Origin of the sequence: Oceanobacillus sp. CFH 90083 (assembly GCF_009389585.1) — a bacterium.
Lineage (GTDB): Bacteria > Bacillota > Bacilli > Bacillales > Amphibacillaceae > Oceanobacillus.
This window is the reverse complement of the sequence record NZ_VIYG01000002.1, coordinates 57,672-115,342: the sequence shown is the minus strand read 5'-3', so window position 1 is coordinate 115,342 and position 57,671 is coordinate 57,672. Positions and strand designations below refer to the sequence as shown.

The 57,671-nt window shown below is 38.5% G+C and carries 54 protein-coding genes and 1 pseudogene (2 of these 55 cut by a window edge); 44 read left to right on the top strand and 11 right to left on the bottom strand.

Annotated elements, in window-relative coordinates:
• The 9 genes from FLK20_RS03085 to FLK20_RS03045 all read left to right on the top strand — a co-directional run.
• Window positions 1-707, top strand: the 3' portion of a protein-coding gene (locus tag FLK20_RS03085; RefSeq protein WP_152655426.1) for a sulfate permease. 370 nt of this gene lie to the left of the window's left edge; 707 of the gene's 1,077 nt are visible here — the last part of the coding sequence; its start codon lies off the left edge, out of view; its stop codon occupies window positions 705-707.
• Window positions 708-787: 80 nt separating this feature from the next.
• On the top strand, window positions 788-1,408 hold the full coding sequence (gene cysC, locus FLK20_RS03080) for an adenylyl-sulfate kinase (protein WP_152655099.1): 621 nt from the start codon (window positions 788-790) through the stop codon (window positions 1,406-1,408).
• A 75-nt stretch (window positions 1,409-1,483) separates the two neighbouring features.
• Complete coding sequence (locus tag FLK20_RS03075; RefSeq protein WP_152655098.1) at window positions 1,484-3,316, top strand: assimilatory sulfite reductase (NADPH) flavoprotein subunit; 1,833 nt, start codon at window positions 1,484-1,486, stop codon at window positions 3,314-3,316.
• A gap of 86 nt (window positions 3,317-3,402) precedes the next feature.
• Window positions 3,403-5,124, top strand: coding sequence for an assimilatory sulfite reductase (NADPH) hemoprotein subunit (gene cysI / locus FLK20_RS03070; RefSeq protein WP_152655097.1), 1,722 nt, complete (start codon window positions 3,403-3,405; stop codon window positions 5,122-5,124).
• A 112-nt stretch (window positions 5,125-5,236) separates the two neighbouring features.
• A complete protein-coding gene (cobA, locus tag FLK20_RS03065; RefSeq protein WP_152655096.1) occupies window positions 5,237-6,754 on the top strand; it encodes a uroporphyrinogen-III C-methyltransferase in 1,518 nt (505 codons plus the stop codon).
• 42 nt (window positions 6,755-6,796) lie between these two features.
• Complete coding sequence (locus FLK20_RS03060; protein ID WP_227994840.1) at window positions 6,797-7,594, top strand: sirohydrochlorin chelatase; 798 nt, start codon at window positions 6,797-6,799, stop codon at window positions 7,592-7,594.
• Window positions 7,594-8,205: a precorrin-2 dehydrogenase/sirohydrochlorin ferrochelatase family protein gene (locus tag FLK20_RS03055; protein WP_152655094.1), complete on the top strand. Its 612-nt coding sequence runs from the start codon at window positions 7,594-7,596 to the stop codon at window positions 8,203-8,205. The genes FLK20_RS03060 and FLK20_RS03055 overlap by 1 nt, the downstream gene beginning before the upstream one ends.
• A 482-nt stretch (window positions 8,206-8,687) precedes the next feature.
• Entirely contained in the window at window positions 8,688-11,324 is a 2,637-nt protein-coding gene (locus FLK20_RS03050) for a cation-translocating P-type ATPase (protein WP_152655093.1), read from the top strand.
• A 174-nt stretch (window positions 11,325-11,498) separates the two neighbouring features.
• The gene (locus tag FLK20_RS03045; RefSeq protein WP_227994839.1) at window positions 11,499-13,811 is read left to right on the top strand and encodes a polyprenyl synthetase family protein; all 2,313 of its coding nucleotides are present in this window, start codon (window positions 11,499-11,501) and stop codon (window positions 13,809-13,811) included.
• Between the two features lie 127 nt (window positions 13,812-13,938).
• Here FLK20_RS03045 and FLK20_RS03040 read toward each other — a convergent pair whose 3' ends face one another.
• The 6 genes from FLK20_RS03040 to FLK20_RS03030 all read right to left on the bottom strand — a co-directional run bounded on the left by FLK20_RS03040 (window position 13,939) and on the right by FLK20_RS03030 (window position 16,802).
• Window positions 13,939-14,274 carry a hypothetical protein gene (locus FLK20_RS03040; protein ID WP_152655092.1) on the bottom strand — a complete coding sequence of 112 codons (336 nt, stop codon included), beginning with the start codon at window positions 14,272-14,274 and terminating at the stop codon, window positions 13,939-13,941.
• 1 nt (window position 14,275) lies between these two features.
• On the bottom strand, window positions 14,276-14,650 hold the full coding sequence (locus FLK20_RS21815; protein ID WP_227994838.1) for a hypothetical protein: 375 nt from the start codon (window positions 14,648-14,650) through the stop codon (window positions 14,276-14,278).
• Window positions 14,651-14,691: 41 nt separating this feature from the next.
• Window positions 14,692-15,141: a hypothetical protein gene (locus tag FLK20_RS21810; RefSeq protein ID WP_227994837.1), complete on the bottom strand. Its 450-nt coding sequence runs from the start codon at window positions 15,139-15,141 to the stop codon at window positions 14,692-14,694.
• On the bottom strand, window positions 15,134-15,406 hold the full coding sequence (locus tag FLK20_RS21805; protein ID WP_227994836.1) for a hypothetical protein: 273 nt from the start codon (window positions 15,404-15,406) through the stop codon (window positions 15,134-15,136). The genes FLK20_RS21810 and FLK20_RS21805 overlap by 8 nt, the downstream gene beginning before the upstream one ends.
• Before the next feature lie 8 nt (window positions 15,407-15,414).
• Window positions 15,415-15,987: a DUF6792 domain-containing protein gene (locus tag FLK20_RS21800; RefSeq protein ID WP_370453161.1), complete on the bottom strand. Its 573-nt coding sequence runs from the start codon at window positions 15,985-15,987 to the stop codon at window positions 15,415-15,417.
• Window positions 15,988-16,130: 143 nt separating this feature from the next.
• The gene (locus FLK20_RS03030; RefSeq protein WP_152655091.1) at window positions 16,131-16,802 is read right to left on the bottom strand and encodes a hypothetical protein; all 672 of its coding nucleotides are present in this window, start codon (window positions 16,800-16,802) and stop codon (window positions 16,131-16,133) included.
• A gap of 823 nt (window positions 16,803-17,625) precedes the next feature.
• Here FLK20_RS03030 and FLK20_RS03025 point away from each other — a divergent pair.
• From FLK20_RS03025 to FLK20_RS02955, 16 genes and pseudogenes are all read left to right on the top strand, one after another.
• A complete protein-coding gene (locus FLK20_RS03025) occupies window positions 17,626-17,919 on the top strand; it encodes a WXG100 family type VII secretion target (protein ID WP_152655090.1) in 294 nt (97 codons plus the stop codon).
• 138 nt (window positions 17,920-18,057) lie between these two features.
• On the top strand, window positions 18,058-21,633 hold the full coding sequence (esaA, locus tag FLK20_RS03020; protein ID WP_152655089.1) for a type VII secretion protein EsaA: 3,576 nt from the start codon (window positions 18,058-18,060) through the stop codon (window positions 21,631-21,633).
• Entirely contained in the window at window positions 21,608-22,114 is a 507-nt protein-coding gene (gene essA / locus FLK20_RS03015) for a type VII secretion protein EssA (protein WP_194165506.1), read from the top strand. The genes esaA and essA overlap by 26 nt, the downstream gene beginning before the upstream one ends.
• A gap of 12 nt (window positions 22,115-22,126) precedes the next feature.
• Window positions 22,127-22,381: an EsaB/YukD family protein gene (locus FLK20_RS03010; protein ID WP_152655087.1), complete on the top strand. Its 255-nt coding sequence runs from the start codon at window positions 22,127-22,129 to the stop codon at window positions 22,379-22,381.
• Window positions 22,382-22,651: 270 nt separating this feature from the next.
• Window positions 22,652-23,890 carry a type VII secretion protein EssB gene (essB, locus tag FLK20_RS03005; protein WP_152655086.1) on the top strand — a complete coding sequence of 413 codons (1,239 nt, stop codon included), beginning with the start codon at window positions 22,652-22,654 and terminating at the stop codon, window positions 23,888-23,890.
• Window positions 23,891-23,932: 42 nt separating this feature from the next.
• Window positions 23,933-28,378: a type VII secretion protein EssC gene (gene essC / locus FLK20_RS03000; protein WP_152655085.1), complete on the top strand. Its 4,446-nt coding sequence runs from the start codon at window positions 23,933-23,935 to the stop codon at window positions 28,376-28,378.
• Window positions 28,379-28,697: 319 nt separating this feature from the next.
• Entirely contained in the window at window positions 28,698-29,201 is a 504-nt protein-coding gene (locus FLK20_RS02995; RefSeq protein WP_152655084.1) for a YwqH-like family protein, read from the top strand.
• Window positions 29,194-29,514: a YwqI/YxiC family protein gene (locus FLK20_RS02990; RefSeq protein ID WP_152655083.1), complete on the top strand. Its 321-nt coding sequence runs from the start codon at window positions 29,194-29,196 to the stop codon at window positions 29,512-29,514. Before FLK20_RS02995 ends, FLK20_RS02990 begins: the two co-directional genes overlap by 8 nt.
• Before the next feature lie 13 nt (window positions 29,515-29,527).
• Window positions 29,528-31,318, top strand: a complete 1,791-nt coding sequence (locus tag FLK20_RS02985; RefSeq protein ID WP_152655082.1) for an LXG domain-containing protein — start codon at window positions 29,528-29,530, stop codon at window positions 31,316-31,318.
• A gap of 35 nt (window positions 31,319-31,353) precedes the next feature.
• Window positions 31,354-31,731, top strand: a complete 378-nt coding sequence (locus FLK20_RS02980; RefSeq protein ID WP_152655081.1) for a hypothetical protein — start codon at window positions 31,354-31,356, stop codon at window positions 31,729-31,731.
• A gap of 50 nt (window positions 31,732-31,781) precedes the next feature.
• The gene (locus tag FLK20_RS02975; protein WP_152655080.1) at window positions 31,782-32,162 is read left to right on the top strand and encodes a hypothetical protein; all 381 of its coding nucleotides are present in this window, start codon (window positions 31,782-31,784) and stop codon (window positions 32,160-32,162) included.
• Window positions 32,163-32,191: 29 nt separating this feature from the next.
• On the top strand, window positions 32,192-32,581 hold the full coding sequence (locus tag FLK20_RS02970) for a hypothetical protein (protein WP_152655079.1): 390 nt from the start codon (window positions 32,192-32,194) through the stop codon (window positions 32,579-32,581).
• 525 nt (window positions 32,582-33,106) lie between these two features.
• Window positions 33,107-33,217 (top strand): annotated as a pseudogene (locus FLK20_RS21795) (DNA/RNA non-specific endonuclease); the annotation flags it as partial.
• Window positions 33,218-33,587: 370 nt separating this feature from the next.
• Complete coding sequence (locus FLK20_RS02965; protein ID WP_152655078.1) at window positions 33,588-33,869, top strand: YwqI/YxiC family protein; 282 nt, start codon at window positions 33,588-33,590, stop codon at window positions 33,867-33,869.
• A gap of 37 nt (window positions 33,870-33,906) precedes the next feature.
• Window positions 33,907-35,913 (top strand): ribonuclease YeeF family protein, encoded by a 2,007-nt coding sequence (locus tag FLK20_RS02960; protein ID WP_152655077.1) that lies wholly within the window; start codon window positions 33,907-33,909, stop codon window positions 35,911-35,913.
• A gap of 11 nt (window positions 35,914-35,924) precedes the next feature.
• Complete coding sequence (locus tag FLK20_RS02955) at window positions 35,925-36,278, top strand: hypothetical protein (RefSeq protein WP_036074807.1); 354 nt, start codon at window positions 35,925-35,927, stop codon at window positions 36,276-36,278.
• A 321-nt stretch (window positions 36,279-36,599) separates the two neighbouring features.
• On the opposite strand, the gene FLK20_RS02950 is transcribed toward FLK20_RS02955, so the two are convergent.
• A complete protein-coding gene (locus FLK20_RS02950; protein WP_026089141.1) occupies window positions 36,600-36,800 on the bottom strand; it encodes a helix-turn-helix domain-containing protein in 201 nt (66 codons plus the stop codon).
• A gap of 164 nt (window positions 36,801-36,964) precedes the next feature.
• On the opposite strand from FLK20_RS02950, the gene FLK20_RS02945 reads away from it, so the two are divergent.
• The 3 genes from FLK20_RS02945 to FLK20_RS02935 all read left to right on the top strand — a co-directional run bounded on the left by FLK20_RS02945 (window position 36,965) and on the right by FLK20_RS02935 (window position 38,027).
• Window positions 36,965-37,234, top strand: a complete 270-nt coding sequence (locus FLK20_RS02945) for a recombinase family protein (protein WP_227994833.1) — start codon at window positions 36,965-36,967, stop codon at window positions 37,232-37,234.
• A gap of 71 nt (window positions 37,235-37,305) precedes the next feature.
• Window positions 37,306-37,551, top strand: coding sequence for a hypothetical protein (locus tag FLK20_RS02940; protein ID WP_227994832.1), 246 nt, complete (start codon window positions 37,306-37,308; stop codon window positions 37,549-37,551).
• Window positions 37,552-37,565: 14 nt separating this feature from the next.
• A complete protein-coding gene (locus FLK20_RS02935) occupies window positions 37,566-38,027 on the top strand; it encodes an Imm30 family immunity protein (RefSeq protein WP_152655075.1) in 462 nt (153 codons plus the stop codon).
• Between the two features lie 294 nt (window positions 38,028-38,321).
• On the opposite strand, the gene FLK20_RS02925 is transcribed toward FLK20_RS02935, so the two are convergent.
• Window positions 38,322-39,662: a DUF5068 domain-containing protein gene (locus tag FLK20_RS02925; RefSeq protein WP_152655074.1), complete on the bottom strand. Its 1,341-nt coding sequence runs from the start codon at window positions 39,660-39,662 to the stop codon at window positions 38,322-38,324.
• Between the two features lie 242 nt (window positions 39,663-39,904).
• On the opposite strand from FLK20_RS02925, the gene FLK20_RS02920 reads away from it, so the two are divergent.
• Window positions 39,905-40,552, top strand: a complete 648-nt coding sequence (locus FLK20_RS02920) for a DUF443 family protein (RefSeq protein WP_152655073.1) — start codon at window positions 39,905-39,907, stop codon at window positions 40,550-40,552.
• Between the two features lie 93 nt (window positions 40,553-40,645).
• Here the strand turns inward: FLK20_RS02920 and FLK20_RS02915 are convergent, their stop codons facing one another.
• Complete coding sequence (locus tag FLK20_RS02915) at window positions 40,646-41,053, bottom strand: hypothetical protein (protein ID WP_152655072.1); 408 nt, start codon at window positions 41,051-41,053, stop codon at window positions 40,646-40,648.
• Between the two features lie 486 nt (window positions 41,054-41,539).
• Between FLK20_RS02915 and FLK20_RS02910 the strand changes: the two genes are divergently transcribed.
• From FLK20_RS02910 to FLK20_RS02855, 11 genes are all read left to right on the top strand, one after another.
• Window positions 41,540-42,190 carry a DUF443 family protein gene (locus tag FLK20_RS02910; RefSeq protein ID WP_152655071.1) on the top strand — a complete coding sequence of 217 codons (651 nt, stop codon included), beginning with the start codon at window positions 41,540-41,542 and terminating at the stop codon, window positions 42,188-42,190.
• Between the two features lie 208 nt (window positions 42,191-42,398).
• Window positions 42,399-43,040, top strand: coding sequence for a DUF443 family protein (locus tag FLK20_RS02905; RefSeq protein WP_152655070.1), 642 nt, complete (start codon window positions 42,399-42,401; stop codon window positions 43,038-43,040).
• A 197-nt stretch (window positions 43,041-43,237) separates the two neighbouring features.
• A complete protein-coding gene (locus tag FLK20_RS02900) occupies window positions 43,238-43,891 on the top strand; it encodes a DUF443 family protein (protein ID WP_152655069.1) in 654 nt (217 codons plus the stop codon).
• 50 nt (window positions 43,892-43,941) lie between these two features.
• Window positions 43,942-44,658 (top strand): hypothetical protein, encoded by a 717-nt coding sequence (locus tag FLK20_RS02895; protein ID WP_152655068.1) that lies wholly within the window; start codon window positions 43,942-43,944, stop codon window positions 44,656-44,658.
• Window positions 44,659-44,889: 231 nt separating this feature from the next.
• Window positions 44,890-46,473 carry an ATP-binding protein gene (locus tag FLK20_RS02890; protein WP_152655067.1) on the top strand — a complete coding sequence of 528 codons (1,584 nt, stop codon included), beginning with the start codon at window positions 44,890-44,892 and terminating at the stop codon, window positions 46,471-46,473.
• A 26-nt stretch (window positions 46,474-46,499) separates the two neighbouring features.
• On the top strand, window positions 46,500-47,198 hold the full coding sequence (locus FLK20_RS02885) for a response regulator (RefSeq protein WP_152655066.1): 699 nt from the start codon (window positions 46,500-46,502) through the stop codon (window positions 47,196-47,198).
• Window positions 47,199-47,297: 99 nt separating this feature from the next.
• Window positions 47,298-48,974 (top strand): SLC13 family permease, encoded by a 1,677-nt coding sequence (locus FLK20_RS02880; protein WP_152655065.1) that lies wholly within the window; start codon window positions 47,298-47,300, stop codon window positions 48,972-48,974.
• 630 nt (window positions 48,975-49,604) lie between these two features.
• Window positions 49,605-50,003 (top strand): polyprenyl diphosphate synthase, encoded by a 399-nt coding sequence (gene uppS / locus FLK20_RS02870; RefSeq protein ID WP_152655064.1) that lies wholly within the window; start codon window positions 49,605-49,607, stop codon window positions 50,001-50,003.
• Between the two features lie 34 nt (window positions 50,004-50,037).
• Window positions 50,038-50,871, top strand: coding sequence for an ABC transporter ATP-binding protein (locus tag FLK20_RS02865; protein ID WP_194165505.1), 834 nt, complete (start codon window positions 50,038-50,040; stop codon window positions 50,869-50,871).
• Window positions 50,872-50,882: 11 nt separating this feature from the next.
• A complete protein-coding gene (locus tag FLK20_RS02860) occupies window positions 50,883-51,587 on the top strand; it encodes an ABC transporter permease (protein ID WP_152655062.1) in 705 nt (234 codons plus the stop codon).
• 322 nt (window positions 51,588-51,909) lie between these two features.
• Window positions 51,910-52,170 (top strand): cyclic nucleotide-binding domain-containing protein, encoded by a 261-nt coding sequence (locus FLK20_RS02855; RefSeq protein WP_152655061.1) that lies wholly within the window; start codon window positions 51,910-51,912, stop codon window positions 52,168-52,170.
• A gap of 82 nt (window positions 52,171-52,252) precedes the next feature.
• Here the strand turns inward: FLK20_RS02855 and FLK20_RS02850 are convergent, their stop codons facing one another.
• Together FLK20_RS02850 and FLK20_RS02845 are read right to left on the bottom strand one after the other, a co-directional pair.
• Window positions 52,253-52,801: a GNAT family N-acetyltransferase gene (locus FLK20_RS02850; protein WP_152655060.1), complete on the bottom strand. Its 549-nt coding sequence runs from the start codon at window positions 52,799-52,801 to the stop codon at window positions 52,253-52,255.
• A 218-nt stretch (window positions 52,802-53,019) separates the two neighbouring features.
• A complete protein-coding gene (locus FLK20_RS02845) occupies window positions 53,020-53,964 on the bottom strand; it encodes a C40 family peptidase (RefSeq protein WP_152655059.1) in 945 nt (314 codons plus the stop codon).
• A 573-nt stretch (window positions 53,965-54,537) separates the two neighbouring features.
• Between FLK20_RS02845 and FLK20_RS02840 the strand changes: the two genes are divergently transcribed.
• The 4 genes in view from FLK20_RS02840 to FLK20_RS02825 are tightly spaced (at most 41 nt apart) and all read left to right on the top strand, a layout consistent with a single transcriptional unit that may run on beyond the window.
• A complete protein-coding gene (locus FLK20_RS02840; RefSeq protein ID WP_152655058.1) occupies window positions 54,538-55,047 on the top strand; it encodes a hypothetical protein in 510 nt (169 codons plus the stop codon).
• Between the two features lie 11 nt (window positions 55,048-55,058).
• Entirely contained in the window at window positions 55,059-56,087 is a 1,029-nt protein-coding gene (locus FLK20_RS02835) for a TFIIB-type zinc ribbon-containing protein (protein WP_152655057.1), read from the top strand.
• Entirely contained in the window at window positions 56,084-56,860 is a 777-nt protein-coding gene (locus tag FLK20_RS02830) for a TPM domain-containing protein (protein ID WP_152655056.1), read from the top strand. Before FLK20_RS02835 ends, FLK20_RS02830 begins: the two co-directional genes overlap by 4 nt.
• 41 nt (window positions 56,861-56,901) lie before the next feature.
• A protein-coding gene (locus FLK20_RS02825; protein WP_152655055.1) for an SPFH domain-containing protein crosses the window boundary here: on the top strand, window positions 56,902-57,671 show its 5' portion. It continues 280 nt past the right edge of the window; only the first 770 of its 1,050 coding nucleotides appear in the window; the start codon lies at window positions 56,902-56,904; the stop codon falls past the right edge of the window.

The following is a 57,671-nucleotide window of genomic DNA, read 5'->3' as shown; positions in this document are numbered from 1 at the left end:
TGCTGATCATCGTTGCATTTTGGATGATAACTCCTTTTACCGCCTTTTTGATCGGACTGGTTTTAGGGAAGTGGATACGCTATGCAGAAAATCGCTGGACAGAGCTGACGGCACCCGGAAAGTGGAGAAGACCGCTGGCATTCCTGCTTGTCGCTGCCGGATGTATGGAAGCTTATGCCGCTGGCATGAATAATGTCGCCAATGCGGTTGGTCCTTTAGTTGGGGTAGGGCTGCTTGATGTGACGACAGCGGTATTGCTTGGCGGTATTTTCGTATCACTTGGAGCAGTGCTGCTTGGCGGCAGGGTGCTGGAAACGAACGGGAAAAAAATTACGCAGCTTTCTCTCCTACAGGGAAGTGCCGTCTCTTTAACTGGAGGAAGTCTGGTGATTACAGCATCTATTTTCGGCTTGCCAGTGCCGCTGACACAAATAACAACCTCTGCCATCGTTGGTATTGGTACAGCAGATAAAGGATTTCAAATGTGGCAGCAGCGTATTGTGAAACAGATTATTAAAGTCTGGATTGTTTCACCGGTAACATCATTAATACTGTCGTATGGACTTATTCTTTTATTTAAAACAACAGATTATTATACGCTTTTCGTCATTATCGCTGTGTTTATAGCGACAGCAGGTGTTTATAGCCTTTATCTGTCTACGCGTGCAGAACGGGGATCGACGTATGATGAGGGTGGAGGAATTTAAGGTACTAAAGTCTAGTAAATGCATAAGAATAATTATTAAAAGGGGATATTCGAAAATTCATATTAAAAGGGGAATGAGACTTGAAACAAAATATAAAGCATATCGTTTGGCATGAGACTGCTGTTCAGAAACAGGAACGGCAGCAGAGAAATAGACATGGGAGCTGTATTTTATGGTTTACAGGACTTTCCGGAGCCGGGAAGTCAACATTGGCCAATGCGCTGGAGCATCGTTTGTTTAAGCAGGGGTTAAATAGCTATGTACTGGATGGAGATAATGTCCGGCACGGCTTAAATAAAGGGCTTGGCTTTGATGAGGACGACCGCAAAGAAAATATTCGCCGGATTGGAGAGGTCGCAAAGCTGTTTGTAGATGCAGGAGTAATTGTTTGCACAGCCTTTATTTCTCCGTTTGCAGAAGATCGTCATCGTGTAAGAGATTTGGTTCAGGATAATGAGTTTGTAGAGATTTATGTACGATGCTCTCTGGAGGCCTGTGAAGATCGTGATCCGAAAGGGCTGTATAAAAAAGCACGAACGGGTGAAATCAGTAATTTTACGGGAATTAGCTCTCCTTACGAGGAGCCATTAGATCCTGAATTGATAATTGATTCAGATCAGCTTTCTATTGATGAGTCTGTAGATAAAATCATTGCATTTTTACAGGAAAGAAACTATATACCCGAAAAAATAGAGTCTTAGATTATAAATATAAAAGAGAGAAAATAGAGTAAGCAAAGATAGGAATATAAAATTAATTTTGTGAGGTAGATAGCGTTGCAATTTCAAGTGAACAATAGTCCATTTAGCCCTGAGCAGGTTGATTTGCTCAACCATCTTTTTCCAACATTAACAGAAACACAGCAAATATGGCTGAGCGGCTATCTTGCTGCTTTAAAAAGTGCTACTCTGACTGCTCCTGCTGTAGATGCAGCTCCAGCACCGGCAGACTTAGCAGTTGCTGTTGCAACAGAAGCAGCTCCAGTAGAGGTGACCGTTCTGTTTGGCTCGCAAACAGGCAACTGTCAGAGCTTAGCTACAGATATGGCAGGAAAGCTGGAGCAAAAGGGAATACAGGTTACCCTGACCTCCATGACAGATTTTAAGCCCAATACGCTTAAAAATCTGGAAAATTTATTAGTTGTTGTAAGTACACAAGGAGAGGGAGACCCGCCTGATACTGCTGTACAATTCCAAGAATTTCTTTATGGACGCCGGGCACCGAAGCTGGAAAAACTGAACTATTCCGTACTGGCGCTCGGAGACAGCTCTTATGAACTTTTCTGTGAAACAGGCAGGCAGTTTGATGAGAGATTAGCAGAATTGGGGGGAAATCGCATTATAGATCGTGTCGATTGTGATCTGGATTATGATGAGGATGCAGAAGAATGGCTGGAAAGTGTATTAGATAAACTTTCGGAATCACAAAGCTCCGTTCCAGCTTCGGCGGAGGCTGCTGTTGCAGTAGAAGCAGTCTCATCCACATTTTCAAGAACCAATCCGTTCGAAGCAGAAATCTATGAAAATCTGAATATGAACGGCCGCGGCTCGAATAAGGAAACCTATCATATGGAGCTGTCACTCGAAGGGTCGAATCTGGAGTATGAGCCGGGAGACAGTATCGGCATTTATCCGGAAAATGATCCCCGTATCGTCGGCGAGCTTCTGCAAGAAACAGGCTGGGATGCGGAGGAACGTGTTCCTGTTAATAAGAAGGGGGAAGAAGTCTCTGTCCGGGAAGCCTTACAGAAGCACTTTGAAATTACCGTGCTGACGAAGCCATTACTGAAAAAGATAGCAGACTTTACCCAAAATGTGGAGCTTCTTCATTTATTGGAGCCGGGAAATGAAGAGGTAGTAACAGCCTATATATATGGACGTGATTTATTAGATGTTATTCGAGATTATAAATTGATAGATATCCCGGCAAAAGAATTTATAGCGTTATTACGCAAGCTGCCACCGCGGCTTTACTCGGTAGCAAGCAGTTTAAAAGCCAACCCGGAAGAGGTTCACTTAACCGTTGGAGCAGTACGTTATGAGTCGCATGGCAGAGAGCGGAATGGTGTTTGCTCTGTACAGTGTGCCGCTCAGAAGGAACCGGGAGAAACATTATCAGTCTATGTGCATAAAAATCCAAACTTCAAGCTTCCGGATGATCCTGACAAACCAATTATCATGATCGGACCAGGAACCGGAATTGCACCATTTCGCTCCTTTGTTGAGGAGCGTGAAGTAATCGAAGCGAAAGGAAAGTCATGGCTCTTCTTTGGCGATCAGCACTTTGTCACTGATTTTCTGTACCAGACAGACTGGCAGCGCTGGTTAAAAAGCGGCGTTTTAACAAAAATGGATGTCGCCTTTTCAAGGGATAGAGCAGAGAAGGTTTACGTGCAGCATCGTATGCTTGAGCAAAGCAAGGAGTTCTATGCGTGGCTGAAAGAAGGAGCTGTTGTCTACGTTTGCGGTGACGAGAAAAGCATGGCAAGTGATGTGCATGATACGTTGGTAACTATTCTGGAACGGGAAGGCAATTTCAGTACGGAGCAGGCACATAATTATTTAGCCAGTATGCAGCAGGAGAGGCGTTATCAGCGGGATGTTTATTGAGCATCTAATCAGTACGTGTTCAACAAGGTACCGCTTGCCATTTGAGGATTTTTTGAACTTCCTCTACCAGAAAGGAGAAATAAGAAATGACTAAAAATAAATCAATCCATATCCAGGATGGTCCGCCAAGTGATGTGGAAAGAATAAAAAGCGAAAGCAATTATTTACGCGGAACGTTAGCTGAAACCTTAAGTGAGCCGTTAAGTGCCGGTATCCCGGACGATGATAACCGGTTAATGAAATTTCATGGCAGCTATTTGCAGGATGACCGGGATCTGCGTACAGAAAGGCAGCGGCAGAAGCTGGAGCCGGCCTATCAATTTATGGTGCGGGTCCGTGTGCCGGGAGGAGTTGCAACGCCGGAGCAGTGGCTGATAATCGATGAATTAGCGAACACCTACGGGAATCAGACCATTAAACTGACAACGAGACAGGCATTTCAAATGCATGGCATTCTAAAGTGGAATATGAAAGCAAGCATCAAGCAGATCAATGATGCTTTAATGGATACCCTTGCTGCCTGCGGGGATGTGAACAGAAATGTTATGTGTAATCCGAACCCGGATCAATCGGAGGTACATGCAGAAGTACATGAATGGTCAAAGGTATTGAGCGATTATTTGTCTCCACGCACGAATGCTTACCATGAAATTTGGCTTGATGGTGAGAAAGTGGCTGATTCCAAGGAAACAGAAGAAGTGGAGCCAATGTATGGAAAAGTATATTTACCACGGAAGTTTAAGATTGGTGTCGCTGTTCCTCCATCGAATGATGTGGATATCTTTTCACAGGATTTAGGATTTATTGCTGTGTTAGAGGATGGTCAGCTACAAGGCTTTAATGTAACAGCAGGCGGCGGCATGGGGATGACACACGGAGATACCAATACGTATCCACAGCTTGGCAGAGTTATCGGCTTCTGTAAGCCGGAACAAATAACAGACGTTGCCGAAAAAATTATTACGATTCAGCGGGACTACGGAAATCGCTCAGAACGGAAATATGCCCGCTTCAAATATACCATTGATGCCCGCGGGATTGACTGGCTGAAGAAGGAGCTGACAGAGCGTTTGGGCTGGCAGCTGGACGAAGCCCGTGACTTTCATTTTGATCATAATGGCGACCGCTATGGCTGGGTCAAGGGTACAAAGAATCGCTGGCATTTCACGCTGTTTATCCAGAACGGAAGAATTCAGGATAAGGATGGCTATCAGCTGATGACAGGCTTGCGGGAAATTGCCAAAATTCATACGGGAGATTTCCGTTTAACAGCTAATCAAAATCTGATTATTGGAAATGTCACCAGCCAGAAGAAAAAGCAAATAACAGAGCTGATTGAGCAGTATGGACTATCTGATGGAAAAGAGCAATCCGCATTACGGCGAAATTCCATGGCTTGCGTGGCTTTTCCAACCTGTGGATTGGCGATGGCTGAATCAGAGCGCTATTTACCTTCTTTAATAGATAAATTGGAAGGATTACTGGATCAGGAAGGACTTCGTGATGAGGAAATTGTCATTCGGATGTCCGGCTGTCCAAATGGCTGCTCCCGCGCAGCATTGGGGGAGATCGGCTTTATTGGAAAAGCCCCGGGAAAATACAATATGTACTTAGGAGCAGGATTTGCCGGGCAACGCTTAAGCAAGCTGTATCGTGAAAGCATCGGCGAAAAAGAAATTTTAGAAATCCTGCAGCCCATTATTCAGCATTACGCAAAAGAACGTCTGGATGGGGAGCACTTCGGCGATTTCGTTGTCCGGACAGAGTATGTAAAAGCTGTTACTTCAGGAGTGAACTTTCATGATTAATGAAGGGCGATAGGAAGGTATAGATGAAGAAGGCAGGATGGCGATAATCTCCCTGCTCTTCTTTTCCTTTTTAAATATCCTCGTAAATGAGAAAAAGAAGGTGAAGCAAACGATGGCAAAACAAGGATGTGTTTATCTGATTGGAGCCGGTCCCGGAGATATCGGGCTGGTTACATTAAAAGGGTATACGTATTTGCAGCGTGCAGAGGTTGTTTTATATGACAGGCTGGTTAATCCGCTTTTATTGGAATATGCTTCTCCGCAAGCGGAATTTATCTATTGTGGTAAGATGCCGAAAAAACATATCCTGCGTCAGGAAGCGATTAATGATTTATTAGTGAAGCACGGCTTGGCGGGCAAGCAGGTAGTGCGTTTAAAAGGGGGCGACCCAAGCGTATTTGGCCGTGTCGGTGAGGAAGCGGAAGCACTGGAAAATGCAGGTGTGCCCTATGAAATTGTCCCGGGAATAACAGCAGGAATCGGGGCAGCTGCTTATGCAGGTGTGCCTGTGACGCATCGGGAGCATAGTCTTTCCTTTGCTGTAATTACCGGCCATGATAAGTCTCCTTCCGGGGAGCCATTAATTGATTGGCATGCACTGGCGAATGGGATTGATACGATTGCGTTTTATATGGGGCTGGGAAATTTACCTCATATTGCAGAAAAGCTTATTACACATGGCAAAGCTCCGGAAACACCAGTCTTATTAATTCAATGGGGAACGACAGGTAAACAGAGAACACTGCAAGGAACTCTTGCAAATATAGAATATCAGGCAAAAGAAGCACGGTTTACCAATCCTGCTATTATTTTAGTAGGGGAAGTAAGCAGCATAAAAAAGGGAGAAAGCTGGTTTGAAAGCAAGCCATTGTTCAGTCAGCATCTGCTGATTGGCCGGACAGCAGAGGAACCGGGTAAAATAGGGCAGCATTTAAGAGATAAAGGAGCAGAAGTCTTTGAATTTCCACGCATGCAGATGAAGAAGCTGCCGCTGCCGGCAGACGCTATCCCGAAGGAACGCGATCTGCTCTTTTTATCCCCGGCAAGTGTCAACGTGTTCTTTGCATTTTTACAGGCAAATAAAATAGATATTCGGAGTATACGGGGAGAGTTTTATGGAATATCTAAAAAAACCGTTGAGACGCTGAAGGCCTATCATTGTTTTGCAAAAGAAATTACAGAGCGAAATCCGGATGCACCGCTGTCCATGCTGGGAGACTCGGAATGGCTAAATCGGGAAGAACAGCGGCAGCGGTTAGCGCGTGACCATGATTTCATCACGACGCATACCTATACCCGTGTGCCGCAAACCGAGCAAACCTTCCGCCGTCTTCAGGAGGAAGAACGAATAGATACCATCATTTTCCCTAATGCACGCTCTGTGGCAACGGTGACTGCCGGACTGAAGGCCTGTGGGGAAGCTCCGGAAACAATCAGCAGCTCTGCACAGGTTATTTGTTTTGGGGAAACATCAAAGCAAGCCGCTGTAAAGGCAGGATACACTGTTAGTCAGGTGCTGGCTAAGCCGACAGAAGCAGCACTGCTTGACGTGCTTTTGCAAAAAGAGAATACGGCAGTAGCAGCTCCTTTTTTTCCTGAACATGCAGAAGCTGCGTTAAAGCCGGTATAGATATATCCATTAAGATGAGGAGTAACTCCCTAAGGGAAATACATGAAGGAAGGTGAGCATAATATGCAGGCTATTTTATATATCGGGCATGGCAGCCGAGTCCAGCGAGGAAATGAGGAGCTGCTGGCTTTTGTAGGCAAGGCAAAGAAAAAGAATCCGCAAATCCGTATTCAGGAAACCTGTTTTATCGAGCTTGCCTCTCCAGCAATTCAAACAGGTATTGACAGCTGTGTCCGGCAGGGGGCAGCAAAAATTGCTGTGGTGCCGGTCCTGCTGCTTTCGGCAGGGCATGCCAAGCTGGATATTCCCAAAGAAATTGAACAGGCAGAAAAACGCTATCCAGATGTTACTTTTTCTTATGGAAAGGTGATGGGGGTCGATCCGGCAATGGTTGATTTACTGACTGCCCGTCTGGAAATGGGAGGGTTAAAACAGACAAAGAGACCACCTGTTTATGAAGCACGTGAATCTGCTTCTGTGCTGCTGGTTGGCCGGGGCAGCAGTGATCCAGATGCGAATAGTGATCTTACCAAAATTGCGCGTCTGCTCTGGGAAGCGGCTCCCGTAAGTGAGGTAAATACTTGTTATCTGGCTGCAACGCACCCGACACTGGATGAAGGACTGGATCAATTGCTGAAAAGTCCGCATGCACGAGTATTTATTGTCCCGTATTTGTTATTCTCCGGCGTATTAATGAAAGAACTGCGTCAGAAGTTAGGTGAATTATCAGAGCGAACCGATAAACAATTTATCCTCTGTCCGTATTTAGGATTTGATGACCAGCTTGTTGAGGTTTTGGTTGATCGGGTAAATACATTGCTTCAGGAAGAAGTCAGCTGATGCAAATTCCATTGTTTTTAGAGATAACAAATCAAACAGTAATTGCAGTTGGCGGAGGAGCTGTTGCGGTAAAAAAGGTAAGTCATTTTTTAGAGGCGGGAGCGGATATAACCATTATTGCACCGTCCCTCCATCCCTTTTTACAGCAATTATATCAAAAGGGGGAGATTCAATGGCAGGAAAGAGAGGCTCACAAGGGAGAGCAGTTTGATTGCTTGCTGCTTTTATTAATGACAGATAAGGAGGAGCTGAACCGGTCTCTTTATGAAAGTAAACAGCCGCATCAGCTTGTTTATGTAGCGAATGATGCACAAAACAGTGACTTATCCTTCCCTTCTGTCCTTAAACAGGGGCGGTTAACTATTGCATTGTCTACGGGCGGTGCCAGTCCAATTTATGCAAGACAGCTAAAAAATAAGCTGGCAGAGCAGCTCCCTGAGGAGATAGAAGCAGATCTTGCTTTTCTCGATCAGGCTAGAAAAAGTATTCTTTCACTTTCATTAATTCCAGCACAAAAAAAGCAGCTGCTGCAGCATATCACAACGGAGGAATTCCTGAGGCTGGATAATCGGCAGGAGCTTTTGAAAGAGCTGATTACAGCGGCTGAATGATGACTGGAAACAAGATGGTTAGTGCATTATTTTGAAATGCTAGTGGAAGAAATGAAGTGAATAGTTTCCAGATTAAATACGGGAGTGAGCAAAGGCTTAATCCCGTTTTTTTATGGGAGAAGGAATGAATGACAGGTTTGCAGCACAGGAAAGCTTGCTTTTATCAGAAGCGGGGAATATAGGTATTGCTCCACAGATCCACTTTTCTTCTACAAAATTCTCTTTGAACGAATACCCTGTTAAATGAAAAAGTTCAAATATATGAAACAAAATCATCGTATGTTCCGTATAGTTATTTCAAAGTATGGTATGATGTTGTATGTTTAACATAAAATAAGGTTTCATTTAACATAAATGAGGCAATACCTTAAGATAAACTAATTTTGTTTATTTTATGGATTTCATGTTGAAAATAATAGATAACATCGTTCGCTTGAACCAGGATACTAATTCACAAAAACAAACAGCAGGGAGACTTCGAAATGGAAGCATATCAAAAAAAAGCAGAAGATGTTCTGGAAGCAGTGGATTCCACGCAACAGGGCTTATCAAACAGGGAAGCCGCATCAAGGCTTGAGAAATATGGTTTTAATGAAATAGAAGATAAAGAAAAAGTTCCGACATGGAAACTTTTTCTGGGCACCTTCAAAGATCCAATGGTGATTGTTCTGTTAGCAGCGGCCGCGGTTCAAATATTAATTGGAGAATGGGTGGAGTCACTCATTATTTTTCTCGTCCTGCTTATCAATGCTGTGATTAGTGTTGTACAGACAAGAAAAGCGGAAAGCTCACTGGAGGCATTGCGGGATATGTCTGCTCCGGCAGCAAAGGTGATGCGGGATGGCACAGAAAAGACGATTGCTGCCAAAGAACTTGTTCCTGGAGATATTGTCTACCTGGAAGCAGGGGATTATATCCCTGCTGATGGCCGTATGCTGGAAAGCGGTTCGTTACGGGTAAATGAAGGGATGCTTACCGGTGAATCGGATGCTGTAGAAAAAAATACCCGAGTCATTGAAGAAGAAGCGGCTTTAGGAGACCGTCTGAATATGGTTTACAGCAGCTCTTTAGTTGTATATGGACGGGGTGCTTTTGTTGTAACCGGAACAGGGAATCAAACAGAGGTCGGTAAAATTGCCGATATGCTTTCTACTGCCGAGCAAAAGGAAACACCATTACAGCAGAAGCTAAATAAATTCAGTAAGCAGCTTGGTGTCGGCATTCTTATTTTATGTATTGCTATTTTTGCTGTCCAGGCAGCCCGTATCTGGTTTGGAGACAGCGAGGCTGATACAGCAACAGCATTATTAAATGCGTTAATGTTCTCTGTGGCTATTGCTGTTGCCGCAATTCCTGAAGCATTGCAGTCCATCGTTACGATTGTTTTATCTGTCGGCACGAACAAAATGGCGAAGCAGCATGCGATTATTCGGAAGCTGCCGGCAGTGGAGACACTGGGATCGACAAAAATTATTTGTACGGACAAAACAGGAACACTGACGCAAAATAAAATGACAGTAACGGATGAATTTTTACCGTTTCATAATAAGGAACGTTTACCTGAGAATCCCGACGATTGGGATAAATCCGAAAAATTCCTTGTATATATAGCGGCGCTTTGTAATGATTCTTATATTAATCAGGATAAGCAGGAAATTGGCGATCCGACAGAGGTGGCGTTAATTCAATTTGCAAATAAATTTCATCTTGATTATCAGGCATTACGAAAAGACTATCCGCGAGAAGCAGAGCTGCCCTTTGATTCCGATCGTAAACTGATGTCCACTGTCCACCGCATTGATGGAGAGCGCCTGTTATTCGTCAAGGGCGGACCGGATGTCATGTTCCAGCGAGCCGGTTATGTGCTGACAGATGGTGAGGAACAGCCATTGACGGCAGATGTGCTTGCGCAGTTTGAAGGAGCCAACGAGGATTTTTCCAATCAAGCATTACGTGTACTGGCTTACGGCTATAAACGCTTACCGGAAAACCAGACTGAGATTACTTATGAGGATGAGCAGGATTTTGTACTAGTCGGGCTGACAGCAATGATGGACCCGCCAAGGGAAGCTGTGTATGGCTCGATTGAAGAAGCAAAATCTGCCGGTATCCGGACAATAATGATTACAGGAGATCATAAAACGACAGCACAGGCAATTGGCAGAGATATCGGCCTGATGGGAGACAATGATATTGCCATTACCGGCAGTGAGCTCGATAAGATGTCAGATCAGGCATTGACGGATAAGCTGGAGCAAATATCGGTTTATGCCCGTGTATCACCTGAAAATAAAATACGAATTGTCCGTGCCTGGCAGCAAAAGGGTGCTGTAACGGCAATGACCGGTGACGGGGTGAATGATGCTCCTGCTTTAAAACAGGCGGATATCGGCATTGCGATGGGAAGCGGTACAGATGTTTCCAAGGATGCTTCTGCCATGCTTCTGACCGATGATAATTTTGTATCGATTGTAAATGCAGTGCAGGTAGGAAGAACGGTATTTGATAATATTAAAAAAGCAATCGGCTATTTATTTGCCGGAAATCTCGGGGCAATCATTGCGATCCTGTTTGCTGTTATCTTTAATCTTCCAAATCCGTTTACCGCATTACAGCTCTTGTTTATTAACCTGGTCAATGATTCCCTGCCGGCAATTGCACTTGGTGTAGAAAAGTCAGAAGCTGGTGTGATGAAGCGAAAGCCGCGTCCGGTCAATGAAGGTATCTTTGCCGGCGGTACACTGCGGACAGTGCTGACACGCGGTATTTTAATTGCTGCTGCTGTAATCATTTCCTTCTATATCGGCTTATCCCATTCGAATGAAATGGGGGTAGCAACGGCATTTACCACTTTAATTATGTCGCGAACCTTACAGACCTTTGCAGCCCGCTCCAATACACAGACATCGATAAAATTGGGCTTCTTCTCCAATAAATATGTTATTGGTGCTGTTGTAATAGGTTTTGTATTATATGGCATTACGCTGCTGCCATTTGCAAGAGATGTATTTAACATTCCTGCTGCCTTTGGATTGCAGGAATGGGCAATCGCAACAGGCTTAGCAGCTGCAGCAGTGATTTGTATGGAAATAACGAAGAAAATTTTTTATAAAGCATAGAAAAATGAATGAGTGATAAGTTAAGGACGAATGCCGTTTACCGAAGATCCGAGATGAGGTAAACGGCATATTTTTAACAAATGTAAAGCTTTTGTTAACTTTTCTTTGCTTCAACATTGTTTGCGAAGCTTCATGATATACTTAATTACTTAACAAAAAATATGGGGATAGAATATGATGATGGATAGAGATTATTTTCAGTTAAAGCAGGAGCAGGCACAAGCATATTTTCAGGACTTGCATACTCAAATACAACAAGAGGACTTTGCATCTGCATTGACAGAGATGCTTTATCAGTACCAGCACGCTAAAAAGAAAACATGGCTAAACGTTGATCAATGGAAGCAGCAGCCGGGCAAGTCGTTTATTGCTTATCTGGCAAAAACAGGGCAGCTGGATTCCTATTTACACCGGAGCGTTTCTTATATCTATTTCCGTGATCTGGGCAGAGATATTACATCGGAAGCAATGCAGCACAGGATAGCTGAGGTAACAGAAGGCATTAAAAATTATTTGTATAAGAAGGAACAGCAGGTACCGTTTCATGTCACAGAGCTGTACCAAATGGCAGAAAAAGAATCCCTGGAAGAGGTTTTCTTCTGGGTAACAGATAAACTTCAACGTGTTTCCGCGATACTTCCTGAAGGATTGGACAAGCATGAAGCCAAGCGAAAAATAATGAAGATTATCGCCGGGGTCGTGATGCATGAAATCGAGGAATTAAATGAGAGGCCGTCCAAAGAACGAAGAAGACAATTGCTGGATCAGGCTGTTCGTACCGGCTATTACTATGGCTTGACTTATCCATTAATTGATGATGTCCTCGATGCAGATATATTAACCGTATCGGAAAAGCAGACGTTCGCTTATTTTATCAGACAAACTTTATTAACGGGAGAGGTAATCCCGATCAAAGCGGATGACTGGCAGGAGAAGCATTGGCCGTTTATTTCTGCTGTGTATCAAGAGCTGTCCGAAGCTTTCCATTATTTAAAGTCATGTCAGCCGGCTGAAGGCAGACACAATTTCTTAGAAAATGCTTATTTATTTTTTGAAGCTCAGGAATTAGACCGGCAGAAGCAGCTGGACAATGCCCATTATACAAATGAAGAGCTGTATACGTCCGTCATTCTGAAAGCAGCTTCCTCCCGTCTGATTATCCGTTCCTTTAAACCTTTTTCAGAAGATGGGAATATCGAAGCAAATATGTTTCACTATGGCATGTATAACCAGCTGGCCGATGATTTAGCCGATTTTGATGAAGATCTGGCAAATAAGAATGTCACACCCTATACGTATTTTGTGACGTATCATCATCAAAACACGAGCTTCATCAATCCCTTTGCGATGTATTGGTCTGTTATTTATTATTTTATTGATAAGCTTTATCCCAAAAAGCCGGAGATGAGAGATATTATATTGGACCGCGCCATAAATGGCTTGAAGCGTTTAAAGGCAAGGCTGGGAAAAGAACGCTATCACGCTTTTCTGAAGCAGTTTTCCTTTGATAGCCATTTTGACAAGGCTCTGGAGAAAATAGTGAACCGCCAGCAAAATGTGGCTTTCTTTGATAAGTGGATTCGGGATCAATTTTTAGATACATTGAAACAAAATCAGCAAGTAAAGAAGCAGTTCGGGTTCAAAGTGAAGGGTATCAAGGAACAATTGGAAGAGCATCTTCTCTTTGACGCAAAGGAAAATTCATTAGAGGAAGCAGCAGACTACAGCTTATCAGGTCAAGCTAAGCGCCTGCGGCCAATCATGACGTGGATGATGGCAAAGGAAGGTCTTCAGCTTCCTGATAATCTGGTGCTGCCTTTAGCAAAATCAATCGAGTATATGCATACAGCCTCGCTGATTTTTGATGACTTGCCCTCTCAGGATAATGCTCCAGAAAGAAGAGGAAAGCAGACACTGCATGAGAAATATAATCATGCAACAGCTGAATTGACCGGGCTGTGGCTGACACAGCGGGCTGTTGAGGAGCAGGCTGTTATCAAGCATCAGGATCCGGGTCGGCTATTGGAGCTTATTGCTTACTCAACCCGGACAACGCAAAATATGTGTAAGGGTCAATTCCTTGATTTACAGGCAAAAGGAAAAACGTTAACCCTGGATGAGTTAAAGGAGCTCTCGGTTTATAAGACGGCTCTCGGATTTGAGGCTGCACTGATGATGCCCCTTATTATCGCCGGGGAACCGGATGAACGGAAGCAGGCTGCCAAACGTTTTGCCTGCCACGCCGGCATTGCTTTTCAAATTAAGGACGACTTATTGGATGTATCCGGCGATGCAAAGCTGTTAGGAAAGCAGCCGGGACGGGATCAGCAGAATAATAGCTCGACCTTTGTTTCCATTCTTGGTAAGACTGAAGCCCAAAAGGAAATGTGGAAGCATTACATGGCGGCTAGAAAAGATTTAGCGATGCTGCCGGAGATGCCTTTCTTTTATCAGCTGTTGGATTATTTGGTGTTGCGGGATTATTGAGGTTGGTTGATATAAAATTGGAGGAGCTTCACATTCTGTTTTGAGGAGTGTGAAGCTCCTCTTTAAGGTGGAGCAGAATTCATTTGATAGATTGCTTTCTCCAGCAATGGGACTAATAGTATATTAATTATGTCGTTGGTGTATTTTCATAAGTTATTGTCAATTTTTGCTGCTTCATATCTTCTACTTGTTCCGTGAAATTATTGACAATCGTTCCCACCTGTAGATAAGTAATCAGCTTCAACATATACTCCCGCCTCATTAAAACTTTTTCCGATAACAAAGCTTCTACTATCTCACCTTTTTGGTTTTCACCAATAATTATTTCATCAATTTTTTTATAAATATCTTCATCTATATCATTGATTTCCTCCAAGTAGTCTCTGAGTATTTGTTTTTTATTGGAATAATCCTCGTTAGGCAGCAGCTGTTCGGTCACTGTTATGGTTTGCAAATCCTCCATGCTAAATCTCTCCCAACAATTTAAACATTTGAGCAACGTTATATTCTTCATCAAATAACGTTTCAATAGACGTACGGTATGTTTCGATATGATCCAATCCTTTTTCAACAGAGTCCTTGAGCTCATCTATCTGTTCATCCAAATCAGCATTCTCCAACGGATAGATTTCTTCATGCACTTTAATTTCTCGTACAGTTTTATTCAATCTTGGAACGTAGATATGGTTACTTAATATATTTCTATGCTTTCCAGGATTGGACTCCAGCTCCGCAATTCTATTATATACGGCGTCTTTTTCTTCTTCATAGCTATTCTTTAATTCCTCATGCACTGCCTTCTCCAGGTTGTTAATAATGCTTGTCTTTTCTTCCAGCAAAGGAAGACACTCTTGATACATCCTCAATGCAGCTGAGATATTTACTTGCCTCCCTCTGTAGAAGAAAGAACCATATCCGTACTAATGTAACTCTTATTTCCTCGCGGCATTGCAGAAAGCATCTCGGGTAAACTGTGACTATTCATAATAATATGCAGGTTATCCATAATTCCTGTCTTTTTCATTCTTTCAAGGCTGTCCATAAGATCACTGTAATACGATCTTACATTCAGAAATGATCCAGCATCTACTCCAAAGGCACCTCTGGGATCTCCTGCGCCACTCCCGATAGCGTCACGATATGATTGATTGTCGGCAATTGTTTTTTCAGAGTCACCCAAAAGGGTATAAATAACTTCGGTTTCTTCTATTATTACTTCTTTTTGTTCCTCTGTAATATATCCTTCTTCATGCAATTTTCCAAATAGTAATTCTTTATTATCATTGATTACACGTAAATCCTCCAGCACTGGAGGTAATTTCTCATTCATGTTTGCGATGAGAGAATCCCAACCATTCAGAAAATCCATCATTGTCAAATAGTTTCAGATCTACACCAATCACTGCTTCGATTCCTTTTGATGGTCCACCTTCTTTTGCACCAATGGCGTATTGAATCGCAATATCTTGAAAACTCTTGACTACATCATCCGTTATTTCTGAAGCCAGATGATGCAATCCCGGTAAATCCGGATTTGTATCTACCCGGTTAATTTCTCCAACAGGAAAAAAAACCACGAACAGAACTGGCTGCATATAATGGATCATTCGTTGAAACCGTATTGTGTGATATTTTCTGATTTATCACTGTAGAAATCCACTGCAAAGGCATGGAGTTCTTCTGGAGGGATGTCGTATATGGAGTTGTATTTGGTTCCGATACTGAATTCTTCTGTAACTTTTTCTTCAAAGTCAATATCACTGTTAAATAATTGATAGTAATTAGTTTGTGTACCATTAACACTAAATACTTCATCAAATGTATCAAATAATAAATGAGCAGTGGTATTATTATTATGTGCTAAGGAATGGGATAATCCAATTGTGTTTATTTCATCTGCAACATTAAAATGATTTAATGCTTCCCGCTCAAACTCGGCTGTAGCATAGGCTTGGTCTGCTACTTGACCTGCAAATAAACCAGATAAATTATATTCCCAATCTTTATTATCTTTACTTCCTTGTGAAATCACATAAATTTCTTCTTTATTACCCTTCTTAATTTTTAAGGCAGTACCATCATATCCAGAATCTTTAATAGTAGCACTTTTCACTTCAGATGAATGATAGATGTGTATTTCCTCATCTAATAATTCGCCGGCCTCTTCAAGGTATATTTGGTTAAATTCCTTCTTAAATTCTTCTATAGCTTGTTCTAACGATTTATTTTCTAAAATATCAGGAGCAAAATGCTTCTATTCTAAGTCAATTATTCTCATTTTAAATTCTGGTGTTTCAATAATAGACATTCCCAATAAAATCACTCCTCTTCATAAGGTATCAATTCAATGGATTTCAAGTGGTCTATGATATTCTCTTTTTCTTCTTCTGGTAACTGTATACAATTCTTTTTATTCTTATCATCAGTACAAACAACCGTAATATTAATTTGTATTTGCTGATGGCTTTCATTCCAAATAATTGCCAATATAGAGTGCATATCTTCAAATGGTTTGTATTCAGCTATTTCCAGACCTTGCTTATCAAAGTTAGTTTCAATTGGTTTAAAACCATCCAAATCCCGATTAGCACGTGCAGACATTTGTTCCTTACTATTTTCTTCACTACTCATAAAGTGGTTATAATGCATCTTATAATTAACTCGAATGTCTAATAACTTTTCTATTCGTATTAATTCAACAGTTTCACTTCGATTTTCTGGTCCTACAATATGACTTCGTTGTTCAATAATTGTCTCTTCTGGAAAATCCATGGTAAAGCTTTCTGATTTTGATAAAAAAGGATAATAGCCCTCACGTACTGGCTCTACGGACTGTAAAAATTCCCTTGTAAATTCATTTTCAAATGCCGGTACTTCTGGTAATTCATCTGGATTCATTTCTGCAGGTTTTACATTTTCTTCTTGTTCATTTGTGCTGCAAGCTCCAAGCAATAATAAAACACATATCATCATGCTGATAAGTTTTTTCATTCTACATTCCTCCAGCATTTCTCCCTTTCTTTTACAATAACTATAAACAAATTACTATATATCTGCAATAAAATAATAATGATTTTTATATAATCTTTCATTATTAAATTACATCTGTCGCCATTTGTTTTCTGGATGATTGAGCTGTACTTCTTTAATACAAAATGCAGTTCCAACGATTATTTTATTTGGTTAGAGAAATGCATTTCATCCTTCAAATCCCTTGCGCCTGAGCAGTAGTGTTCATTTTATCAAGCAATAAACGTTTACTTTAATGATTCCGCATTCACAGGAGGGAATCGTCACAAAAAACATATAATATCGAATATATTCATAAATAGTAATATTATAGATTTTTTTCGCTGTTCAAATGGAGTATATACGCCATTATTTCGAAGTTTTCGAGAATAAGGAAAAATGATTTCAATATTGATATGTAAGCATTTTAAGCCCCTGTTTTAATGTGGACTTTAAAGTTTTTGTTATTATTTAGGAGTTTTTTACTTGAAATATTATTCCTAAGTTATATATATCTATATAATTTAAGTGTAGATAACGATAATAATAATGATAAATTAAAAATTTCTTAAAATAGGAAAACAAGATAATATAACTAAGTCTTTTATCCCTTTTTCGAAGTTGTTCACTTTAGTGTGTTAAATTAAAAATGAGTCTTTAGAATTATTGTGGAGAAATAAATGGAAATTTATTGACTTAAAATATAGGTTCTTTTAATCTATTAATAAGGATATTATTGAACATAAAGGTTCAATAATATCAATAGCTTTCCACAATAACAATAAATTATAAGGGAGAGAATAGCATGGCAGAAATTCGTATGACCCCAGAGCAACTAATTGATAAGTCTAAGGGATACGGTAGAAGCGCGGATACAATTGATAGTATGTTAGAAGATCTTAGAAGGTTGCAAGGTGAACTCAGAGATCAATGGAGCGGGGAAGCATTTACACAATTTGATAATCAGTTTATTGAATTAGAACCGAAAGTTATGGAGTTTTCGGATCTAATGAAACAAATTGAATTACAGTTAACAAAAACTGCAGAAGCTGTACAAGAACAAGATCAAGCTTTGGCTCGCAACTTCGGTTTACGATAAGTTTAGGCAAGTAGCACGATTATAGTTATGTAAAAGTAAAGCTCATAACAAGCTACATAACATCAACGTTATGTAGCTTGTTTACTATAAAAATAGCAATAATATTTAACAGCATTATTAGAGGTGGAGAGGTATTTCATGAAAAAAATAGATAAACGCTGGTTTCTGTTCCTTGTTTTAATAATTGTTCTTGCTTCCGGGTTATCTTTTTTAACACTAAATCAGCAAGAAGAAACAGAAGATCCAAATAAAGCGCAAACGATGTCGATAGCCCTTGTAAATGAAGATAACGGCTTTTTATTTAATGAAGCAATGATTTCTTTTGGAGATGCATTTGTGAATAGTATAAGCTTCGATAATCAGCATGAGTGGTATGTTGTAAGCCGCGGGGTAGCAGAAAACGGCCTTTCTAATAATACATACGATATGATGATTGTTATCCCCAACGACTTTTCGGAAAAATCTCTGAATATTTATTCCGAAGCTCCAGAACAAGTCGTTTTATCCTATAGAATAAATGCGTCTGAGAATCCGCGCATCCGCGAAGAAGCAGAAAGAACAGCCAGTGATGTGTTAAATCGTTTTAACCGGCAAATTATTGACGTGTACTTTGCAAGTATTGTAGGAAATCTGCAAAATGCACAGGATAACATAGCTGAGATGGTGGATCAGCAGGCTGGTCAAACTGGCAGGTATCAGAATGTTATCCACACCCCTTTATCCGGCTACACTGATCAATTTGATCAATTAAAAAACCAATCCGAACGCTCTGTAGAACAATTTGACATATTTGAACAACGTTTGATTAGCTATGAAAACCAATTTGGAGAGGAAGCTCAACAGGGAGAAGCTTTTTTGACGGAGATGGAAAATGCCTCGGAAGAAGTGACAGAGCTACGGTCAAACTATATTTCTATCTATCAATCCTTTCAAAGCTATATAGAGCAGGTTAACCAGGAAATGAGAGCCAGCTCGAGCTCGGCTGATGACCAGTTGATGAGCATCTTAGCAGAAAACCAGACAATGGCTGATCTGCTTTCTGAGCGGGAAGAAAAAAATTATAATAACACCTTGGTACGAATGGATTATTTCGATTATCTTCTAACGAATGCGGAAGAGCTGGAGAATTATTTTGAACTGTCCGCTGAGCAGATGGAAACATTGCGGGCGGAAATCGATCTCCTGCTTGAGAATAATAATGAAGCATTTCGATTGGAAATGACGGAACAGATTGAGGATGCTTTGGATGAAATGACAGAAGATAATCTCTACCTGAATCAACTTTTATCAGCGCCGAATCAAATTGCTTTAGATAATATCGATCAAGCTGTAAAACAATTGCCATCACGTCAATTGGATGATTTTGTGAACAGCGGATTACCAAATGAAAAAGAAGAAGAAATCAGACAGGTGCTGCGTGTAGCCAATCAGTACCAAAATGAATTTGACAGGGATATCCCGATAGCTGGTGATAATCAGAATCTATTAAAAGATGAATTAGACCGGCTGCAAAAAAATTTAAAAAATGGTTTTGAAATAGAGGATAAGGTTCACATTCCTGAAAATGAAAAGGATGGACAAGTTTTCACACTGCAAATACCGGATTCTCTGCACCTGTCCCACCTTATTATCCAGCTGCCGGGCAGCGGGGAAGGAGATTATACTGCATCCATAAATGAGAATGGAGAAGTATATCTGCCTGCAAATGAAGAAGGGGAATTAACAGTTCGTGTTGGTGTAAGGCCTGGTGCGGAAAATTCCTTTAACTTTTTTGATCCGATAGAGTGGTCCTGGAAATTGGAACAGGAAGATGTCGAAAATGTGGATGAGCCTGAAGAAGTAGCACAGCTGCATGCAGCACCTTCCATCACAGCTGGTATACGAACTGCTCAAACTATTCCGGTGGTGAATACGGAAGATAATACGGAATCAGACGAGGAGATTCCTGGTGAAGAATCTGAGCCGGATGAAAATCGTGAAGAAGAAATACCAGATGAAAATTCGGAATCAGATGGAAATCGTGAAGAAGAAACGGAAAACGAAGAAGCAAATGAAGATGATGAGGAAACAGAAGAGACGGAAGAAAATCACGATAATGAGGAAGAAAATGAAGGTTCAGAGGACGAAAACGGATCAAATGACAGGGAAGAGGAAGAAGATACTGATCAAGAAGGGGAATCACCTGGAGAAGAGGAGGAAGAGCAAGAAGAGGAAATTGAAAGGCTGTATGTTAAAAATAATACGATTCAGCATAAAGTGATGACAAGCATCCATGATCTCAATGCAGAAATGCAAACTTTATTAAATACAACCATCTATACCGTAAATCATTATCAAAAAGTGCAGGGATTGTTAGAGAACTATTTCGGAGCAGATATATACACCTTGTCTGCTGGCTTGGGAAATCAATCTTTAACAAGCTTAGCAACAGATGAGTCACTTTATCATTTATTTAATGAGCAGGATTTTAATAATTTAATGAAGGATTATTTTACTGCTCAAATCCTGGATGATATGGCAAATCAATTAGAAGCACCTGTTCAAGAATTTAATTTTAATATGGATGCATATCAGAATGGTATGGAAGAAATGAAATTACAGGCTGAAGAACTTGTGGAGCAGGCCTTGCAAACAAACAATGAAACAACTGCCTTAAATACCGACTTGAGTGAGACATTAACGGATGTACAAGCCTGGCGGGAAGAATCACTTCAGCTATTTGATGAGCAGCCGGAGCTTGCGGCGAGTGCAGAAGGAGAACAAATCGCTGTAATGAATCTGAGCAGTGAATTTCGTCCGCTGTTATCTTACAGTCAATCCTTGGCAGAACAGGCCGGAACAAACCTGGATCAATCCAATCAAGTATATGAAACATTTGAACAGCTAAACCAGCAGGCCGCAGATATTGAACAAAGCGGTTTGGACTTAGTGGGTAATGCAGAAACACTGGCCGAAGATATGGTAAGCAAATTAACAGATGATGAGAGTTTTGTTGAAAACTTTTCAGAGGTATTAGCTAATAGCCGCATAGGTGATCGACAAAATGAAACGCTCTATGACTTTTTATCGAACCCTGTAGATGCAAGTAATGAAGGGACGATGCTTTCACAAGGAAACACATTCACACCATATTTCCTTGTACTTATCACCTTTGTGGTTGTTCTATTTACAGCCTATGTTATTTCAACCATTCATCAAAAATACGAAAATAAAAGTCTGATTGATGAAGATGGTTCCCTGATCAGAAGCAACCTGCCAATTACTCTTATCATTGGCGGAGTTGGTATTTTAGAAGGAATTGTGATTGGTATTGTCGCCAGCTATTATTTACCAGTCAGTCAGTGGAATATGCTGCAATTAACACTATTAATGATATTTACTGTCCTGGGAATGCTTCTCGTCTCTACGTATCTATTAAGGCAATTAAAAATGCTAGGTATGTTTATTATGCTGGTTATTCTGAGCTTTTACCTGTTCTTTACCAATGCGCTTGGAACAGGAAATATCGGAATGCCGGAGCTGGAAAAATTCTCGCCAATGCAATATTTTGAAGCTTTTCTTATTCAATTAACAGAAGGAAATGCGTCCATTGGTCTGGCATTCTTTGTTTTTATGACATGTATCATTTTAGGTTCAATTGGGAACTTATTTGTCATTCATCGGACACAAAGAGAGGAAGATGACACAGATGAGAGCCAAATGGAGCAAGGTTAACAGACAATGCATCTTCTGTTTGGTTTTGCTGATACTCCTGCCGATTGGAGTATCAGCAGAATCAGATACAGATAATCAAATAGATGGAAGTCTGCAAATGAAGATGGAGCGGATTCAGGAAAATAACAGAAGTGAAACAGAATACCGGGAAACAGAGCTGGAAAAGCAATTCCCTGATCTTTTTAAGAGTGAAACGGAGCAGGTAATTGACGAAAAAGTAATGGAGCAAGGGACAGAGAAAGAACAGGTACTGCAACATATATTTTTAGAGGATGTAGAAGAAAACCAAACGATAGAACACGTGAAAAATCAACTTTTTCAAGCAGATTATGATTCTGCTGCCGCATTTAATACGGGCTCTGAAGAGGAAAATCAACAGGCAGGAAGCAGTGCAAATACGATTATTTTAATCAGCTTAATTACTTTTGCAACCTTACTATCCATCGCACTCTATTTTTCAATGCAAAAATTTTTAACGTAGGAGAAAAATGAAATGGCCAACAACACACATATTGATGTAACACTGGATTTTCAATATAAGCTGGCGGGCGGGCTCAGCTATGACCTGCGCATCCCTATACAAATTACTGTCAAGCAGCTCATCCCCATGATTATGGAGACGCTTTATATAGAGCAAGCTGATACACAGGCAGTGATTAAAATACCAACTAAAAATCTTCTTCTATCCGATGACGATTATCTGGAGGATTTCCCTGTAACCAATGGGGATATCCTTGTTATCTTATAGAGGATGTTCAAAAAGTCCACAAATGATAAGTGGCGAATCTCTGCGTTGATATGATTTTTTCCGATACTCACGTATTTAAAAGCATAGAGGTACTTCTGTTAAGACCGTCCACGTCGTGTGGACAACACAGAAATCATCACACCGTTCGTAAAAACCATATCGCCTTGACCTTCTTGCTTCTAATTGGGAACTTTTTGAACACGTATTTATAGAACAGGATTGTAACTACATAAACACACTTTCGTTCTGAAAAGTAAGGAGACCAAAGAGATGAATGAAGTAAAGATAGAATTGGATCAGATGACCTGGGAATTAAAGAAAAATAAAAACAAGCTGGAAACGGTTATACCAAAATCACAGACAAACCTGCAGCATAGCCGTCTGTTTGATTTAATTCAAAAGGATACTTTTTTCCTGACCCCGATGGAAGTAGAAGAGGAAGAGGATCAATATCGCTTTATTTATACGATCAGGCCAGACAGAAAGACATGGGCGGATGTAAAAAAGCTGAAATATCATGAGAAATTGCGTTTGCTGAGAAATATCGGCAAATTACGTGTTTTTTTATCCAGCAGAGCTACCATTTTTATTCATCCGGAAAATCTTCTCTTTGATGACAATCTCATGCCAGAGGTGATTTGCAGAGGTATTCATGATATTGTCCCGCCCTTTGAAAATAATCAGGATAAATTACTGAAGCAGTATAAGTGTTATGTTATTGCCTGCTTCTCAAAAAAATATACATTCGATCAATTATATCATGGTGCTTTGGAGCAGGCGGGAGAAACAGAATTAGAAAGAAATCTTAAACCCCTGCAAACCATCGAAGAAGTGGAAGCTTTTCTGGAGGAGCAGTACCGGAAAGAACAAAAAGAAGTAGACAAAAGAATGCGTCTGGTGCCGTTCAGACGTTTTCGGCTCTTTAAGCAGTTATCCATTATTATGGCGATTCTTTCCGTTTTGTTAGCAGTACCATTAATCTATTACGCACTTTTAAATAATCCATTTCAGGATAAACAGCTGGAAGCACATGGTGATTTTTTAACAAATAATTATAACCAGGTAATCAGCACGTTAGAAGGAGAAAATCCAGAGAACTTTCCAAGACAGACGAAATATATTCTGGCTTATTCCTACATTCAAGTAGAAAGCTTGGCAGATAATGAAAAAGAAGCGATTATGAACAACGTTTCTGTAAATAGCAATGAAGATTATTTACTATATTGGATTTACAATGGTCAAGGGGAGCTGGAGGAATCTTTAGAAATAGCAAAATTTATTAATGATCCACAGTTAATTATTTATGGATTAATCCAAAACATTGGGCAGGTTCAAAATAATCCCGACCTGACAGGAGAAGAAAGAGATTCGGAGTTAGACCGTTTACAGTCTGAGCTGGATCAGATGATCGAGGACTACGAATTAATCCCGCCTGAAGAGGAAGAAGCATCTGACGAAGAAGGGGCAGCAGAAAACGGGAATACAGATGATGAAAATAATGATGAATAGCGGGAAATGATTTGGAAGATAAGAGAAGGGAAGAAGAAGAAAATGGCGAGCTTTATACTATTTGCAGCATATCAGGACGAACTCCATAAATGCCATTTGACGAAAGGTGTGGAACAGGACATTGTGATAGGCAGCAGCTGGAGGAATGCGATCACCCTTTCCGGTTTACAGCATGACATTCTGTTACATTGGGATGGAGACCAGCTTATATACGGAAAAGACAGCATCACCTCTTCTATTATGATTCAGACAGATGATCAGGAGCTGCGTTTGGATTTATTTGACTTGCATCAGGCATCTACGCTGGATACACAGGGGATAGATGTGATTACACTTGGCAGCGCAGATTACAATCATCTGCAAATCTCAGGATGGGAAAATGATATATTTCTGATTCGCAAGCAGGGTACGAATCATTTTTATCTCGAAGCTCAAAAAGGCAAGGTATACCATAATTATCGCTTGCTTCAAGAAGAAGCTGTGATCGAGGCTGGAGACCATTTGTTTATGGATGGTGCCTTACTTATCGTATATCCCGACAGCTTACAGATAACAACCAATCAGGTTTTTTCTGCCCAATTAACGGAATTAGTGGAGGAAACGGAGCAGTACGATGAAGAATATCCTGACTACCATCGCTCTCCTCGTCTGATTTATCGCGAGCCGGAAGAAAAACAAACGATAGCCAAGCCGGCTGCGAAACCTAATAAGCCCAGCGAACAGTTAGCACGGACAATTGTTCCGCCATTAGTAATGATTGCAGCGCTTATCATCGTTACTTTGATTCGGCCGCGGGGAATTTTTATATTTGTGATGTTTTCTGTCACGGTTGTCACTGTTATCTTCGCCATTACAACGTATTTTAAAAATGTAAAAAAATATAAAGAGGATATGCACCACCGGGAGACAACCTATAAAGAATATATGAAGCGAAAAACAAAGGAATTATTCCTGAAAAGTGAAGAGCAGCGGCATTCTTTGTATTATCATTACCCGGATGTAGAAGAAATAAGCACTATGGCTGTAAATGTATCAGAACGAATTTATGAAAAGCACAGCTATCAGCATGATTTCCTGAGCTTCCGTGCAGGAATAGGTGATGTCGAAGCAAGTTATGCAATTGATTTGAGCGTGGAAGAATTTATGAAGGAAGAAGACGAGCTGGTTGACGAAGCGAAGGCATTAAAAAAGCAATTTGAACATCTGGAGAATGTACCGATTACAACATCATTGATGAAGGGACCGGTCGGCTATATTGGTCACCGTCAGCTTGTATTAGAGCAGCTGCAGCTTCTTGTATTACAGCTGTCAATGTTTCACAGCTATCATGATCTGCAATTTATTACCGTATTTCCCGAAGAAGAAAAGTCACAATGGTATTGGATGCGCTGGCTGCCGCATTCCAGCATCCGCAATTTAAATGTTCGCGGTTTTGTTTATCATGAACGCTCCAGAGATCAGGTAATGCATTCTTTTTATCAAATCTTAAAGCAGCGGAAGCAAGCAATCGCGGATAGAGGAAACAGCAGTGATAAACTGCATTTTTCTCCACACTATGTTGTGATGATTACTGATGAAAAACTGCTTTTGGATCACACGATTATGGAATTATTTAATGAAGACCCGACCGACATCGGTGTCTCCCTCATCTTTGTGCAAGAAGTGATGCGGGCATTACCGGAGCATGTTAAGACAGTTATTGATATCCGGGATGCAAAGGACGGAAAAATCATTATTGAAGAGGAAGAGCTCGTAAACAAAGTATTTACACCAGATCACTTTCCTAACGGATTTGATAAGGAGCATGTTGCACGGGCATTAGCGTCTATCAATCATTTGGAAAATCTGAAAAACTCCATTCCGGAGCAGGTCACTTTTTTAGAATTATACAATGTAGAGCAGGTTGAAAGCCTATCTATTGGAACAAGATGGCAGCAAAATCAAACCTATAAAAGCTTAGCTGTCCCATTAGGATTACGGGGCAAGGATGATATCGTCCAGTTAAATCTGCATGAAAAGGCACATGGACCACATGGATTAGTTGCAGGAACAACAGGGTCAGGAAAATCGGAAATTATTCAATCTTATATTTTATCCTTAGCTGTAAATTTTCACCCTTATGAGGTAGCGTTCCTGCTGATTGACTATAAGGGTGGCGGGATGGCTAATTTATTTGAAAAGCTTCCGCATTTGTTAGGAACAATCACCAACCTGGATCGTTCACAGGCCTTACGGGCATTAGCATCTATAAAAGCAGAGCTGCAGAGAAGGCAGCGTTTATTCGGAGAGCATCAAGTCAACCATATCAATCAGTATCAGAAGCTGTTTAAGGAAGGAAAAGTAGAAGAGGCCATGCCGCATCTATTTCTGATTTCCGATGAATTTGCCGAATTAAAATCGGAGCAGCCTGACTTTATGAAGGAGCTTGTATCAACAGCAAGGATTGGTCGCTCTCTTGGCATCCATCTGATTCTGGCGACACAGAAGCCAAGTGGTGTCGTGGACGATCAGATCTGGTCCAACTCGAAATTTAAGCTTGCCTTAAAAGTACAGAATGCAAGTGATTCAAATGAAATATTAAAAACAGCCGATGCTGCAGAAATCACACTCCCGGGCCGTGCTTATATGCAGGTTGGGAATAATGAAATTTATGAGCTGTTTCAAAGTGCCTGGAGCGGCGCTGATTATATACAGGATAAGAAAGATCCAGACTATGTAGACACGACCATTTATGCCATCAATGAGCTGGGACAGTATGATCTGCTGAATGAAGATTTAAGCGGATTGAACCAGCAGCAGGAAATGAAACAGACAGTCAGTGAATTAGATGCGGTGATTGATTATATTCATGATTATACAGAGCAGCAGCAGATTGAACAACTGCCCCGTCCATGGCTTCCTCCACTGGCGGAGCAGATATATGGACCGGAATTAAGAACGGAAGAGTATAAAGCAGCCTGGCTCGAGGAGAAAAAGCCGCTGGAGGCGCTGATTGGAATCGTAGACCAGCCCGAGCTGCAGCAGCAAACGCCATTAACGATCAACCTGTCCAAAGAAGGGCATATACTGGCGGTCTCCAGTCCAGGCTATGGGAAGTCGACATTTCTGCAAACGGTCGTTATGGATTTAAGCAGTCAGCATTCGCCGGAGCATCTGCATGTTTATTTACTGGATTTTGGTACGAACGGCTTACTTCCATTAAAGCATATGCCGCATGTTGCTGATACGTTTTCCGTTGATGATGAAGAAAAAATCGGTAAATTACTGCGTCTGCTTTCGAAATTGATGAAGGATCGAAAGAAAAAATTAAGTAAATACGGCGTGGCTAATCTGGCAATGTATGAGAAAGCCAGCGGGGAAATAGAACCGAATATCTGTATTGTTCTTGATAATTATGAGGCTGTACGTGATATGAATTCTGCTGATGAATTTGAACGAATGATAACACAAGTCGCCCGGGAAGGAGCCGGTATAGGCATTCATTTAATTATGAGCACTGGCAGACAAGGGGCGCTGCGTATGCCGTTATTATCCAATATTAAAACACAGATTTCCCTTTATCAGATTGACCGCTCAGAAGTAAGAGGGGTTGTCGGCAGAACGGAATTAGAAATTGAAGAGATACCAGGAAGAGGGATTATTTCATTAGAAGATCCAGCGCTGTTCCAGACTGTACTCCCAACCTATGGAGAAGAAGTGTTAGAGCAAATTGATAACATACAGAAGACGGCGGAAGAAATGCTCACCTTCTGGAGCGGTTCGCTTCCTGAGCCGATTCCGATGATGCCAGAGGGAGTCATTGATTTTGCAACGTTTAAAGAGCACAAGAAAACGAAACAGCTGCTGGAGGAGAAGAAGCTCCCGCTCGGCTTCAATTTTGAAGATGTACAGCCATTCGGATTTGACCCAATGCAGGATGAACACTTATTAGTCGTCAGTGACCGGAAAGAAAGGCTGAATCAGATGATTCAATCGACAGCAAAAAATATCATTCTATTAAAAGATACTTACCGTACAATGTTTATTGATACCGTAGATCAACACTTTCAGGATATCGGAAAAAGCATGTATAACTATGTATCCGGAAAAGAAGAGATGACGCAGGCGCTGCAAAATATTCTTTATGAGATTGATATGCGTGAGAAAGAAGGCGGCAAGGAGCCAAGATGGCTGATCCAAATTGCTGATTTAGAAGAATTTATGGAACGGACCAATGCAATGTTGAAAGATATTTATAAGATAGTTGATCAGGGGAGCAGGACAGGGATTCATTTTATTTTCTGTAGTCATCATAATTACATTGGCTCCAGCTACGACAAGTCGGTCAGATATATTCGTGACCAGGTAGCTGTCGGCTTGGTCGGCATGCGGGTGAGTGATCAAGATTTGTTTAAAAAGACGATTATCCGTAAAGAAAAAACACTGGAGAATTATGAGTGTTTTATTCTGCATGATTTTGAACAGACGAAGGTGAAGGTTCCGGAGTAAGGAGACAGGTGAATGGGATATCGATATGACTTTTCAAACGATAGTCTAGTGCAAGAGGTGAAGAACTTATAAAAGGGAGAAGCGCAAGTAATAACGGAAGATATATATCCAGTGCAAACGCAAAGTTTAGGATCTTTATGAACATTGTATGCGAAGCTTCCATATTGATAACCTAAATATTAGAATATATGGTAATAGTCGATTAATAGTTGTTAGATAAAATAATCAAAGGATTGAAAGCGAAGGGCTGAGTATAGATTAGAATATTAAAAAGATACATGGGATAAAATGAATCAAGCAATTTCGAAAGTATCTGGTTTTGAAGAAGGACCATAGGGCAGTTAAAAGAATCCCAGAAAAATTGGAAGAAAAGTATAGATGGAAAGTTGAGGTGTATAGGATGACTGCATCTTTTGTATTAAATCAAAGATTGAGGATAGTGGATATAAGTTTAGAAGTGAATCAACTGCAATTATCTAATAAACAGGAGGAACTGGAGCGATTAAGGGAAGCGCAGAAAAATCTAGGAGAAGTACAAACTAATTTTTACGATGTAGAGGAAGAATGTTCAAAACCAGAATTCACATCAAATAACTTTAATGGAGAGAATGCAAGCTTAGTATCGGAAATAAGAGAAGATGGGGTAAGGGAAAGCTTTGTTTCGCTAGCTGAAGAACAGATTGGCGGGGCAATGACGGATATAGAAGAAAAAATAAGACAGATAATGAGTGATATCAGTGATATAAAGACAAACATTACTTCATTAGAATCACAACAAATAGAACTCGAACAGCAGAAAAAGGAGGCAATGAAAGATGAGTAAAGAGATTAAAGTATACCCTGAAATTGCTAAGCAGGGTGTTTCCGAAATGCGTTCATTATTAAATACAATGGAACTGTCTTTTGATAAGGAAGTAAAAGGAAAAAATGTATTGGATATGACAGACAAAATCAATGAAATAAATAAAGAACTCCATACTGTTTTAGAGTTATTTGAACAAACCTTCCTTCAAAATTTGCAGGCAGCAGAAGAGGCGATTGATAAAATGAAAGAGACAGATGCAGTGATAGCCAGAGATTTGTCGTTAAGAGAAAGGTCCGTACAATATAAAAGTAATATCGATCTAAATAGATAAGGGGGACGTCCTAATGAAGGTTTTAGAGACAGATTCGTTCATGGAGGGATTGGAAGAAGGAAAAGAAGGTATTGATACACTGATAGAAAATATGAGTACATTGCAAGAAGCAATTAATCGTTTTTATGATGCAAAGGATGTTTTAAGCGGAGAAGCGGGTGACTCTATTCGGACCTATTTTAAAGAGGTTCACGGACCCTTTTTAATCTCTCTTCATCAATGGCTGGAAAATTATCAAGAGGCAATGACTGCCATGCAAGAAGATATTCAAGACTTCGAATCCTCACCTAATGGAATAATTTATGAACAATTTTTAGAGGAAGACGTCATCGATGGATTAAAAAACGTGGAAACCCACAGTGAGGAATTTACATCAACTGCGAATAGTATTCTAAATCGTATAGCGGATATTGTAGCGTTAACTAAGGTTGATGATACAGATGTATTGGAGCAGGTTGATAGTGGTAAAAAAAAGGTACGGAGAATTGTAGATCAATTGTATAGTGTAGATGAAGCGCAAGTAGCAGCTTTGGAGTCGGTGCATACAGAATTAGATTCAATCAAGGATTATATTTCCGGGGTAGGTTGGGTTACTAGAGGTGGAGATTTATCTGTCAGGAATATTAATAATATTGGAAGTGCAGGAGTGGCTATCGGAAGTGCTGAATATATTGCAATGATGAATGGTGGAGACGAAGAAGGAGACATAATCCTAGAGCAATTACTTCAAAAAATGGCAGTTGGTGAACCTTTAACCTCTAAGGAAACAGATAAACTTTATGATTATTTTCAAAATGATTTTTTAGATGATGAAAAAAGGAAAGAAGTAGAGGAGATAATTGGTTATATTAATGAGGATGATATTGGCGGATTAACAGATAGGTTGAATGAAAAGGTTGTTATTTCTGACAGGAGACTGGAACAAGAAATGGAAATGGTTCAGGCATATGTATTTATGGGAGATCAAATGCCCAGCGAAACAAATTTGGATGATACGGATCGTACTAAATTAGAAGCCTACTCCATGCTGTTGAAGGATTATCAAAATAAAATGGTGGGTGACAATAAAGTAATTGAAGTATTTGATATTGAATATATACAAGATCATAGGGACATTCCTGGACATTTTTTTGATTCAAGAGTGAAAACAGTCGAATATAACAACTATCAAGATATTGTAAGTAAAGAACAATATCATGAAATTATATTTGATGACCAATATCAAGATATTCATCCTAGTATGTATGAACAGTCTGCTATAACGTATGCAACAGGGGTGTCTGCATCTAGTAATATTCAAGAAAGTGAATTAAACGAGAAAATAGAAGAACAAATACATTATGAAGCTAACTTTATAAAATCAAAGGTAAGAGAGATGTTTTTTGGAGAATTGGCAGATCAATTAAAAATTAGTTTTATTAAAGATGTAGGAGAAGCAGTATTTGAGTATAGTTCTGAGACAAAAGAATATGAAGAAGAGATAACCTTAATTAAGGCATTAATAGCTGCAACGGATTTAAGTATGGAGGTTGCGATTATTGAGCAGGATATTGGAGGGAGTCTAGAGGTGCAGCTCTATCCAACTGAAACCACTTTTGAGCAAATAAAGCGATGGAATGAACTTCATGAGATAAATCCTAATCTCTATTTTCCGGAAAAAGAAATTAACGCGAATGATTGGTATAGTGTTAGGGATAAAATAAAAGATATTGACCTCAATTTTGGAGAGAAAACAGCTGGTTATATTTTGTATGGTACTCAACATGGAGAAACGATAGATACTTTAGCTGAAGGTATAAATTAAAAAAATTTAGAAGAATGTAAAAGGAGCGTTTTCCAATGAATCGAATTAGATACAGTATTTTATTAGCCTTTTTCAGCTTTCTTGTAGGTTGTAGTAATGACGACATAACGGAAGAAGATTTAATAGGAGGAGAATGGGAAGTAATTGCAGGGTACAGTGATGGAGATCCCGAGGGAACCTCTTATTGTTCTTCTGGTGTGGATTCAGGACTAGAATTTAAAGATGAAGAAACAGTGTATTCCCAAGCTTATGAAAGAGATGTTTACTATAAATTAGTGGATTTAAAGGAAGGGCTTTCTCTTTACATTGAAGCTGGCTTGACTCAAATTTATTATATTGAAAAGATAAACGAAGATGAGTTTGGTCTAAGAGGCGTATATGATGATCAGAATTGTTATTTTAAGCGCCAATAAATAAGGAAAGCTAAAAGAAGAGTTGAACATTAAATGAGGTAGTATAAAAAGTGAGATGTATAAAGTATTGTTGGTTATTTTTTATTTTTATCATTCTCGTCGGTTGCAGCAGAGATGAGATAACAGAAGAAGATTTAATCGGAGGGAAATGGGAGTCAACAGCAGAATTTGATGGTAACAAGGCAGTGGGGGAACCTGATTGTCATCTTTTTGATAAGGGTCTGGAATTTAAAAGGGATGGAGCTGTCTATGTAGATTTTCATGAAAGAGACTTTGAATACTGGATAAGAGATAAACAAGAAATAAATTTTAATGATTCAAGTGTAGGTCGCTTCATGTATGAAATAGAAATGATTAATGAAGATGAGCTGGAGCTGACTGGGATAGGTTTAGAGGAAGGAAGAGCTTGTCATTTAGAACGTCAATATTAAAAAGCTATAATTACAAAGGTGATAAATCAATGAATCGATTAAAGTATTGTTTTCTTATAATTATCATGATTATTCCTGTAGGTTGTAGCACTATAATAACAGAAGAAGATTTAATAGGGGGAGAGTGGGTAGCAACAGCAGGGTATAAGGATGGGGAGCCAGAAGGAGAGGCAGATTGTTTTGATATTGTGAGCCAAGGCTTGGAATTTAAAGATGAAAAAACGGTGTATTCGAAAGGATATGAAAGTGATTTTAATTATGGATTAGAAGAAATAGAGGGTGGGCTTACTATTTATCTTGAACGGAATAATGGTAGTATGCATCGAACATATTTTATCGAAAAGATAAGTGAAGATGAATTTGGTCTGAAAGGGAGATTATTTTTTGAGGGACAGAATTGTTATTTTGCACGCCAATAAGAAAAACTAAAAAGTAGAGATGTACATATGATAGAAGTTGTATAATGAAAACTATTAATCGCCAGGGTGAAAAGAAGCTATTTTCATAGAGTTTTCAAAAAGGTCATGTTAAATAAGCCTAAGCAATCAAATTTTAAAATTTAATATCTTAGGCTTAAGTTGAAAAAAATAGAATACTTCAAGGTAGTTACTTCGTGTTTTTGACAACGATACCAACGATTGATGTGTCGGCAGATTAAAATGGTATAAAGATATATGTACGATATGATGGCCCAGTGATGATCATCAATTACTAAAGATTTGTTTCTCTGAACCTTTTAAGAAATAGGAGCTTATCCTCTTTGGTGTTCGCATGATTTGTTCGACCGTATTTAGCAGTCAAACTAGAAGTTTTGTATGTATTTTTTGTACCACATGCTAGGATGCACATTCACTTTTGACGATGTGGTGTGTGATTGTAAATTCAGGTGCAGAAAGTATCGCTTATAGAGAACCAGGGGAATCTATGCGGCTGGAGCAATGGTAGCGGATAATCTGGTATTGAAGCAAGGAACGAGAAATTTGGAAATGCAGAGACAAGCAGGGAGAGATGACCGTTTACCAGATGATGACGGAGGGCATTTGATAGGGACGCAGTTATGGTTTCCATAATCTTCGAGACGGCGTCGATCCGTCAAAAGGGAATAATCGCTATGGTTTGGTTAGAAAATCCTTGGAATTTGGGGCAAATACGCTAGATGTGCCCGTCATTTCTAATCGTTCTTGAATAATTCTTCCGGATTCATTTTATTCTCGAAGTCAAGTTTCTATCATTCATATGACTGATGTTGAAAAGGGTAGTTTGAACCGGGTCATAAGGCTCTAAATTGTTTGGGATTCTTTAAAAATAGTTTCTTTAATCCCTTAGAATTAATAATTTGCATGTTTATACTATAAATAGATGAAAATAAGTTAATATTTACCATGAAATAAGTTATGTGTGCATGGTTAAACAAGGAGTGAAGGCATGACTGAAATAAAATTAAACCGTGGTCCAGTCGAACAAAAGTTTCAAGATTATGAACATGTATTAGCTCAAGTAAAAGCCAAAGGACTTGTGGACATCCGAGGTAAAAATAACTTGGATGCAGTAAAAAAAATGAACCAGTTAAATCAACGAATCGAACAATTAACTGTACTGTTTCAACACGTTTCGGCGAAGCATATTACTTCTGCATTAAGAGCATTGGATACATTGGAGGAAAAAGAAAGAATGGCAGCACAGGGAATTAAAATGATCAAATCATGATTTTAGCGATAGCAAGGGAGGGATAGGGTAAAGGGTTATGAAGACATTAGAAGCATCAACGATTCACGAAGGTATTGAACAGACGACAAAGCTTTTGGCAGAATTAGCGAATCAAGTTATGGAAGTTCAGGGGAAAATAACCGGAATACTGCAAACAGAATCGGATTTTAGTGGGCAAACAGCTTCATCGATCCGTGCATTTTATCAGGATATCCATTCACCACTAACTGTGTATTTAGAAGGAATTGTCCGGGAATATCACCACACATTACAGCAAATCCAACAGTCGTTGTATGAATTTGACAGCTCGGAGCAGGCCTATGTTGATGAAGAATTTCTTCAATCAGAAATGAAATCACAACTCCAAAAAGTAAAAGAACACACCGTGCAGTTAACGGATGAAGCCAATGAGCTTTTGCGATCAGTACAAGATATTATCCATTTATCGAATGTCTCGGATGAGGAAATACTATATAATGTGGATAAAACAGAAGATAAAGTGAACAAAACAATTGAAAACCTGTACCAATTTGATCAGGAAGCAACCAACAAGTTAACAACAACAGAAAAAGATTTTGACCTCCTAGAAAACTACCTTAAAGATATCCAGTCGTTAACGGGAGATCATCAGTTGATTGTAACGAGTTACAAAGCGAATTCAATAAAGCAATTAGATGTCCATCAGGAAATGATTGCAGGGCTATTCCAAAAAGCTATTCCGAAAGAATATGTGATGGACATTCTTACCGCAATAACAAGCTCTAGTTATCTAGCAATGGGATCTACTGCCGCATCCATTGTCCGAAACGAATTTAATGATAAAATGAGTATGACGATGGACTATCGGATGCGGGCTTTGGGTTACTTTTTGTATAATACATCGCCTGTTATGCTAGAAGATCAATATAATAGTCTTAATGTTACCACAGTAAGCACTACGTCTGTACGAGATTATAAAGGTGAATATTACGGTAATTATTTAACCCTGCAAGATGGAAGAATTGTTCGCTCTTTCATGGATCACGATGAAGTTATGAAATATCAATTCGTGGAGAAAATTCCTGAGGAGAGATTAAAGCCACCGGAAGTGGAGGAAGAAGACTTCTTTACGGAACTAGGTAAGAGTTTCAAGAAGACCTTTGACAATACAGTAGAGTTAGGGAAGGATACAGTTACTGGTTTTGGAAATCGTCTAGAAGAATTAAACGATAACAAGATGAATTCATTTTATGACTTTTCGAATTATCTAACGGTAGGTGCCTTAGATACCGGAAAAGATACGTATAGAGCCATGGTTGGCTATGGTGAAAATATGCTTAACTCTCCAGCAGACTTTGCTAATTGGTTAACAATGGGAGGAGTAGACACAGCGAAAGGTGCAATTGCGCCAGAGGATCCAAATTCCAAAGAACATATAGCAGACGTACTCTCCATGGGAATGTTGATGTTTATTCGTAAACCAAATCCAAGTCCAGACGTTCCATCACCAAATAGTAAACCATCGGGCTCACAAGCTGTGCCAAAGACTGATAACAATACAAATTCTTCCACTGCCGCAGCAAACAGTTTTGTACCTGATGGTGGGAGATTACCAACACTTACCAATATACGTGAATGGTTTCGTCAACAAATGCCAGAGATTGGACTTGTGCAGGATGCTACTGGGGCTTATCATTTAGTTAGGACAGATGGTGGTGGAAAGAGTAGTGGTGGTAGTTCAACTAAGGATAGTGGAAGTGGAGATAAGGGTACAGGTAATGGTGTAGGTAATTTTGTAGGAAAAATTAATGCCAATAATATTCCTAACATGACTAAAAATGATATATTAGAGGGGTTACCAAGTAATTGGAAATACACTGAGAATAACGGTTTTGTTCATATTAGAGATGCTAATGGAAATGTCCGGATGAAAATTGACCCTCCTGACAAAGTTACAAAGTATGACCATGTTCATATTTTTGATGAAAGTGGTAATCCGCTTGATGTAAACCTAAACGTTGTGGATAGAAAAAGCCCGGATGCTCATATTCCATATAAAAAGTGAGGTGGAGTAACTTGAATGCACAGAAAATACTAAATGAAATTGAAGAACTGCATTATTGGGATGCTAGAGTACTGCAAATGGAGTCCAGTTTTTTTGGAGATGAACTTAGAATTGTATTTGAAGACACAGATTTTAATGTAATCTTACTTTTTACTGGATGTTCGAAATTCTCATTTGTAACAAGTGTTGATGATAGATTGAAACCCTTAAAAGAGTTAACGAAAACTCAAATTCCTTATTTTATTCAGGATGTTGAGATTACAGATGTACAGATTGATGGAGAAGATATATTAAAATGTAATATCTTTATGCCGCCTTTAAATGTAGAAGTTGTTTGTAATACTATACTAATTGAAAAAGAATAATAAAAGAACCTTGATTTGACTAATTGAGCCTATCAAGGTTTCTTTTTTGGTGGTGGGGATACCCAGTGACAAATAGTTCAATTGTTATGCAGAGAATATGAGTAACTCCTGTAAGCCCCATATTAAGTTTTTACGAATTATATAGTGCGTACAATACCTTTAAAACGTATGTCCTATTTACTCTTTATTTTGTTAAGCAAATAACCATAATATCATCAGTTACCACCATTTCTATTCTCCAAAGCCATACCTTCGCTTTCTCCCTGCCTTTAAATTTTTCGCAACTTGGACGTACATAGAACGATTGCTAGTACAAGAGGACTACTCCACCTCGATTAACTCCTGAATGTCGATGTCTAACACTTTGCATACCGTTTCTAATGTTGATAGATAAACTCTGTCTACGTTGTCTGAACAAAGATGACTAATTGTATTAGGGCGCAGCCCTGTCATTCGTGCTAATTCACGCTGTGAAAGGTCACGTTCTTTAAGGATTTCCTTTAGTTTGATTGAAATTGGCATGGTATTTCCCTTCCTCTGTTTATGTTACTTTTACGATACACAATAAGATTGTATCGGTAAAGGGGTTGAATGTATCGCTAAAGCCGCATACAATGGATTTATACTAAATATAGCGGCTAAGCGTTACGTTAATCCTAATTAGCGTAACGGAGGGGGAGAACATCATGAATGTTATCGGATATATTCGAGCCCTTGTCATAGATGATAGACAAGCCAAAACCGTTCAAAGAGTGTTTGACTTAAAGGAAATGTATCCTTTATGGTCTTTAACTCAACTAGCGGAACAACTGAATGAAGAAGGGCATCGAACAAAACAAGGAAAATTGTTTACGAAAGTCCAGATCAAACGGATTTTAGATAGAAAAGCGTTTTATAGTGGGTTATATCACTATGGAGACATAACAGCAAATGGCAAACATCAAGCCATTTTATAACGGTTACAGATCATATGCCTTCTGCTGCTAAGATGAAACAGGCAGGAATAAAGAGAAGCGATGGTGTTAGTATGAATATGGAACAACCCCATCCTGGAGTAGGTGGTAGGCATAGAGAAACATATACTTATGGTTTAAGTGGTAATAAATTAGAAGAATATTTAAACCTAAGTTACCGTGATGCCCTGACTCATGATATATTAGATGCAAAAAGGATATATATGAAGCAAGGTGTCTACACACCTGAAATAAGAGCAGGACTATTAAATGCGATTAGAAAGAATAGAGAGTTATATCCTGAATTATTTAATAAGTAAGTGGGGTGGAGTGTATGGATGTGAAATCAGAATTAAATAAAATCTACACAAATAGACTTTTACAATCTCAAGAAGAAATAGACGCATTTGAAGAAGCATTAGGTAATCTCATTGGTTTAGAGGATAAATCAGTTATTACCGAATTATGTATGGGATTTGACGATGATACAGAACAATATGAAGTAATGTTCGGATTAGTACATGGCATAGAGCATCTCTATAAAGAAAAAATTGAAGAGGGATTATATTTAATTGCTATAGCTGTCCCAAGTGTTATTGATAGGGCAAGAGAATGGATGGAAGTTTTACATTACAGAATTTTAAATCAGGAACAAGTAAGAAAAATATACGGTAGTGTGCTATCTAAGCTAGATGACAATTCAAATGAGATCATAATGAACTTATTAAGGGATATAAAAAGTGAAGACCCAGATATGTTTAGCAATTCTGTAGATGAAGTATTAAAAGCAATATAATTAAAACCACCTTAAAGACTGAACTGGAACCTGTAAAGTAGACAATGAACAATAAAATATTTCTACTTAAGTCTGACACTAAAAACTAATTGTGTCAGGCTGTTTTACTTCTTTCATATTTATGATGTTTTAGGTTTTCCAATTTTTAAGGGTGATGATGTTAAGTTTACAATGAAGTTGGATGAAAGTTTACACTCCCACATTGAATTAACCTTCAAATTCATACCATAAGATACAAGAAAAAAAGGCTAATGGTATGTCTGATATATGCACCGTCACCACTAGCCTTTTTACTTATTTCAAATCAAATGTGATAACATTCCCCTTAGAAATATCTTCAGCATCTGTGTTTCTCATTGGCCCAATCTCTATTTCCATTTCTTTATCTTTCCAAATTTTTTCATACATTTCTTTATCCAGTAAGAAGGTTTGTAATAATTCTCCCTGCTCTCCGGCTGGAAGCCCTTGTTGAAATTCATAAGGGCTGAGCATCCCTTCATTACGTATGTATTGCGAACCGTCATTAAGAAAGATTCGTGAGGAAATGTTATCTAAACCAATTTCTTCGTCACTCTGGTTGTCAATTTCAAATTTGACAGTAGCGACTACAATATTATCCGGATCATTATAGCGCGGAGCTTCATCAGCATTAGGCGTAAAATCAACAAATTGATATCCATCCAATGTAACAGTAACATCACCTAAATCATCACTAGTACTGAGGGCTTCTTCTTGTTCAATCATTTCTTTCTCGCCCAAGTTTTCTGCGCTAATTTTATCCTGATAAAAATTTTGATCATTAGTCTCAGCTTGTGTTTGAGCACTATCAGAGTCTAATGGGAGGGTGAATTGACCTTCTGTTCCAATACGAGTGGAATATTCGTTATACTCTGTAGTCGGAGCAGGAATCAAAACAGTAACGTTTCCCTCAGATAAAATGGTTTCCAATTGTTCTTCTCCAAATGGATAAGCAAGGTAACCTGTCAATTCTTCACCAGCTTTAATCAGGTTTTCATTACTGGCAGGTAATTTTTCTGAGAATTGCTCTTCTAACGGAATAAGCTCACGATAATTGCTATGATATTTTGTTGAACCAACATAATCCACATTTAAGGTAGGTAAGAAATGTAAATCTTGATCAGAATCGTTTGTAGCAGTGTATTTTGCTAGAATAACTCCACCATCTGTTTGCTCATCAAAAGGAATATCAAAGTTTCTATGGAAATCTTTTAACTCAACTAATTGATAAGCATCGAGTGACAACGTGAGCCCTTCCATTTCATGTGATTGTACTTCATCGCTTTCGAAAAGGAGTGTAGCAGTGCCTTCTGTTACTTCTTCCATAGCCTCGACTAAAGCATCGAAGTCTGAATTAGAACTGGAAACTGACTGTTCTTCATCTCTTTCTGAATCATCTGTTTCTTCCGAGTCAGCAGCACTTTCCTTTGTATCTCCATCCTCGTCGGTATCTGCTTCCACTTCTTCATCTAAAGCAGCATCCTCGGTTTCTGCTTGCTCTTCATTTTCTGTTTCATTTTCTTCTGCATTTGTAGCATCTTCTTCATTCGTAGATCCACAGGCAGCTAATGTGATTAGAAATACAGTAATAAGAAGATAAAGCCTTTTTTTTAACATGTAATACCTCCATATTTTCAAATATATATAATCATAACATAATTTAATATGTTAAAAAGTGAAATTTATAAAAACACTTTATTAATAGCGTGTTTTATTTTGATTTTGTATGAAATTAGTATGAAAATACCAAATTAGTTTGAAAAATATTATAATCAATATAAATAATATTTCGATGCTCTTGTTAAGGATACCGATTTTAAATCATATTAGGAAACAGAAGATGGGGGTAGGTGGTGAAAATGAAAGCAAGTGTACAAATTATGTATAGAAAGATAAGATATAATTTAATAACTTTAAATGGGGAGAATTATATATTAGATAAGGATAACCCGAAATGGATTATACTCGTACCTTTTTTATTTTGGGTTATTCCGCATAAGGCTTATAAAATAGACAATCAGAACACAGTGGATACGCTAGTCCATGAAACTACAAACAAAGGTGGAAATGCTATTAATGTTTTAGCTATAGGTCTCTCATTAGTTATTGCAAATTTAATACGTCCGATAATGAATAGTTTTAATATAGAGATATCTACGTTAATTGCTTCTTTTATAGTAATATTTATAGCTCTATTGATGTTTTTAATAAGAATGTCTATTTTGAAAAAAAACCAGCAAAAACTGTATTCACAAGTCAAATCTAATTTGAACAATACAAAACAATTTTATATTAAAACAAAGTCTGTCAAATTCTTGTTAATTTATATTTTTTGCTATATGTTCATTTTAACTTTTGTAATTAATTGTGCACTTATGTATATCGAGTATGGTAACTCTATCATTCTATTAATTTATACAATGTTAGTATTCCTATTTTTTATGGGGAATTTATTTACTGTCACTCCTGGAAAAGTAGATGTTAAGATAAAACAAACTAATTTATAAGTTTTCTGGAACAATGTTCAAATCAATTAATGTATTAGGACAGATCCTCCACAGACTGGTAAGAACGTTAATTCCTTACCAGTCTACATTTCATTACAATCCAAATTCGCTTGGATAATCCTCACGATTCATCGTATAGATAATTTCTCCTGCCATATCTTCAAAATCATCTGCATAGTTAGTCTGTTTGACAAAGTGAGCATTATTTTCATCGTCTTTATTTTCAAAAATAACATAATGATTGGCACCATCAACTTCCACTCGATAGTATCTGGTAGAGTTCATAATTCCTGCCACATTCTGATTGATTTCAAACGTTTCCTCATTACCGCTTTCATCAGTGATTGTTAAGATTTTTTCTTTTGAAAAATGAAGCATGGCGTGCTCTCCTGTATCAGACAGTGCATACCAATCACCAGCATATCTATCAGATGGTTTACAGCTTGCTAATAGAATAAGTCCGAATAGAAAAATTGCTGTCTTACGTAGTTTGTTTGTCATATGTATGCAATCCCTCCCTTCTTATGAAGTGAAATTTGCTTTCTTTTAAATGAAGATATCATATAAAAGCTTCAATAAATACAATTAATTAACAAGATATTATACAATATGCATTATAAGCAAAATTATATAATGATACAAGAGGAAGATAGGAATAGAGGTTGGAAAATAGATTTGTTATTCATTTTTCTTACGATATAGCTATAATTTAGATTTTAGTTGAATAAGTGAGCTCTTTACGTTGAAGTTACTAGATAATAAAGTTGAAACAATGTCACTCATATTGATAGGTTATTTACATAAAAATGGTTCATTTTACAATGAACCAAATAGATAAAGGTATGGCTTTGGATAAAAGAAAAAGTTAATGATGGATTAAATACAACCGGTGAAACTTTTAGTAGTGGACTTGATGCTATTAATCCATTTAGCTAGTTTTTATGGAAGCGTAAAAAGGTTCCATTAATTTAGGAGTGAGACTATTAAATGTATTGCAAAGCACAAGGAGTATACAAAAACCCAAGGTATAAAATTCTGACCATTAATGAGCAAAAATATATCCTGGATATGGGAGGAAGATCATTCTGGAAAATTTTATTTCCATTTTTTTATTGGATACTCCCAAATACCGCTTATAAAGTGAATGATTTTGAAACTATCGAAAAAATAAAGACACCAGAAGTAGAGCAAACAGATACAGGGTACCTGAGCGTCTTAGGAGGGCTTGTGGCAATATTTCTAGCAAATCTATTAAGGCCATTGGCAAATGTTTTTAATATCTCGAGTTCCCCATTTATTAATTTAATCATTATTATGATTGTTTTGTCACTCGTATTATCTGTTTTTTTCAAAATTAATCAAAGAGGTAAAAGAAGAATGAACCGAGTGGCGGACATCGAACAATATCCAGTAAAACAACTATGGGTCAAGCCGAAGTCATACAAGCAATTTTTCTTTATTATATTTACCTATTTATTTTTTCTTGGTTTTACTGTTTTGGCATATTCAGGATTTATTTACACAGGGGATGTAATGGTTCTTTTTATGGGCACACCTATTTTATTAGCATTACTGTCTATTAATCTAGTAATTATTGTAGGCGATATCAAAGTAAAATTTAAAGATAATAAAGAATAGGAGGGGTGTCCCTCTCATCTACACCAGTAGGTAGGGCAGGAGAACAAGTACATAAAAGTGTAATTTGGAAGCGGATACATTTAATGATGAGTTAAATACGATAGGTGAAGCTTTTAGTAGCGGGTTTGATGCTATTAATCCATTCAACTAGTTTATAAGCATATAAATGCCAAAATAAGATGTCTAATTGTGGGAGTGTGACAAATAAATGAATGGTAAGGTACAAGGAGTATATAAAAACCTAAGATATAGAGTTCTAATAATAAATGAAGAAAGATATATCCTTGACCTAGGTAAGTCGTTTTGGAAATTTTTAATTCCATTTTTTTACTGGATATTTCCGAATACTGCTTATAAGGTGAATGATCATGAAAGTATAGAAAAAATAAAGACGCCAGAGGTAAAACAGGATAAAAAATCATGGAATGGTGTGTTAGCAGGGGGGATCGGTGTAATTATAGCCAATCTATTACAGCCTTTGGTAAATTACTTTGACATTGAAAGCACTCCATTAATTAATTCAATAATTGTAGCAATTACTTTGTTAATTACACTATCCGTATTCTTCTACATAAATATTAGAAGTAAAAAAAGTTTGTTGCAAGTGGTTGATCTGGAACAATGTCCAACGATAAATGTGTGGATTAGGCCACAGTCATGTAAGCATTTTTTCTTTATTTCGTTTTTCTATTTATTTTTCCTGGGATTTACTATTCTAAGCTGGAGTGGATTTATTCAATTGGCAAATGCAGTAATCCTTTTTGTTGGAATGATCTGTTTGTTTTCAGCATTATTGTTTAGTGTATTGGCAGTAGCAATAGGTGATAATAAAGTGATATTACAACAGTAACATTTAAAAATTGATTTAAAGGTAGTTTAGGTGGACGTGACCTCGACTTTCATAATGTAAAGTAACGCTCAGTTTACTAGGGAAATATTAAATACACTAAACAAAGAAGCCGTTTTTTATACCAAGTATGCAAAAAGATTTTGAAAGGCAATTGAGTGGGGAATTTGATTACGGCGAGTTGAGAATGGAGGCAATTAATGAACTTCGAAGTACAACGTTTAGCAAAAAACTTACGATACCGAATTTTAATAATTAATGATGAACAATACATCCTGGATATGGAGCGGTCCTTTTGGAAAATTATCTTTCCATTTCTTTTTTGGATGGTACCTAGCCCTATATTTAAAGTTGAAGATCAGGATATTGTGGAACAGTTAAAGACATCAAAAAAAGAAAAGGCGGAAAGCTCAACGATCATATCTTTAGGTGGATTTGCATACGCAATCGGTATCCTTTTAGCTCCGTTAATGGGTTATTTTGAAATTCCGAGTTCTCCACTTGTAAACATTTTGCTTCTTATGCCAGTTTTAATAATCGTGGGCTTTATCTATTTTTCTATCAGTCATAAACGTAAAAAAAAGATGGAAAATGTTATTAAGCTTGAGGCATTACCAAAGTATAAATTATGGATTCGGCCAAGTTCGATGAAGCATTTTCTTAAATTTATATTTGCTTATATTTTTCTTTTAGGAATTGTTCTACTAAACTTTCTACTGTATATTCAGTCAAGCAATATCATGATATTAATCATTGCATCAGGCTTTTTCTTCGTTCTATTAATTGCCAATCGTGTTACGGTTGATGAAGGCAATACTACTGTAAAATTTAAAGAGAATAAAAACGCAGTTTAAGCTCTGGATAAAAATAGTGAAACAAGAATAGATGAAGGGAGGAAAAACAATTGATGGAAAAGATTTCTTTATACGGCACTGTCATTCCGATAGCTTTAATTTTACTATTGGGTTTTATTATTATAGGAGGATGGAAATTTTTATTGCTGCTTGCAGTAATTGCTGTGGTTGGTAAGCTGTTAAGCAAGTTTTTGTCGGATGCATGGGTTAATCCTATTTTATTTCTCCTGCTTATAGCTGGAAGCCATTATTTCATTCAGGATATTTATGTTACCATGATTGTGACTTTCAGTGCGATTCTAGTGATATTAGCAGGGAATTTTATTAAAAATAAGAAAATAGAAAATGTATTGATCTTTATCGTGATGATTTCAACTGGGATCATCATTGAATTTTCCGAGGACATTTTTCATAAAGAGGTGGAAATTTCCGGAGAGGGGCTCCATCGTGTTGAACAGGAATTTGAAGCAGCAAATGAGGCAGTTGAGAATGCTATTATTACGATAGAAGAGGAAGACAAGCGGATTACTTTGTATTTTTCTACAGATCGGTTTGAATCGATGGACGAAGTAAAGGAGATGGGAGAGACCTTTGCTGAAATGGTAAGTATAAAAGTTAGTGAGACACAAGAAATAGAAGGACCTGATAAGGAGAGTTATGGAGAACTCTTTCAAGATTATGACCTCTGGATCTACGCAGATGATAAGGAAAGTGGAGAGCTTAAAACAGGCGTCAAAGTAACAGATTCAACAGAAATCTTGTGGTAAATATACGAGACAGACTAGATTCAAACAGTAAAAAATGAATTATAATAGTTTTATTTTAACAGTAACAAAGAAAGGAAAAATACATCTGACTTACTCCCTAGCCTTCCATTTTATGATATTATTTTTCCATACATATAAAATAAACGAAAGTCGAGAAAGCTTGCCCCCAATACCTCAACTAAAAAGAGATTCCAGGCAGCTTTTGCTTCATAGAGAGGGGGATAAGCCGGGATGCGGAAAAAGAGTCTGCCGTTAAAGCTGCAGATGATGTTGTTCACTAGTGGCCTAATTTGTTTAACATTGCTGGTTACCGGTCTGTTAATCGGATATAATCAAGCATCAGAAACAAAGGAAGCGCTTGCTGATAAAGCTGCCTTGAGTGCGAGCCATTTTGCTCGTATGCCTATCGTTCCTGATGCCCTTGAAAAAGGAAAGGCTGACGAAAGACTGCGTGCCATTGCAAGAGAGATTCGTGAAAGTAATAATTTACAATATATTGTGTTGATGGACATGGAAGGAATTCGTCTGATGCATCCTGTTGCTGATCGGATTGGCGAACATTTTGTTGGTGGAGATGTAGATGCGGTGTTTGAAGGACAGCGCTATACCTCCGAGGCAGTTGGTACATTGGGTCCGTCGATGCGGGCTTTTGAGCCGGTTTATAATCAAGATGGCATGCAGATTGGGGCGATTTCTGTAGGAATTTCAACAGAGGTTATTAATCAAGCGGTATGGGATAGTGTGAAGATAACCATTCTGGGAACCGTGGTAAGTCTTGTCCTTGGTTTAGTTGGTTCCTACTTTTTAGCAAGAAGGCTGAAGAAAACATTGTTTGACCTGGAGCCTCAAGAGATTGCTTATATGATGGAAGAACGAGAAGTAATGCTCAATAGTGTGAGTGAGGGAGTCATTGCCATACATACAGACTACCAAATTATTCTTGCTAATCCATCGGCAGAAGCGCTGCTGGAGCGTGCCGGTTATCATGGAGATATTATCGGCAGGAAAATAATAGATGTTTGGCCAGAACTCTCAACAGAAGTATTATTAAATGATGAACAGGCTGTCTATGATAAATCCGTTCACTTTGGCAATCTGGAAATGATTACGAATAGTGTTTATTTTAAAGTAGATAAAAATGATGTTGGTGCCATCATCACTTTTCGAGATCGAAATGAGCTGGATGCTGTGATGAAGAAGCTGTCAGGAGTGGAATCCTATGCACACACACTGCGGATGCAGACACATGAATTTATGAATAAGCTCCATATTATTGGAGCAATGGTTTATACAGAATCTTATGAGGAGCTTGCAGAATATGTGGATAGTCTGTCAAGGATCTACCAGCGGGAAACGGGAATTATTTCCGCACATATCGATGATGTAGCTATTGCCGGCTATTTATTGACTAAATTAGAGCGGTTGGAGCAGCTGCAAATTGATGTAGATATTCAGGGAGAGAACAAATGGCCGAGCCTTTCTGACCCAATTGCCGTGGATCGCTGGATTACGATTATTGGAAACAGCCTGGAAAATGCAGTAGAGGCGATGGTCGGGCAGGAAGAAAAAAAGATTACGTTGGTTTTTGATGTTTTGGACGGAGCGTTATTCTATGAAATTTGTGATAATGGAGCTGGTTTTGATGTCGGAGAATTACCTTCTATATTAGAAAAGGGTTATTCGACAAAAGGATTAAACCGTGGATATGGGATGACAATCATGATTAATGCCGTTAAAGCAGGAAAGGGAACTTATCATATTCAATCTGAAATTGGTGCAGGTGTTTGTTTACAAATTAAAATGCCATATTTATGAAATGATGAAGAGAGGGATAATTCACCATGATACGTATAGCCATTATTGAAGATGAGCCGCTTATTTCTAAATTTCATCAGAAGTATATTGAAAAAATAGACGGGTTTTGTTGTGCAGGAAGTGTAGAAACTGTTGAGGAGGGTCTCGAGCTGGCAAAGCAGCCCGATGTTGATTTAATTTTACTGGATGTCTATTTACAGCAAAAAAATGGTTTGGATCTATTAAAGCAAATTCGTTCGGAAGAAATGAATGTAGATGTTATTTTAATTACATCCGCCAATGATCAAGAGTCATTAAAAACAGGCTATCGCTATGGTGTAGTGGACTATCTTTTGAAGCCATTTACCTTCGAGCGTTTCCGGGAGTCGCTTTTACGTTATAAGCAGACGGTAAGAATGACTGAAGGAAAAGTGCATCAAGCGGAGGTAGATCGTTTATTTCATCCGCGTGAACAGACAATCTTGAAACCGGAGGATCTGCCAAAAGGAATTACCAAAGAAACATGCCGAAATATTTTAACAGTAATGATGGAGCATGAGGACTGGCTATCTGCGGCAGATTTAAGTAGTTATGCAAAAATTTCACATGTTTCTTTACGGAAATATTTGCGTTTTTTTGAGGAAAAGCAGCTTCTTGAAAAAAATGTCATTTATCATAGCTTTGGGCGTCCGCTGCAGCAGTATAAGCTCTCTCAGGCAGGAAAAAACAATTTTCGTCAATTCTAGTTTCAATTAGTTAAAAAATATATACAAACCCGATAAAATAGTCGAAAATAGAAATACGCATTTGTAGTAAGCGTTTTCATGAAGAGAGGAGTATGATGTATGAATTATATAACATCAGCATGGAACGAGCTTTGGAGGCAGCATAAGCGTACAAAGAATTTATTAAATATTTTTGCCATTCATAAAAATGTTGCTGAAAAAGAAAAAGATATGGATAATCGTAAGCAAGCTTCAACAAAGAATCGTACAGGTCAAGGGCAGCCTGGCAATTCAGGGGAAGAACCGCCAAAGGTGTCTTATGCCAAGCCGCAATTAGTCGGCTTGATATTAGGACCACTATTATTTATTTTAACAATGCTGTTTTTTCAGCCGGAAGGATTATCAGCTGAAGGAAAGGCTGTTCTTGCCTCTACCTTGTGGATTGCGACATGGTGGATTACAGAGGCATTGCCTATTCCGGCTACTTCCCTTCTGCCGTTGATACTGATACCGGTAACAGGGGCAATGGAAGGCGGAGATGTCGCTTCTGCTTATGGAAATGATATTATTTTTCTATTTTTAGGTGGTTTTTTTATAGCAACAGCAATGGAAAAATGGGATTTGCATAAGCGTATTGCACTCTTTATTATTGCGGTAATTGGAACAAGTATACAACGGATCTTACTAGGGTTTATGGCGGCAACCGGGTTCATTTCTATGTGGGTTTCCAATACGGCTGCTGTTATGATGATGATTCCAATGGGGTTAGCGATTACCGTTCAGGTAGCAAGTGTTCTAAAAGGAACACCAGAGGAAAAAGAGCTTCCTAAGTTTGAAAAATCACTTATTTTTGGGATTGGATATGCGGGGACGATTGGCGGTCTTGGAACATTAATTGGAACACCGCCGAATATTATCCTGGCAGGGCAGCTTAATGAATTATTCGGTGTTACGCTTTCATTTGCAACATGGATGTTATTTGCTTTTCCAGTTGTTGTGTTTATGATTTTCTTTACATGGCTATATTTGGGCAGAATTGCATTCAAAACGGAAATTAAACAGCTTCCTGGTGGAAAAGAGTTAATTCAAAATGAACGAAGGAAGCTGGGTAAGACAAGCTATGAAGAGAAAATCGTTGCAATAGTGTTCCTTTTTGCAGCATTTATGTGGATAACAAGAGATTTCTTATGGACAGGCGGAATCATTAATATTCCAGGAATTTCTGACGGGATGATTGCAGTTGTTGCTGCCGTATTATTGTTTGCTATTCCAGCTAAAAAAGAGCTGCGCATCCTGTCCTGGAAGGATTCCCGTGATATTCCCTGGGGCGTATTATTACTGTTTGGAGGCGGACTGGCGATTGCAGCAGGCTTCACGCAGACAGGTCTATCTGACTGGCTCGGGCAGCAGTTAACGGTTTTAGATGGTTTACATTTACTTGTAATTATTTCTGCAGCTACCTTGCTGATTATGCTTCTAACAGAGATTACCTCTAATACGGCAACAGCGACCATGATTTTGCCGGTGGTTGGCGCGTTGGCTGTGGCTTTAAATATTCATCCATTTGCGCTGATGATTCCGTGTGCGATGGCAGCAAACTGTGCATTTATGCTACCGGTTGGGACACCGCCGAACGCCATTATTTTCGGTACAGGAAAGCTGAAGATTATTGAGATGATTAAAGCTGGATTCTGGGTCAATGTGGTAGCAACAGCTATTATTATTCTGTGTGTCTATTACCTTGTACCAGTAGTTTGGGGAATTGATTTATCTGTTATTCCTAGTGAATTTTTGTAAGAAATGAATTTGGAATAAGGTTGACTCATTGTGTTTCTATAAGTCCGCAGCATTTTTTGGTTTTTGAACATCTATAGATAATATAGATAAAGCCTCTTTGGAATAAATCCCTGAGAGGCTTTATCTATTATCACACAGCCCTGATGGTTTTGATGACCCGATTAATGAGTGAAATATGAAAACCCCACTGATTGAAGATTCATTTATTATAATTATTAAGAACGATTTCTGCGATGTCTTTCTTTGCCGCCCTTCATGGCATTTAATTCTTCTTTATTTTTCTTCTTCTTCTTTTTATTTTTATTGACACTCATTAAAATACCTCCTTTTTGGTTAGTATGGGCTAATTGCATATTTTTCATTCCAAATTACATAATAAGGAGTACTTTGATAAAAAGCTGGACGGGCTCCGATTATTGCCGGAGCGAGATTATCAGAGCGCGTGTCTACAGAGAATGCAGAACACCTGATAGAAATTATTAACAGTTATCGTTTATAATAGAAATGATACTACCCCTGCTCAGTTATTAGATTCGACTTTACTTGATTAAGATATTAGAAAATTAAATATAGTAGCACATGTTTGCTTGAAAAGATGTATACATCACTCATTTAAGGAGCTGTAAATCAATGAATGCCGATTATTGGACTAATATGATTCATATACCAAAGCACGTAGCAATGATTTGTGATGGAAATGGACGATGGGCGAAGAAAAGAAGGTTACCCCGAAGTGCAGGGCATCGTGCTGGTGTGAATACCGTGAAAGAAATGACAATTGAATGTAAGAAAGCAGGAGTGGAGTATTTGTCCTTATATGGATTTTCGACAGAGAATTGGAAACGCCCAATCAAGGAAGTAAACTATTTAATGCACTTATTTGTAAGCTTTTTGCTTGAATGGAGACAGGAAGCGATGGAAAATAATATAAGATTCCATCATATTGGCGATTTAAATGGACTGCCGGAAAGCTTAGTGAAAGAAATAAATGAGACCAACTTTAGTAATACATTTTCAAGCATTATATAAAGTGATGATGAAATGCTGCGATAAGGAGAATCACATGAATCAGCTTGTAGAATTAAAGAGTATTAACAAGAAATATGAAAAGAAAAATGTTCTATACGATATTTCGCTTAGCTTAAAAGAAAAGCAGGTTATTGCCATACTTGGAGGAAATGGCAGTGGCAAAAGTACCTTTTTACGAATTGCTGCAGGAATAGAGCGTCCGGACTCAGGGCAGGTATTATATGCTTCTAAAAGCATTCGAATTGGATATGTACCGGAGAGATTTCCTAAATACCTTCGTTTTACACCGGATGAGTATTTGCATTATATCGGAAGGATAAATGGTATCTCAAAAGCTGTCCTTAACGAGCGAATTTCCTCATTATTGTATCGTTTTGGGTTAAAGGCATGGCGTAATCAGCGTATTAGCGAGTTATCCAAAGGGAATATTCAAAAGGTAGGCGTTTTGCAGGCAATTCTTCAGCAGCCAGAATTGTTCATTTTAGATGAGCCGTTATCTGGACTGGATGCTGCTGCACAGCAGGAATTACTTTCTATTATCAGCGAATTAAAGGAGCAAGGAACGACGATACTATTAACCTATCATGAAGCTTCTATCTTTGAGGGAATGGCGGATCAAACATATTATCTGAAAGATGGATGCTTGACAGAAGAAGTGATGACAGAAAAAGAGGATGTGAAGCTGATTGAGATAACATCCTTCATAGGTATCGATGTGGCGGAGTGGAAGGAAATATTATATAGTGAAATAAGAGAAGATAGATTGCTGTTATATGTCAGCTCAAAAAACAGCAATCAGATTCTAATGAGGATTCTTGAATTGCAGGGAAGTATTGAATCTGTCAGCAGCACCGATTTTAATAGCTAAGGAGAGATTTTTTGAAAGAGGTCATTACATATAGTTTGCATGATTATGTACGCTCACATAAGTATTTTCCGCCGATTTCTACATATTTTGTACTCATTCTTGTCTTCTATACATATAAACCGAATCCTATTGTTGATAGTTATGCAATTACGGCATTATTTTTGTTTGTGATATCCGCCTGGTTGTGTATGAGTGTGCTGTCTTTGGATTCCCCTGTGCAGAGACAGCTGCTGATTTTACATTTAGGCAGCAGCTGTCAGTATTACCTGGCAAAATTAGTAACAGTTTGGCTGATTACATTGCTACTAACCGTATTTACGTTTCTCTATCCTATCATTTTCAATATGTTTTCTGGGACTGTTTCTTTTACCATTGGTTTTGTAACTTTCGCTAATCATGTTTTATTAGCTACTCTGGGAATTGGTATCGCCAGCTTTTTTAGCAAAGTGATGATGGAAAGTGCCATCAATGCATATGGCGGTTTAGCGCTGACAATTATTCTGTCTATTACTGCACTTGGGATTCATGAAGCTTTGCCTGCATCAATCAGATATGTCACGTGGCTTTTACCGCCGGCGACAGTTACTCAACAACCGCTGATTCAATGGGAAGGAGACAGCCTGTCTCACTTATCCTATCTGTCATTTATATGGATTGTTATTTATGCTGGTGTAATCATTCTATTATTTCTAATCTTGGCAAAGAAGAGACGTTAATCTATGCTTTTTTTCTGGTCGTTACGTTCCATTGCAGCAGGTTTTATACTGCTCAGTTTTGTTATGAGACTGCCTAAGAGAGGCTATTATCAAGAAATCGAAGGCTAGTATCTATGTTCAAATAGATTTAAAGGATCAAAGGATTATTAACCAATTAGTCGTCCATCAAGTTTTTGAAAAGGGAGAGCAGATTATTACGCCGGATGGAAATCCGCAATTAGTTGCCATCGCCCGCGGCAATATGAAAGTATATCAGCTTTCAGCAGCCGGAAGCGAACAATTATTAAGAGTGGTCTGACCGAACGGCTATGAAGGTGAAGGTTTGCTGCTAGGAGCCCGAAATGAAAATCTATTTGGGGAAGCAATGCAAAAAACGGAAGTATGCCTGCTAAAACAGGAGGATTTTCAAAAAATATTATTACAGTATCCGCAATTAAGTTTGAAGCTTTTAGAAATCAGTGCCCAAAAAATGATGGAAAAAGTGGAAAATCGCTTAATGACATATCTTCTTGATTTATATAAAACCTCTGAATCAAGGCAAGTAGAAATTCCTATGAAAATGAAAGAACAGGAAGTAAAATAAAAATTCATGATAAAAAGGGTATGGAAAATCGTTTATCATAACTAAAAGACGGGTCTGTCTCAAGCAAGACCTGTCTTTTGCATCAGGATTCGCTATAATGCTCCTGTTCCCATTCCTCACGCAGCATTCCCATACGAATCGAATCATAATATTCGCCATTATAGTACCGGACCTTGCGAATCCGTGCTTCCATTTGCATACCGAGCTTTTCCGCAACACGAATCATCCGCTGATTGCCGGACCAGGTTGTTAAACCAATACGAACCAGCGGTAACTGGTTAAAAAGATGGTTAATCCATAATTTCAGAGCTCGTGTGCCAATACCGTTTCCCCAGGAATCTGCTTCATGTAAGACAATACCAATCTCGATCCAGCAGGAAGGTTCATGCTCCCAATAATAAGAAATGGTTCCATGGACATTTCCATCAATTTCTATAACCCAGTAATTCTCACAAGCTATCCAATCCGCTTGTTCCGATAAAAAAGCTTCATATGATTTTGTCTGATGTGGAAAATAGGGGGCATCCCATTTCTTCCATTCAGGTTTTTCTTCTTTGAAAATTAATTCCCATAGACGTGGCAAATCTTTTTCCTTAATAGGGCGAATAGTCAGGTTTCTATCTGAATACATAAATTTATAAATCTCCTTTTCACTTCATTTTATCCGTCTTTTTCATATAAAAATGATTGAAAAGGGAAAATATCTCTACTTTCCAATCACCTGCATAACCTGTTTCATTTAAATCAGCTCCTTTAGATTGAATGATATCTATTATATTATAACAATAGATAGTTAGAATAGTAGACATAAAAAAACAAGCGTAATTATTCACGCTTGTTTTTTTATAATTATTGGAATGATTTAGCTCCAAGATAATGATTTTGCCAATAGTCAATGCTCATATCAGCTACAACCATTTGACCACTGCCGCTGCTTGCGTGGATCATTTGATTGTTACCAATGTAAATTCCACTATGTGATGCACCAGGTGTATCGTAAGTTCCTTCAAAGAAAACCACATCACCAGGGCTTGGAGAATCTACATGCACACCGTCATTTGCCCACATTTCAGCATGTGTACGGGAAACACTGATGCCTACTTGTTCAAATGTATAGTTAATCAACCCACTGCTGTCTAATGCAGAAGGATTTGGATCTCCTGGTGTATATGCTCCAAATTGATAAGGAATTCCTAATGCACTTTCAGCTGCCGCAACGATATTTGCTCCACTCGCAGATGGCGTTTCTGATTCGCTGGAATTACTAGATTCCCCAGAGTCATCAGAGCTGGAATTATCTACTTCTTCAATAACAATGCCGCTTTCACTGGATTCTGAATTAGTGGAGTCTTCTGTAGGCTGCTCAGAAACTGAATCAGCAGGAGTATCTAATGCAGCAGCAGTATTAGGTCCTACAATACCATCTACTTGTAATCCTTGATCTGATTGGAAATTCCTTACGTCTTGAGCAGTAAGCTCACCAAAAATACCATCTACATTACTGGAAGAGTAGCCCAGATTGTGCAGGGCGCTTTGTATATTTTCTACGTTTGAACCTGAATCACCTTGTTGAATAAGAGAAGAATTAACTGTTGCAGATGGCGTTTCTTCCTCAGAAGGCTGTTCCTCCTGTATTTCAGGGAGAATACTTTCCTCGTAGGTGATATCTCCGGCTGAAGATCCTTCTCCCGCATTTGCAAATACACTGGAGCCTACCACTGGAGTAAGTGCAAGAGTTGTTGCAAAGGCAGTAGAAATAACATATTTTTTTGTATTAAGATTTAATGGTGCCAAAAGAATTCCTCCTTAGAATTTGTAGTATAATGTTGTTGAAAAATAGAAACCTATGTAAAAGATTTCGCTCAAACCATCGTGTGATTGTCCGTAAATCCCTCTATCATGATGTAATAGGGAAGTACAAATCAATGGAAGCAGGTGGGGACAACGGACGTACACACTGTGATTTCATTCAGCAATACTTTCGCTGAACTTTTATTTTCACTATGTACAAGGTAACATAGTGATATCACAAGAAGGTGACCATATTTTTAAGGAACCATAACAAATTATTAAAATATATTACATGAATCGACAAGTTCCAAGGCTTGTTTATTCAATATTATCAGGTTGTTTTACCGGATTTTTCATTTCATTTTCATGTCAAAATGCTCTTTGCGTTACAAATGTGTAAAAGAAATTTCAATTTTTAAAAAGATGATTAGAAATCTGAGAGAAAGCAAGGTATTCTTTAAGGTAATTAATAGTTTAGAAGCTTAGTTACAGATGTAAGAGGAGAGAAGGCATTGAAACCTTTTTCACGTTCATACGTACAACTATTTAAGTTAAGAAAGAAGGGAATGATTCAGAATGGGTTTTTTTAAAGGCTTTCATTCATCTGAACGAGAAGCAAAGAAAAATAGGCAAAACATGCGAAAGAGCAAAAAAGAGATGGATAGAGTGATGCGGGAAATGCATGCTAAAATAGATACCATTCAAATGAACATTACTAGGACAAACGAAAAAATATTTGCACAGGAAGAGCTGGCAGATAAGTTTACCAGATATGAGCAGAGCACAGAGCAGGCACATGAAAAAAAACGTTTTCAAATGCAAAAAGAAGCAGCACAAAAAGAAATTGAAAAATTACAAAAGCAAAAATATGATTTAGAAACGCAGCTGCTTCCTTTCCAGCAAAGCTATGATCGAATGACTCAGACATTTTCAGAGACCTTTGATCATCTTGATGCACTGGAGCGGGAGACAGCAGCAAAAGAAAAGGAAGCAGATATGATAAAATACACAAAAGCAGAAGAAGAGAAGATCCAGTTTGAGCTTGCTGAAGCAGAGGCACTGCTTGAATTACGGTCAGAAAAATGAGGTGAAAACAGATGCTAGTACATTATAAATGTCCCAACTGTGGTGCAGATATGGGGTTTGACAGTGCTTCTGGTCACTTGGCATGTGACAGCTGCGGGCATGAGGAGCATATTGATACTTTTGATGATGTCAATATTACACAGTCCTTTGAAGAGGATGAAGCGAAGGAATATCATTGTGAGAATTGTGGTGCGGTTGTTCTGACAGATGCAGATACAACAGCAACCTCATGCAGTTTCTGTGGTGCCGGAGTGGTACTTGCTGACCGGTTATCGGGTGACTTAGCACCTGCTAAAGTAATTCCTTTTACCATTAGTAAAGAGGAAGCGATGCAGGCATTTAAAAAATGGTGTAAAAATGGAAGGCTGACGCCAAAGGGATTTATGACCGCAGATCGTGTGAAAAATATTACAGGAATGTATGTCCCGTTTTGGATGTATGATTTAGTTAATGATGTAGATGTGAAGGCAACCGGAACCAAAGTGCGCAAATACCGGCGCGGGGATTATAATTATACAGAAACCAAGTATTATCAGGTTTATCGAGATATTGATATCAGCTATTTAAAAGTTCCTGTCGATGCATCGGAAAAAATGAATGATGAGCTGATGGATAAACTGGAGCCTTATGATTATAACAGGCTGGAGGGCTTTAAAACGCCGTATTTAGCAGGCTATTTAGCTGAAAAATATAATTATACGGATGACGAATTGTATGATCGGGTAAAGGCAAAGATTCAAGGCTTTATGGATACTTATATTGCTTCCACCATCCAGGGGTATAATTCTGTCAGCTACCAGCAGAAAAATATTCGCACAAAGAAGAAAAAAAGCTATTATGTTCTTTTGCCTGTCTGGATGGTCTATTATGATTTTGACCAGCAGGAGCATACCTTTGCAATGAATGGGCAGACGGGGAAAATTGTCGGCAAACCGCCGCTGAGCTATTCGAAGGCAGCTGCTTGGTTTTTTGGGATTTCCAGCGGATTGTTTGTTTTATTTAAAACGATAGCTATTATGCTGGGCGGTGATATTCTATGAGAAAGTATTTGATCACAGTCAGTAGCCTTTTACTTATATCTTTATTTATTATACCTGGTGTTTTTGCAGAGAAACAGTATATCTATGATGATGCAAATATATTTACGGATAACGAGCAGACAGATCTGGAGCAGAGAGCGGCTGAATACAGTGAAGAAAATGAAATCGATATCCTTATTCTAACGAAGAATGCTTCGGATGGAAGGGATATTAAACCATATATTCAGGATTTCTATGATGATATGAAGCCCGGTTACAATCAAGAGTATGGAGATACTGTTATTCTTGGTCTTGATTTTACCGGTGGTCCAGGAGATCGAGATTTATATGTGGCAGGTTTTTATGAAGGAGAAAAATATGTAAACAATGATCGTGCACAGCAAATAGTTGATCAGCTAATTCCAGATTTATCAGCAGATAATTATTATGATGCGGGTTTATTATTTTTTGAAAAAGTAGATCAATATATGGGTGTTAGTCCACTTGTAAATCCGGATGGTTTTTTACTTCAGACATGGTTTCATTTATTAGTAGCTGTTATAATTGGAGGAGCTATCGTTGGCTCAATGATTTTTAATATGGGTGGGCGTGTGACTGTTAATGCGAGTACGTATCTTGATACTGATAATACACGTGTAAAAAGTAAATCTGACAGATTTTTACGTAAATCTGTAACGAGAACTAAAATTCAAAAAAGTTCTGGAGGCGGTCGTGGTGGCGGCGGAATGACAAGAGGCGGGCATTCACACTCTGGAGCACGTGGGAAGTTTTAATTTATAGAGTCCCAGATAGAATAGAGAGGATGAACAAATTAATGGGTTTTTTTAGAGGACAATTAGCAAATGTTGTAGAATGGAAAGAATTTCGTGATGATATGATTTTCTGGAAATGGAATAATCGTGAAATTAAAAAAGGAAGTAAATTAATTATTTATCCCGGACAGGATGCTATCTTTTTTAACCAGGGTAAAATTGAAGGGGTTTTTAAAGAGTCAGGAGACTATGAAATTGAATCTGATATTATTCCTTTCTTATCAACATTAAAAGGATTTAAATTTGGTTTTAACAGTGGAATGCGTGTGGAAGTACTGTTTGTAAATACAAAACAGTTTACCGTAAAATGGGGAACGAAAAATGCTATTAATATTCCTTCACCACAGCTTCCAGGCGGTATACCGATTCGTGCCAATGGAACATTTCAATTTACCGTAAAGGATTATGTAAAGCTTATTGATAATATCGCCGGGGTGAAGAACAGCTATCTTGTAGAAGATATTCGTCTCAGAATTACCGCGATTTTAGACCAGTTATTGATGAAGTGGATTACTAAAGAAGGCAAGGATATGTTCAATCTTCAGGCAAACTCCTTTGAAATCAGCGAGGGAATCAAAGAAGATTTAGATAAACAGGTCAATCAGGACGGTTTTGAGATTACTGGCTTTCAAATTATGAGCTTTAATTATCCGAAAGAAATTCAGGATATGATTAACAAAACGGCTTCACATGGCATGATTGGTGATATGGGACGTTATAAAGATGTTGCTGTGACAGATGCGATTGCTTCAGGAAAATCAAATGGTGGCAA

Bases quoted from the DNA above. Each gene is read 5' to 3' on its own strand.
- cysI (WP_152655097.1), top strand. From the start codon at position 3,403: ATGACTAAAAATAAATCAATCCATATCCAGGATGGTCCGCCAAGTGAT.
- cobA (WP_152655096.1), top strand. From the start codon at position 5,237: ATGGCAAAACAAGGATGTGTTTATCTGATTGGAGCCGGTCCCGGAGAT.
- FLK20_RS03060 (WP_227994840.1), top strand. From the start codon at position 6,797: ATGAAGGAAGGTGAGCATAATATGCAGGCTATTTTATATATCGGGCAT.
- FLK20_RS03055 (WP_152655094.1), top strand. From the start codon at position 7,594: ATGCAAATTCCATTGTTTTTAGAGATAACAAATCAAACAGTAATTGCA.
- FLK20_RS03050 (WP_152655093.1), top strand. From the start codon at position 8,688: ATGGAAGCATATCAAAAAAAAGCAGAAGATGTTCTGGAAGCAGTGGAT.
- FLK20_RS03045 (WP_227994839.1), top strand. From the start codon at position 11,499: ATGATGATGGATAGAGATTATTTTCAGTTAAAGCAGGAGCAGGCACAA.
- FLK20_RS03040 (WP_152655092.1), bottom strand. From the start codon at position 14,274: ATGGAGGATTTGCAAACCATAACAGTGACCGAACAGCTGCTGCCTAAC.
- FLK20_RS21810 (WP_227994837.1), bottom strand. From the start codon at position 15,141: ATGAATGAGAAATTACCTCCAGTGCTGGAGGATTTACGTGTAATCAAT.
- FLK20_RS21805 (WP_227994836.1), bottom strand. From the start codon at position 15,406: ATGCAGCCAGTTCTGTTCGTGGTTTTTTTTCCTGTTGGAGAAATTAAC.
- FLK20_RS03030 (WP_152655091.1), bottom strand. From the start codon at position 16,802: ATGAAAAAACTTATCAGCATGATGATATGTGTTTTATTATTGCTTGGA.
- FLK20_RS03025 (WP_152655090.1), top strand. From the start codon at position 17,626: ATGGCAGAAATTCGTATGACCCCAGAGCAACTAATTGATAAGTCTAAG.
- esaA (WP_152655089.1), top strand. From the start codon at position 18,058: ATGAAAAAAATAGATAAACGCTGGTTTCTGTTCCTTGTTTTAATAATT.
- essA (WP_194165506.1), top strand. From the start codon at position 21,608: ATGAGAGCCAAATGGAGCAAGGTTAACAGACAATGCATCTTCTGTTTG.
- FLK20_RS03010 (WP_152655087.1), top strand. From the start codon at position 22,127: ATGGCCAACAACACACATATTGATGTAACACTGGATTTTCAATATAAG.
- essB (WP_152655086.1), top strand. From the start codon at position 22,652: ATGAATGAAGTAAAGATAGAATTGGATCAGATGACCTGGGAATTAAAG.
- essC (WP_152655085.1), top strand. From the start codon at position 23,933: ATGGCGAGCTTTATACTATTTGCAGCATATCAGGACGAACTCCATAAA.
- FLK20_RS02990 (WP_152655083.1), top strand. From the start codon at position 29,194: ATGAGTAAAGAGATTAAAGTATACCCTGAAATTGCTAAGCAGGGTGTT.
- FLK20_RS02985 (WP_152655082.1), top strand. From the start codon at position 29,528: ATGAAGGTTTTAGAGACAGATTCGTTCATGGAGGGATTGGAAGAAGGA.
- FLK20_RS02980 (WP_152655081.1), top strand. From the start codon at position 31,354: ATGAATCGAATTAGATACAGTATTTTATTAGCCTTTTTCAGCTTTCTT.
- FLK20_RS02970 (WP_152655079.1), top strand. From the start codon at position 32,192: ATGAATCGATTAAAGTATTGTTTTCTTATAATTATCATGATTATTCCT.
- FLK20_RS02965 (WP_152655078.1), top strand. From the start codon at position 33,588: ATGACTGAAATAAAATTAAACCGTGGTCCAGTCGAACAAAAGTTTCAA.
- FLK20_RS02960 (WP_152655077.1), top strand. From the start codon at position 33,907: ATGAAGACATTAGAAGCATCAACGATTCACGAAGGTATTGAACAGACG.
- FLK20_RS02950 (WP_026089141.1), bottom strand. From the start codon at position 36,800: ATGCCAATTTCAATCAAACTAAAGGAAATCCTTAAAGAACGTGACCTT.
- FLK20_RS02945 (WP_227994833.1), top strand. From the start codon at position 36,965: ATGAATGTTATCGGATATATTCGAGCCCTTGTCATAGATGATAGACAA.
- FLK20_RS02940 (WP_227994832.1), top strand. From the start codon at position 37,306: ATGAATATGGAACAACCCCATCCTGGAGTAGGTGGTAGGCATAGAGAA.
- FLK20_RS02935 (WP_152655075.1), top strand. From the start codon at position 37,566: ATGGATGTGAAATCAGAATTAAATAAAATCTACACAAATAGACTTTTA.
- FLK20_RS02925 (WP_152655074.1), bottom strand. From the start codon at position 39,662: ATGTTAAAAAAAAGGCTTTATCTTCTTATTACTGTATTTCTAATCACA.
- FLK20_RS02920 (WP_152655073.1), top strand. From the start codon at position 39,905: ATGAAAGCAAGTGTACAAATTATGTATAGAAAGATAAGATATAATTTA.
- FLK20_RS02915 (WP_152655072.1), bottom strand. From the start codon at position 41,053: ATGACAAACAAACTACGTAAGACAGCAATTTTTCTATTCGGACTTATT.
- FLK20_RS02910 (WP_152655071.1), top strand. From the start codon at position 41,540: ATGTATTGCAAAGCACAAGGAGTATACAAAAACCCAAGGTATAAAATT.
- FLK20_RS02905 (WP_152655070.1), top strand. From the start codon at position 42,399: ATGAATGGTAAGGTACAAGGAGTATATAAAAACCTAAGATATAGAGTT.
- FLK20_RS02900 (WP_152655069.1), top strand. From the start codon at position 43,238: ATGAACTTCGAAGTACAACGTTTAGCAAAAAACTTACGATACCGAATT.
- FLK20_RS02890 (WP_152655067.1), top strand. From the start codon at position 44,890: ATGCGGAAAAAGAGTCTGCCGTTAAAGCTGCAGATGATGTTGTTCACT.
- FLK20_RS02885 (WP_152655066.1), top strand. From the start codon at position 46,500: ATGATACGTATAGCCATTATTGAAGATGAGCCGCTTATTTCTAAATTT.
- FLK20_RS02880 (WP_152655065.1), top strand. From the start codon at position 47,298: ATGAATTATATAACATCAGCATGGAACGAGCTTTGGAGGCAGCATAAG.
- uppS (WP_152655064.1), top strand. From the start codon at position 49,605: ATGAATGCCGATTATTGGACTAATATGATTCATATACCAAAGCACGTA.
- FLK20_RS02865 (WP_194165505.1), top strand. From the start codon at position 50,038: ATGAATCAGCTTGTAGAATTAAAGAGTATTAACAAGAAATATGAAAAG.
- FLK20_RS02850 (WP_152655060.1), bottom strand. From the start codon at position 52,801: ATGTATTCAGATAGAAACCTGACTATTCGCCCTATTAAGGAAAAAGAT.
- FLK20_RS02840 (WP_152655058.1), top strand. From the start codon at position 54,538: ATGGGTTTTTTTAAAGGCTTTCATTCATCTGAACGAGAAGCAAAGAAA.
- FLK20_RS02835 (WP_152655057.1), top strand. From the start codon at position 55,059: ATGCTAGTACATTATAAATGTCCCAACTGTGGTGCAGATATGGGGTTT.
- FLK20_RS02830 (WP_152655056.1), top strand. From the start codon at position 56,084: ATGAGAAAGTATTTGATCACAGTCAGTAGCCTTTTACTTATATCTTTA.